The 54,807-nt window shown below is 42.8% G+C and carries 47 protein-coding genes and 2 tRNA genes (1 of these 49 only partly in view); 28 read left to right on the forward strand and 21 right to left on the reverse strand.

Annotated features, from left to right (window positions below; genetic code table 11):
- The 10 genes from B3600_RS23770 to B3600_RS23815 all read left to right on the forward strand — a co-directional run.
- Positions 1 to 113, forward strand: the final stretch of a protein-coding gene (locus B3600_RS23770; RefSeq protein WP_286754664.1) for a beta-carotene 15,15'-monooxygenase. The gene continues 1,237 nt to the left of window position 1, outside the view; the window shows 113 of its 1,350 coding nt (coding positions 1,238-1,350); its start codon lies beyond the left edge, outside the window; it ends in the stop codon at positions 111 to 113.
- 23 nt (positions 114 to 136) lie between these two features.
- Positions 137 to 1,606 carry a hypothetical protein gene (locus tag B3600_RS23775; protein ID WP_112374640.1) on the forward strand — a complete coding sequence of 490 codons (1,470 nt, stop codon included), beginning with the start codon at positions 137 to 139 and terminating at the stop codon, positions 1,604 to 1,606.
- A gap of 22 nt (positions 1,607 to 1,628) precedes the next feature.
- Entirely contained in the window at positions 1,629 to 3,080 is a 1,452-nt protein-coding gene (locus B3600_RS23780) for an MBL fold metallo-hydrolase (protein ID WP_286754665.1), read from the forward strand.
- Positions 3,081 to 3,112: 32 nt separating this feature from the next.
- The gene (locus B3600_RS23785; RefSeq protein WP_286754666.1) at positions 3,113 to 3,784 is read left to right on the forward strand and encodes a hypothetical protein; all 672 of its coding nucleotides are present in this window, start codon (positions 3,113 to 3,115) and stop codon (positions 3,782 to 3,784) included.
- 43 nt (positions 3,785 to 3,827) lie between these two features.
- Complete coding sequence (locus B3600_RS23790) at positions 3,828 to 3,989, forward strand: hypothetical protein (RefSeq protein ID WP_172462378.1); 162 nt, start codon at positions 3,828 to 3,830, stop codon at positions 3,987 to 3,989.
- A gap of 21 nt (positions 3,990 to 4,010) precedes the next feature.
- Positions 4,011 to 5,438: a phytoene desaturase family protein gene (locus B3600_RS23795; protein ID WP_286754667.1), complete on the forward strand. Its 1,428-nt coding sequence runs from the start codon at positions 4,011 to 4,013 to the stop codon at positions 5,436 to 5,438.
- A gap of 230 nt (positions 5,439 to 5,668) precedes the next feature.
- Entirely contained in the window at positions 5,669 to 6,832 is a 1,164-nt protein-coding gene (locus B3600_RS23800; protein ID WP_286754668.1) for a TlpA family protein disulfide reductase, read from the forward strand.
- A 776-nt stretch (positions 6,833 to 7,608) separates the two neighbouring features.
- Positions 7,609 to 8,439 (forward strand): AraC family transcriptional regulator, encoded by an 831-nt coding sequence (locus B3600_RS23805; RefSeq protein ID WP_286754669.1) that lies wholly within the window; start codon positions 7,609 to 7,611, stop codon positions 8,437 to 8,439.
- Between the two features lie 174 nt (positions 8,440 to 8,613).
- Positions 8,614 to 8,781, forward strand: coding sequence for a hypothetical protein (locus tag B3600_RS23810; RefSeq protein ID WP_286754670.1), 168 nt, complete (start codon positions 8,614 to 8,616; stop codon positions 8,779 to 8,781).
- A 370-nt stretch (positions 8,782 to 9,151) separates the two neighbouring features.
- A complete protein-coding gene (locus tag B3600_RS23815; protein ID WP_239468879.1) occupies positions 9,152 to 9,745 on the forward strand; it encodes a TlpA family protein disulfide reductase in 594 nt (197 codons plus the stop codon).
- A 139-nt stretch (positions 9,746 to 9,884) separates the two neighbouring features.
- Here B3600_RS23815 and B3600_RS23820 read toward each other — a convergent pair whose 3' ends face one another.
- From B3600_RS23820 to B3600_RS23830, 3 genes are all read right to left on the reverse strand, one after another.
- The gene (locus B3600_RS23820; RefSeq protein ID WP_070566486.1) at positions 9,885 to 10,076 is read right to left on the reverse strand and encodes a cold-shock protein; all 192 of its coding nucleotides are present in this window, start codon (positions 10,074 to 10,076) and stop codon (positions 9,885 to 9,887) included.
- Between the two features lie 354 nt (positions 10,077 to 10,430).
- Entirely contained in the window at positions 10,431 to 11,489 is a 1,059-nt protein-coding gene (locus B3600_RS23825; RefSeq protein ID WP_286754671.1) for a 3-oxoacyl-ACP synthase III family protein, read from the reverse strand.
- Between the two features lie 144 nt (positions 11,490 to 11,633).
- The gene (locus B3600_RS23830; RefSeq protein ID WP_286754672.1) at positions 11,634 to 12,776 is read right to left on the reverse strand and encodes a DUF4932 domain-containing protein; all 1,143 of its coding nucleotides are present in this window, start codon (positions 12,774 to 12,776) and stop codon (positions 11,634 to 11,636) included.
- 272 nt (positions 12,777 to 13,048) lie between these two features.
- Here B3600_RS23830 and B3600_RS23835 point away from each other — a divergent pair, with 272 nt between their 5' ends.
- The 5 genes from B3600_RS23835 (at position 13,049) to B3600_RS23855 (ending at position 20,517) form a co-directional block, all read left to right on the forward strand.
- Positions 13,049 to 13,573 (forward strand): RNA polymerase sigma factor, encoded by a 525-nt coding sequence (locus tag B3600_RS23835; protein WP_070566482.1) that lies wholly within the window; start codon positions 13,049 to 13,051, stop codon positions 13,571 to 13,573.
- A gap of 83 nt (positions 13,574 to 13,656) precedes the next feature.
- On the forward strand, positions 13,657 to 14,715 hold the full coding sequence (locus tag B3600_RS23840; protein WP_286754673.1) for a FecR family protein: 1,059 nt from the start codon (positions 13,657 to 13,659) through the stop codon (positions 14,713 to 14,715).
- Positions 14,716 to 14,720: 5 nt separating this feature from the next.
- Positions 14,721 to 17,759 (forward strand): SusC/RagA family TonB-linked outer membrane protein, encoded by a 3,039-nt coding sequence (locus B3600_RS23845; RefSeq protein WP_286754674.1) that lies wholly within the window; start codon positions 14,721 to 14,723, stop codon positions 17,757 to 17,759.
- Positions 17,760 to 17,853: 94 nt separating this feature from the next.
- A complete protein-coding gene (locus tag B3600_RS23850; protein ID WP_286754675.1) occupies positions 17,854 to 19,503 on the forward strand; it encodes a RagB/SusD family nutrient uptake outer membrane protein in 1,650 nt (549 codons plus the stop codon).
- Positions 19,504 to 19,512: 9 nt separating this feature from the next.
- A complete protein-coding gene (locus tag B3600_RS23855; protein ID WP_286754676.1) occupies positions 19,513 to 20,517 on the forward strand; it encodes a metallophosphoesterase in 1,005 nt (334 codons plus the stop codon).
- 280 nt (positions 20,518 to 20,797) lie between these two features.
- On the opposite strand, the gene B3600_RS23860 is transcribed toward B3600_RS23855, so the two are convergent.
- The 12 genes from B3600_RS23860 to B3600_RS23915 form a co-directional block, all read right to left on the reverse strand.
- Positions 20,798 to 20,932 carry a hypothetical protein gene (locus B3600_RS23860; RefSeq protein WP_257786987.1) on the reverse strand — a complete coding sequence of 45 codons (135 nt, stop codon included), beginning with the start codon at positions 20,930 to 20,932 and terminating at the stop codon, positions 20,798 to 20,800.
- 29 nt (positions 20,933 to 20,961) lie between these two features.
- A complete protein-coding gene (locus tag B3600_RS23865) occupies positions 20,962 to 21,525 on the reverse strand; it encodes a biliverdin-producing heme oxygenase (RefSeq protein ID WP_286754677.1) in 564 nt (187 codons plus the stop codon).
- A gap of 141 nt (positions 21,526 to 21,666) precedes the next feature.
- Positions 21,667 to 22,914, reverse strand: a complete 1,248-nt coding sequence (locus B3600_RS23870; RefSeq protein ID WP_286754678.1) for a S41 family peptidase — start codon at positions 22,912 to 22,914, stop codon at positions 21,667 to 21,669.
- A 198-nt stretch (positions 22,915 to 23,112) separates the two neighbouring features.
- Positions 23,113 to 24,234 (reverse strand): cytochrome-c peroxidase, encoded by a 1,122-nt coding sequence (locus B3600_RS23875; protein ID WP_286754679.1) that lies wholly within the window; start codon positions 24,232 to 24,234, stop codon positions 23,113 to 23,115.
- A 25-nt stretch (positions 24,235 to 24,259) separates the two neighbouring features.
- Positions 24,260 to 25,186, reverse strand: coding sequence for a hypothetical protein (locus B3600_RS23880; RefSeq protein WP_286754680.1), 927 nt, complete (start codon positions 25,184 to 25,186; stop codon positions 24,260 to 24,262).
- A 162-nt stretch (positions 25,187 to 25,348) separates the two neighbouring features.
- Positions 25,349 to 25,918 carry a hypothetical protein gene (locus B3600_RS23885; protein WP_182332226.1) on the reverse strand — a complete coding sequence of 190 codons (570 nt, stop codon included), beginning with the start codon at positions 25,916 to 25,918 and terminating at the stop codon, positions 25,349 to 25,351.
- Between the two features lie 67 nt (positions 25,919 to 25,985).
- Positions 25,986 to 26,519 carry a hypothetical protein gene (locus B3600_RS23890; RefSeq protein WP_286754681.1) on the reverse strand — a complete coding sequence of 178 codons (534 nt, stop codon included), beginning with the start codon at positions 26,517 to 26,519 and terminating at the stop codon, positions 25,986 to 25,988.
- Positions 26,520 to 26,598: 79 nt separating this feature from the next.
- Positions 26,599 to 26,967 (reverse strand): hypothetical protein, encoded by a 369-nt coding sequence (locus B3600_RS23895; protein WP_286754682.1) that lies wholly within the window; start codon positions 26,965 to 26,967, stop codon positions 26,599 to 26,601.
- A gap of 41 nt (positions 26,968 to 27,008) precedes the next feature.
- On the reverse strand, positions 27,009 to 27,749 hold the full coding sequence (locus B3600_RS23900; RefSeq protein ID WP_286754683.1) for an HmuY family protein: 741 nt from the start codon (positions 27,747 to 27,749) through the stop codon (positions 27,009 to 27,011).
- Between the two features lie 223 nt (positions 27,750 to 27,972).
- Positions 27,973 to 28,656 carry a hypothetical protein gene (locus B3600_RS23905; RefSeq protein ID WP_205398521.1) on the reverse strand — a complete coding sequence of 228 codons (684 nt, stop codon included), beginning with the start codon at positions 28,654 to 28,656 and terminating at the stop codon, positions 27,973 to 27,975.
- A gap of 29 nt (positions 28,657 to 28,685) precedes the next feature.
- Positions 28,686 to 29,441 (reverse strand): HmuY family protein, encoded by a 756-nt coding sequence (locus B3600_RS23910; RefSeq protein WP_286754684.1) that lies wholly within the window; start codon positions 29,439 to 29,441, stop codon positions 28,686 to 28,688.
- Positions 29,442 to 29,488: 47 nt separating this feature from the next.
- Positions 29,489 to 31,867: a TonB-dependent receptor gene (locus tag B3600_RS23915; protein ID WP_286754685.1), complete on the reverse strand. Its 2,379-nt coding sequence runs from the start codon at positions 31,865 to 31,867 to the stop codon at positions 29,489 to 29,491.
- A gap of 311 nt (positions 31,868 to 32,178) precedes the next feature.
- Here B3600_RS23915 and B3600_RS23920 point away from each other — a divergent pair, with 311 nt between their 5' ends.
- The 4 genes from B3600_RS23920 to B3600_RS23935 all read left to right on the forward strand — a co-directional run bounded on the left by B3600_RS23920 (position 32,179) and on the right by B3600_RS23935 (position 35,952).
- Positions 32,179 to 33,036 carry a heme/hemin ABC transporter substrate-binding protein gene (locus B3600_RS23920; RefSeq protein WP_286754686.1) on the forward strand — a complete coding sequence of 286 codons (858 nt, stop codon included), beginning with the start codon at positions 32,179 to 32,181 and terminating at the stop codon, positions 33,034 to 33,036.
- Between the two features lie 5 nt (positions 33,037 to 33,041).
- Positions 33,042 to 34,073 carry a FecCD family ABC transporter permease gene (locus B3600_RS23925; protein WP_286754687.1) on the forward strand — a complete coding sequence of 344 codons (1,032 nt, stop codon included), beginning with the start codon at positions 33,042 to 33,044 and terminating at the stop codon, positions 34,071 to 34,073.
- 33 nt (positions 34,074 to 34,106) lie between these two features.
- Positions 34,107 to 34,898: a heme ABC transporter ATP-binding protein gene (locus B3600_RS23930; RefSeq protein WP_286754688.1), complete on the forward strand. Its 792-nt coding sequence runs from the start codon at positions 34,107 to 34,109 to the stop codon at positions 34,896 to 34,898.
- Positions 34,899 to 34,989: 91 nt separating this feature from the next.
- On the forward strand, positions 34,990 to 35,952 hold the full coding sequence (locus B3600_RS23935) for a helix-turn-helix transcriptional regulator (protein ID WP_115048478.1): 963 nt from the start codon (positions 34,990 to 34,992) through the stop codon (positions 35,950 to 35,952).
- Positions 35,953 to 35,970: 18 nt separating this feature from the next.
- On the opposite strand, the gene pdeM is transcribed toward B3600_RS23935, so the two are convergent.
- The 4 genes from pdeM to B3600_RS23955 are packed head-to-tail and all read right to left on the reverse strand — an operon-like array spanning position 35,971 to position 41,696.
- Positions 35,971 to 36,633, reverse strand: a complete 663-nt coding sequence (pdeM, locus tag B3600_RS23940; protein ID WP_286754689.1) for a ligase-associated DNA damage response endonuclease PdeM — start codon at positions 36,631 to 36,633, stop codon at positions 35,971 to 35,973.
- Positions 36,630 to 39,092 (reverse strand): ligase-associated DNA damage response DEXH box helicase, encoded by a 2,463-nt coding sequence (locus B3600_RS23945; protein ID WP_286754690.1) that lies wholly within the window; start codon positions 39,090 to 39,092, stop codon positions 36,630 to 36,632. Before B3600_RS23945 ends, pdeM begins: the two co-directional genes overlap by 4 nt.
- A gap of 18 nt (positions 39,093 to 39,110) precedes the next feature.
- Complete coding sequence (locus tag B3600_RS23950) at positions 39,111 to 40,691, reverse strand: ATP-dependent DNA ligase (RefSeq protein WP_286754691.1); 1,581 nt, start codon at positions 40,689 to 40,691, stop codon at positions 39,111 to 39,113.
- Between the two features lie 3 nt (positions 40,692 to 40,694).
- A complete protein-coding gene (locus B3600_RS23955; RefSeq protein WP_286754692.1) occupies positions 40,695 to 41,696 on the reverse strand; it encodes a ligase-associated DNA damage response exonuclease in 1,002 nt (333 codons plus the stop codon).
- A gap of 144 nt (positions 41,697 to 41,840) precedes the next feature.
- Here B3600_RS23955 and B3600_RS23960 point away from each other — a divergent pair, with 144 nt between their 5' ends.
- From B3600_RS23960 to B3600_RS23980, 5 genes are all read left to right on the forward strand, one after another.
- A complete protein-coding gene (locus tag B3600_RS23960) occupies positions 41,841 to 43,307 on the forward strand; it encodes a response regulator (RefSeq protein ID WP_115048486.1) in 1,467 nt (488 codons plus the stop codon).
- Between the two features lie 7 nt (positions 43,308 to 43,314).
- The gene (locus tag B3600_RS23965; RefSeq protein ID WP_286754693.1) at positions 43,315 to 46,917 is read left to right on the forward strand and encodes a response regulator; all 3,603 of its coding nucleotides are present in this window, start codon (positions 43,315 to 43,317) and stop codon (positions 46,915 to 46,917) included.
- 13 nt (positions 46,918 to 46,930) lie between these two features.
- On the forward strand, positions 46,931 to 47,302 hold the full coding sequence (locus tag B3600_RS23970) for a response regulator (RefSeq protein ID WP_046676428.1): 372 nt from the start codon (positions 46,931 to 46,933) through the stop codon (positions 47,300 to 47,302).
- Positions 47,303 to 48,133 (forward strand): CheR family methyltransferase, encoded by an 831-nt coding sequence (locus B3600_RS23975; protein WP_112374664.1) that lies wholly within the window; start codon positions 47,303 to 47,305, stop codon positions 48,131 to 48,133.
- Between the two features lie 70 nt (positions 48,134 to 48,203).
- Positions 48,204 to 48,569 (forward strand): response regulator, encoded by a 366-nt coding sequence (locus tag B3600_RS23980; protein WP_070566459.1) that lies wholly within the window; start codon positions 48,204 to 48,206, stop codon positions 48,567 to 48,569.
- Between the two features lie 141 nt (positions 48,570 to 48,710).
- Here B3600_RS23980 and B3600_RS23985 read toward each other — a convergent pair whose 3' ends face one another.
- Entirely contained in the window at positions 48,711 to 49,460 is a 750-nt protein-coding gene (locus B3600_RS23985) for an NUDIX hydrolase (RefSeq protein ID WP_112374665.1), read from the reverse strand.
- A gap of 309 nt (positions 49,461 to 49,769) precedes the next feature.
- On the opposite strand from B3600_RS23985, the gene B3600_RS23990 reads away from it, so the two are divergent.
- Positions 49,770 to 52,082: a glycoside hydrolase family 3 protein gene (locus tag B3600_RS23990; protein ID WP_286754694.1), complete on the forward strand. Its 2,313-nt coding sequence runs from the start codon at positions 49,770 to 49,772 to the stop codon at positions 52,080 to 52,082.
- Positions 52,083 to 52,200: 118 nt separating this feature from the next.
- Here B3600_RS23990 and B3600_RS23995 read toward each other — a convergent pair.
- A tRNA-Arg gene (locus B3600_RS23995) sits at positions 52,201 to 52,274 on the reverse strand.
- 185 nt (positions 52,275 to 52,459) lie between these two features.
- Between B3600_RS23995 and B3600_RS24000 the strand changes: the two genes are divergently transcribed.
- The 3 genes from B3600_RS24000 (at position 52,460) to B3600_RS24010 (ending at position 54,707) form a co-directional block, all read left to right on the forward strand.
- Positions 52,460 to 52,978: a YceI family protein gene (locus B3600_RS24000; RefSeq protein ID WP_046676084.1), complete on the forward strand. Its 519-nt coding sequence runs from the start codon at positions 52,460 to 52,462 to the stop codon at positions 52,976 to 52,978.
- A 55-nt stretch (positions 52,979 to 53,033) separates the two neighbouring features.
- Positions 53,034 to 53,118 (forward strand) — tRNA-Ser (locus B3600_RS24005).
- A gap of 269 nt (positions 53,119 to 53,387) precedes the next feature.
- On the forward strand, positions 53,388 to 54,707 hold the full coding sequence (locus B3600_RS24010; RefSeq protein ID WP_286754695.1) for a site-specific integrase: 1,320 nt from the start codon (positions 53,388 to 53,390) through the stop codon (positions 54,705 to 54,707).
- Positions 54,708 to 54,807: the final 100 nt, after the last annotated feature.

Consider the following 54,807-nt stretch of genomic DNA (forward strand, 5'->3'; position numbering starts at 1 on the left):
TTGTGCTTGATGGTGTAAACCAACTCGGCGATTCCCTGCATGTGCGCCTGGAGAAAATAAACAAGAAATACCTGTTGCAGGAGGGGCGTAGAAAGCCGATCCGTATTTATTAACGATTCAAATTTAGACTAAGCTTATGGCAACGATTCAATATTTGGAAAGCACTCCAACCATCCAGCAGGAGCAGGGCTGGAAGTACTGGGAGAAAGTGGGATTTAGATTTACTTTTATTTTCTTTATCCTGATGGTGGTACCCCTGGATGGGGACTGGTACGAAAAAGTATTTAAACCCGATTCGCTATACGATTGGATGGCAACGATCGCCGGTGGCTCGCGCACAGGTTGGATCGAAATAGACAGCGAAAGTGGCAAATGGGGGTTCGCATCGTATACGTCCTGGTGGCTCAATGGCCTGATAGCCGTGCTGGGTGCTTCCATCTGGACGATATTGGCCCGGAATAGCAAGGTGCAGCGTTACGATGCGCTTTATTATTGGTTGCGGGTATTGGTGCGTTACCGCATTGCTTTGGGACTTATCGCCTTCGGATTTATCAAGTTCTTTCCGATGCAGATGCCCTTTCCATCACTTGCCAATCTGAATACCGACATCGGCGAATATGCTCCCTTTAAGTTGTACTGGCAAATCGTCGGTGTATCCTATAAGTATGAGATCTTCTTAGGCTTTTTGGAGATCGCAGCAGGAAGTTTACTCTTCTTCAGGCCTACTGTTGTCATCGGGGCTATTATCAATGCAGGCGTGCTCTTTAACATTGCTCATGCCAATATCGCCTATGATGGCGCGGTACATGTATACAGTTCGTATTTTGTTTTGCTTTCCCTTTTTCTATTGCTGCAGTACCTGCCAGCGATCTGGAAGCTTTTTATCCTGCGCGAGCCGGTGAGCACCTATTACTATGTGCCCAAATTTCTCAAGCAGTGGAATAAACCCCTGTATTTCGGTCTTAAGTCAGTCATTGTGGTGCTGTTTATATTTGTTTACGGCTTTTATCGCTATGAGCGATTCTATGATGAAGGGCGTTTAAAGGAACCGGTGCTTCCAGGGCTGGCAAAAGCAGCAGGACATTATGAAGTTTCGGGTTTTCTGCTCAATGGAAAGCCGCAGCCTTATTCACCGGCAGATTCGGTACGTTGGCATGAAGCCTTTTTTGAACGCTATTCGACCTTGGTCTACAAGGTCAACAAAGCCAATTCCATTGATCTTGGTAATGGTACGCCAGCCTTGAATGATGTGCTCAAAACGTATGAATTTACGGGCCGGGCCGGAGGAAAGAATTACCTGTATTATGAAATAGACTCGGCAGAACATGCGCTGTACCTGATCGACAAAAATCAGAAATTTAGTAAGGAGCAACGAAAAAAACTCGATGAAAAACTGGATGTGGGGCTGAAGGCCCTGTATGGAAAAGCACAGGGCGATAGCTTAGGTATCCTGAAATGGGCTTACGAACGACCAACGCCAGAGCAGATTAGGCTCAAGGGGCTGGATGCCAGCGGTAATAACCTTGAAATTACGCTCGACCGGGTTAAAGAATCCTATCTCACCGGTAAAGAATGGTATATGAAAAACACCCTCTTTACCTATTAATCACCTTAAAAAATAGCATGTTATGAATAGAAGATCATTTATCCACCGTTCAGCTGTCTTTTTCACGCTTGCTTCGGCAGGCCAGGGCATATCCTGTTTTGGAAATACCGATCACACCGGGGCGGGCTACAGTATCAAACAGTTCGAAGATGAGGGCCTCGTACAGTTTTCCTATGCGATTTTGGCCGATAAGAAAATTGTACTTGTGGACCCTGCCCGTGATCCGCGGCCTTATTACGCTTATGCAAAGCAACAGGGGGCCAAAATTATCGCCGTTGTGGAGACACATCCGCATGCTGATTTTGTGAGTTCACATCTGGAGATCCATCAAGAGCAGAAAATTCCGATTTATGTGAGCAAGCTTGTCCGTGCAACGTATCCGCATCATACGTTTGACAATGGCGATAGGTTGAAGATTTCGGACCATATCGTGTTGCATGCCATCAATACAGCGGGGCATTCACCCGACAGCATCTCCGTCTTACTAAAAGAAAACGGTCGTGATGTGGCCATCTTTTCGGGGGATGCGGTGCTGATTGGCGGGGTGGGAAGGCCTGATCTGCGTGAGTATTCGGGTGAGCAGGCGACACTACGCGAAAAATTGGCGCGGCAGCTCTATCATACCGTGCATGATGTCTATGCCAACTTAGGCGATCAGGTGCTTCTGTATCCGGCCCATGGTGCCGGATCGCTCTGTGGCAATGCCATAAAAGGCGCGAAGCAAAGTACCATTGGCGCAGAAAGAACGCATAATTTTGCCTTTCAGCAACAATCCGAAGAAGCGTTTGTCAAGCAGATCTTAGCAGACCGTTCTCCGATACCGATCTATTTTCCTTATAATGTGGAGTTGAACCGTCGGGGCGCAAAGCCATTATTGGCTTCTTTGTCGGATATTTCATCGGTTTCAGCAGCTGCGGTGCCTTATGAATCGAGCACTGTCCTTGACACACGCGCTGCTTCAAAATTTAGAGCGTCGCATTTTCCAGACGCCATCAATATCCCCGAACGGAGCAAGTCGGAATCTTGGGTCGGGACTTTTATTGAACCGAAAGACGGCTTTTATCTCGTTGTGGATACCAAAGAGCAGGGGCAGGTGCAGCTTGAAAAACTGGCCAAAATTGGCTATGAGCAGTTTGTAAAAGGGATTGTGCTGTATGGGGATTTCGCAGGGCAGCCTTCGACAGCTTTTGACCAGACAGCTTTCGACCGGGCGCAAGATCACTATTTTATAGTCGACGTACGCACGGCCGAGGAGGCTAAGGCCGGGCCAGTATTCAAGGGGGCGCATAACATTCCGCTGGCGGAACTGAAGCAGCATATTGCTGAACTACCGGTCGATAAACCTATTGTCGTGCACTGCGCTTCGGGTTATCGTTCGGCCATTGCAAGTAGCCTGATCAATGAATCGGTACCAAAAGCGCAGGTATGGGATATCGGAGAACATATTAAAACCTACAAGCAATCGGTGAATTAACACGAGGGATTACACTTAAATGCATACATGATATGAAAGATTTAAAACTATTGGTTAGTATGTTGTTAGCGGTAGCGGTATTGCTCAATATGACGAACTGCCAATCCAGACAGGACACCCAGGAAGCCGTAAAAAATAGTCAGGTTTCGTTTAAAAAGGAAGAAGGAGTGCGCTTTAAGCAGGAGCTCGAAAGCCTGAATAAAACGAATAAAGTGCCGGTACAGATTCCCGACAATCCGCGGATCGTTTATGCGACCGAACAGGATGTGCTGGAGCTGGAAAACGGCATTGTGCTGTTTGGATGGCCCAGTTGTCCATGGTTTCGCAATGCCATAACGCCATTGCTGGAATTTGCCCAGGAGGAAAAGGCGGCCATCTATTACCTCAATATCCACGATATCCGGGATCTCAAAGAGAAGGATAAAGAAGGTAAGGTGATCACAACCAAGGCTGGTAGCCCGGGTTATGAAGCTATCTTGGCCAAATTTCATGATATCCTCAATCCTTATACAGCTGTGGGCGTTGATTCCATCAAACGGATTTCTTCACCAACGGTATTATTTATTGAAAAAGGCAAAGGTGTGCATAAGGTTGTTTCCACGGTCGTATCGCAGACCGATCCGAAGATCAAGCTCGATAGCACACAGCGACAGGAGTTAAAGCAACGGTATCGGGAATATTTTTTGGATGAACATACGATTTAAGACCAGCGTATTTCAACAGCATCGTAAATTAAATGGATAACATATGAAAAAAATAATCAATCTTGGACTTTTAGCATTTGTTTTAACGACATTTACAGTCTCCTGCGGATCTGCGGGCAAGAAAAAGGAAAACGGCAAATCACAGTCGGATTCCACATCATCAAAAGGTTCAAAAAAGGATCAACCCAATACGGGCTGCGACTAATAGACTGTAACACGATAACACATGCGAAGATTTGACGCAATTATTATTGGCTCGGGACCGAACGGACTGGCGGCAGCCATTACCTTTCAGCAGCAGGGGCTCAGCACCCTGCTGATTGAAGGTGCCGATACGGTCGGTGGGGGAATGCGGACCAAGGAACTTACACTTCCGGGCTTCAAACATGATGTTTGTTCGGCAATCCATCCCATGGCCATGGCTTCGCCATTTTTCAGGGCTTTGCCTTTGGAAGCATATGGGCTATCGTTTGTGAAGCCGACGTATGCGGCGGCACACCCACTGGAAAATGGGGAAACGGGAATTCTTTACCATAGTCTTGCCGAAACCATAAAAGGCTTGGGGCCAGATGGCGAAAGCTATCGCAAGCTGGTGGAAAAGGTCGCGACACATTGGGAAGACCTTGCTGCCGATATTATGGGGCCACTATCCTTGCCGAAGCATCCGTTACGGTTGGCTTCCTTTGGTCTGGATGCGCTTCAGCCGGCAAGTTGGACGGCAAAGCGTTTTGCCAGTGCACAGGCTAAGGCATTATGGGCGGGAATGGCGGCCCATGGAATTCAGCCGCTAAGCAACTGGACAACTTCCGCTATTGCTATTGTGCTCGCGGCAGTAGGTAACACATATGGCTGGCAGATCCCAATAGGAGGCTCGCAATCCATTGCCGATGCTTTATTAAGCTATTATAAATCCTTGGGCGGGGAGATCCAAACGGGCTTTTGGGTAGAGGACGTTCGCGATCTGCCCTCCCATAAAGTCCTGCTCTGCGATATCACGCCGCGGCAGTTGCTAGCCTTTAAAGGAATAGAACTGGGTAGCGCTTACCGCAGGCGCCTTGAAGGCTTTCGGCAGGGAATGGGGGTATTTAAAGTTGACTGGGCATTGTCAGAAAAGACGCCCTTTAAAGACCGGCGTTGTCAGCAGGTTGCTACCGTGCACTTGGGCAATACCTATGCAGAAATTGCCGAAAACGAGCGGCTAAGCCATCTTGGAAAGCAAGTGGACAAGCCTTTTGTATTGTTTACACAGCAGAGTGCATTTGATTCCAGTCGTGCTCCCGATGGAAAACATACAGGCTGGGCGTACTGTCATGTCCCCAATGGAAGTAGGGTCGATTATACCGAAGCGATCGAAAATCAGATCGAGCGCTTTGCACCGGGCTTTAAAGATACTATTCTGGCTAAGCATACCTTTTCTCCTGCAGCACTCGAGTCGTACAATCCCAATTACATCGGTGGTGATATCAATGGTGGGATTATGGATATTTCACAGCTGTACAGTAGACCTATATTGGCCCTAAACCCGTACCGTACCTCGGTCGACTCGATTTATCTCTGTTCATCGTCGACCCCTCCTGGAGGTGGGGTGCATGGCATGTGTGGTTATCATGCCGCACGTACGGCGCTCAAAGAACATTTTGGCTTATTGTTGTAAACGGCAAAAATTGGCTTATTGCTGTACATGGCAAAGGTTGGCTCGTTGCCATGAATGGCGCCGACTTACTTGTTGCTGTAGATAGCTCCGATTATGTATGTCCTGATCCGCCTCTATGGAAGGCCCTTATGGTTATCCGCATAACATGTTATCTATATTTAGAGAAAATTAACAGAATTTGTTACGAATTGTTCGTAGCTTTAGTAAGTAAATTAAAGCTATAGCATTCCATGAAAGCGATATATTCCTTACCTACATTCATCTGTCTACTCTTTGCGTGGGCCCTGCCGCTTCATGCACAGAACGTGATCGACATTTTAGAAAAATCGAAATGGGCGCTTGACCAAAAAGAAGCAATAAACTACAATTACAGGCTGGAAATAAATTATACCTCGGAAAATTACAACTACACGCTGGAAGGGAATACCTATTTGGATTTTAGGACAAAGGACAATCCGCTGGGGCTGGCTTTCCAATTTTCCAATGCAAAGAGCAAGATTGTGTATAATGGATCCGAGTCTTTTGAGCTTAATCTACTTGACAAGACAAGTGTGTTAAAACGTCATCCCCAAAAGAGTGAGCTGGGGCATTTTACCTTTCTGAACTTGAGTCTGTTGACCTGGAAAAATGTGCTTCCCCTCATTATTGCTTCGGCCGATATCCAAAAGACTTTTGTGGACAGTCCGAATCCGATATGCTATGCGATACGAATCGGGGTGGGGCAGCGGGATATCGATAAATTAGGAAATGTGAATGCCCTAACCGCAAAAAGGAATATAAGCTATACCGTGCTGCTGGACAAAAAAAGCTACTTTCCCGTCGAAATTATTCAGGAAAATGATGTGTCCAAAGGCGATTATCTCAGAACACAGTTTAGTTATAAGGATTTAGCTGAAGTTCCGGTCGAACGCTCCTGGTATTTTTCCAGTTATTCCGGATATAAGATTAAAGATCCGAAAGTGCAGATATCGTTGATTAGGGGTGAAATTGCTCCAAAATGGCAATTACCGTTGGTTTTAGACTCCGGATCAATCAAGCTGGATTTTCTTCAGGGCAACTATGTACTACTTGAATTCTGGATAAAGAACTGCGGCTACTGTATTGAAGCGGTTCCGCTCTTGAATGAATTACAGCTGGGTTATGCGGACAAGGGGGTAAAGGTGATTGCTATAAATGCTGGCGATCGTGAAGCAGATATCCAAAGCTTCCTTCGTCGAAATAAACCTGTATACCCCAGTGTATGGGACCGTGATGGTAAAATAGGCGCACTTTATGGCGTCGGTGGATACCCACAAGCTTTTCTTTTGGATAAAGGAGGTCGACTGTTATTCCAGGGAGCTGTAAATTCTCCTGAAATGAAAACTATACTTGAGCAGTTGCCGCGGAACAGGTGATTTTGCTGTTTTATATTTTTCTGAAGCACAGCGCAATTAGAAAAGATAAGTTAATGGATGTGTTTTTTAATTTCGGCAGTATTTTTGCTGTATTGGGCTAGAAAACACCCCAAATAATATGTTGCATCAGGCCAAGATAATTTCTTGGCCTTTTGTATGTACTTGAATGTTTTTAGTTTACAAAGGCGATAACGGCTTCGATGTTGTCATTCCTTTTTGCTGAATACAAAATAGTAGGAATATGCACTTTAATAGCATGGCGATTAGGTCCCGATACGACTTTGATGTAAAAAACGCTTTATGTAATTATTGAATCACTTTATAAAATTATAACTGAATAAAACCTAAATTTGGACATTTTACCTTTCATCCTGGTTCAGTATTTGTCTTCATAGCGCTAATATATTGTCATCCTATCTTTTTAAAATTGGATGAGGATTCTTTGATTGTTGCAGTAAATGAGTCGGTTACAGTCTTTATTTGAAAAGGTCGTTTTTATACTGCAGGTCGAAACTTTCATCTTTAACCAACCACCAATTCAGTATTGAGCCGTGCTGTTACTATTTTGTTTCTAATATCGCAGCTGTTGAAAAATTGGAATTTACTCCTATTTTTATACCTTCAAATTTACAATCTATGTGAAACATTGATTCAGTTAGTTACCATCGGTTTATTGAGATGACTGGCTTTGGTTATGTGGAATGAGAAAAATAAGTGATGTAATAGCGAGTTTTTTCAGCCGATTGTACACATAGACTTACATTAATTTTACCTTAATGAAAACAGAGCATTTGCCAATTACACTCACGGAAGAGGGGGTATTTTACAAAGAAATAAGTGTGACCGAAGATTATAATAAGACAACAAAATGTACGTATTTTTTGATGGTGCTATTTTCTGAAGGAAGTGGTACGCATTATATTGATACAGCGGAATATCCGATCAGAGGGAGGCAGCTTCATTTTTTATTTCCAGGGCAGCATCACCACTGGACTACCGGCCCGGAGACGAGTGCGCAGAAAATTGTCGTGGGAAAGAAAGTATTTGAAACTTTCTCCAGTCTTAGTGAGATTTATTTCATTCGTCACAATTTGCATCCCGTCTTTAAACTCAGCACATCTTTATTTGAGGTGATATTTAATGAAATGAAAAGTATCCAACGTGATCTCTTGGCGTTGGAATCGGATGGAAAGTGGAACGAAATTGTCCGCTTGAGAATCGATATACTCGTTTCTTTGATAAAAAAGGAAGCTGGAGATTATTTAAAGGAAAATCTTCTTGGAAATTCAAATGTAATTATTGACTCTTTTTGGGATCTTGTGAATGTAAATTTCCTTACCCAAAAAAAAGTAAGTTGGTATGCTAAGCGATTACATGTAACGGGTAATTATCTGAATATCCTTTGCCGAAGATATCTCCATATGACAGCTTCAAGCGTGGTTCAACTGCGAATAACACAAGAGGCTAAACAACTCTTAAAATTCTCAGGTAAAAGGATAAAGGAGATTGCATTTTATTTAGGGTTTGAATCGTTATCGGCATTTTCTACATTCTTTAAGAACAACAGTGGTTACTCGCCATCCGTTTATAAAGGGCAGTCATCTTAAAAGACCAAAAGTAGAAATCAAAAATAGGATATGCCAGGGAAGAGTTCATCGTGCATCGCAGGGCGAACCGCTGACGGATGGTACTCAATGGGCGAAGTTGATGTGCTATAAAGAGATTAATTTGTAACTATCTGTTTATATTGAGCTATTTAAGTAGCTTATTTATATAGGGTTATGTTAAGATTATTTTGGCGTTATGTCAGTTTGGCAGATGCCTATTTCAACTCGCTGTTGGCTTTACAGGACTGCTTCGATTTCAGAAAGATGTGTTTCTTTAATAGGGTTGCCCTACATTTTCCAACGAAAGAATGCAGTGAACTCGTACTTTATCTTGGCAGATAGGCAAAAGGACGGGGCCTGTTGGTTTTTTGTATACTGAACACCTTAATTTAGCTTTTGATAAAGTGGATTATGGTATTGTTTTCGTGGTTGGATGTCCAGGTCACGTTATTATTTGATAGGGATATACATATAGTTCCATTACAAAAAATATGAGCCGTACAGCAAATAATTTGCAGTGGTGTTATTTTATGTGTATATTTTAATTGCTTATATACAGTTTATTGTGGTCTTTATATTGATTAAAAGTATAGGTGGTGTTTTGGCTAATAAGGACGACTAATGTATCTTTTGGAAATTGTTGCGTAGGATGAAACGATCAAATGATTGTGGAAAAAAATGCATAAATTAGGAGAACTAAACAAGCTGTTTTATGAACATGAACTTTATTCCAAAAGCTTTCTTCCTATTTACGCTCTGTCTGATCCATGTAATCGGTCATGCGCAAGAAAGCAACAACAATAAGAAATTGTGGGCAAAATCAATTTTGAATCAACAAGCGCCAAAACTGGAGGTGGAACAATGGCTGACTGATGTGCCGGATACAAAGGGTAAATTTATCCTCATTGATTTTTGGGCCACCTGGTGTGGACCCTGCAGGAAAGTTATTCCCGAACTCAACGAGTGGCATAAGAAGTATGGTGATAAACTTGTGATCATTGGCCTTTCGGATGAAAAAGCAGCGGTCATTAAAAAGGCGAAGGAGATTAAAATTGATTATTTTTCAGCGATTGATACGAAAGCGAAGTTGAAGAAACAGCTCGAAGTTCAGGGAATACCACATTGCATTCTAGTGGATCCTGAGGGCATTGTGCGTTGGGAGGGTTTTCCTACGTTGGAGGGGCATGAGCTAACCGATGACGTCGTTTCTGGTCTCATCAGAAAGTATTCGCGGAAGCGTGGGAGATTCAAAGATAGCAGTCCCTATTTTCTGCGGCAGGAAGAAGTGATGTTGGCTGGATTGTAAAAGTCTTCAGCAACCCAGATCGATAAATTCTCCGATTTTTAGTCGGTACTTGGGTAAAAAATGAATAAAAAAAGTGTAACGGTTGCCCGTTACACTTCGCAAGAAGATAAATAGATTATCTACTTGTGTGTTTACTTAATTATGCGATACGTACGTTAACTGCATTAACGCCTTTTTTACCATTTTCTACATCAAATGTTACGCTGTCATTTTCGCGTACTTCGTTGATTAAACCAGATACGTGTACGAAAATGTCGTCTCCACCACCCGCAGGCGTGATAAAACCAAAACCTTTTGTTTGGTTGAAGAATTTAATAGTTCCTTCTTGCATTGTTTTATAAATTATATTAAAGTAATCTGTACTACACTATTGTGATAAATGAATATGAACAATAGTTAATCGATTTTTTGCAAGAAATGGGATCTGATTTTAATGATCTTGGATTGACTCAAGTCCAAAAAGGTCTTTACCTCCGTTTTGCTAACAAAAAAGCTTCTGAAAATGCGAAAACTGAGCGGTAAGTAAAACTTGACGATTTCAGATAAGCAAAGGCGGAGCCGATTATAATCCAAATTTAAGTATAAATTATTGATATATACAGTGTTTTAATTTTTTTATATAAAATAAATTCTTATCACGCTTAAAACTTGCGATATACGAGCGGGGTCTATCGCCCCGGCAAAGCTATACGCGATAGACAAAAGCATTGATATTCATGCCCGCACCAACAGATGCAAATAGAATAATATCGCCTTCGTGCAAGGATTGGTTGTCTATCTGACCGCGCGAAATAAGATCATAGAGCGTAGGAATGGTAGCCACACTACTATTTCCTAAGGTATGGATGGTCATCGGCATAATGTCGGGGGGCGGAACTGTATCGTATAGGGCATAGAATCTCATGAGAATGGCTTCGTCCATCTTCTCGTTGGCTTGGTGGATCAGTATTTTTTTGATTGCTGTGATATCGAGATCTGCTTTTTGGAGGCAGGCTTGCATGGCTAAGGGAACTTTGCTGAGGGCAAATTCATAGATTTTACGCCCTTTCATTTTGATATAGCGGATATCAGGATCCTGCTCTTGTTGATACGAGCTTCCGAAGTTGAGATATTCAGCTTCTTCAAGCGCATAAGTTGCGCTTTCATACGATAGGAGCCCTTGTTCTGTGGTGCTGCCTTCAACGACGACAGCACCGGCGCCATCCGCATAAATCATCGAATCCCTGTCAAAAGGATCTATAACACGGGAAAGCGTTTCTGCGCCAATGACCATACAGCGCTTTGCCATACCCGATTTAATGAAAGCGTTGGCCTGCAATACGCCTTCGTTCCAGCCGGGACAGCCAAACAGTAAATCATAAGCCACACATTTGGGATTACTGATCCCTAACTTTTTTTTCACTCTGCTCGCTAAACTTGGTACAGTATCCGATTGGATTTTGCCGGATGGCACATCGCCATAATTATGCGCAACAATAATATAATCCAAGGTTTCGGCATCAATGTCTGCGTTTTCAATGGCAAGTTGACCAGCTCGGAAAGCAAGATCTGAAGCCACCTGGTCAGCGTCGGCGTAGCGACGTTCCTCAATGCCGGTGATTGCTTTAAATTTTTCTATGACAGAAGCCGGTTGCTTAAATGGCTGGCCATTTTCATCCAAAAAAAGATGATCGGCAAAATCTGCATTGGTTATTTTATGGGGTGGAATATAACTGCCAGAACCGATAATTCTAATATTCATCATTGTTTCTCCGTACGTATTGTGTTTAAATATATTTCGACGATCATCCCCTTATGCTATGCTGAATCCTTATGGTCGTATACATTCACATTTTTGGCGGCCTATTTCCTTCTCAGCTTTAATTTACTAAATATTATCGGGATAGCGTTAATTTTCTTTCTCACACCAGTCCAGCAGTGGTTTGTATAAGCCCTGAATATCTTTCGGGTTGTTGTCCTTATAAAGGCGAAACAATTCGGCGTTAAATTCATCTGCTTTGGGAAAACCTTTCTTATTGACCATCATATCATTGACGTTTTCAACTATCTGTCCAAAAAGATCGTGATCTTCTCCAAACTTGTCGTAACAATATAAAATGAAAAGTCCCCAGGTCAAATATTCATCGAATACTTTTACCGGAGTCGGATAATGAACCGTACTTTTGTTCGCTGAATCTACCCATACTTCCCTGTTATTGAAAATTGCATCAATCTGTTTTTTGTTTTTTTCGCTCAATGGACCTACGTAGTTGTGGTCTATCTCTGTGAAAATGATGCGTGTATTGAAGGCTTTTTTGAATTTGGGGCTCCAGGATTCATCTTCGCGAAGGGTTGGTAAAAAAAGCAGAATTTCTTTGAAACCTTTGTACTTGAAGGTGTGGGTCGCATTCATTCCGGCAATCAGGGGGGAGGTCAATACACGGTAGCTATTGATTGTATAATCGAATTTATGTTCTAACCATTCTTTCTGCTCGGCAATGGAAGCATACTCCTGATATGCTGTACGAAGACTGTCGTAATAGGCTTGATGCGCCTTGTAGAATGCCCGGTATCCACTCTGTCTGGCAAATTCTTCCAGATCGTTTTTGTAGCCGGGGATGGGATTTGATTTGACCTGATAATTTCCCACTCCTCTCGCTGGAAAAATATAGATGTTTGTAGGTACTAATTGATCGTTTTTAAATTTAAAGCCATATACATTGGCCGCTAAGAGGAAATAGTTGGTTAGATTCTCTCGCAGCTTCTGATCAAATTTCTTTACGATAGGCAAATTGGAAAATGGGGTAAAATGCGTTTTGACCTCCTCAAAATACGCTGTATTCTGCTTGGTCATGTTTGGGTTTTCCTTACCAAAGTCAGTTATTGCAAAGATAATATAAATGAGTTCCTGCGCCTCATTGATTTCAACAGTTGTCTTGCCATCGTTTTGGGCAATATAGGCTTTGCTAAAATCGACGTCTTTTTCCTGACACATGGCTCGGCTGGCCATTAAGGCAAAGCTTATTAAAATAAAAAAGATAGTTCTTTTCATCGTATCGTTAGTTCATATAATTATTGATAGGACATGTTGGTGATAACGTAACGTTTTTACTGTTAATTGTCATGTCTGAATGGGGATTTCACTATGAAATGAAATATTCCCGACTGCAATTATAGGGAGATTTCTGCTTGTTTTATAATAAAATTTGTACAATCAGGAATAAATGCTGCTCATGGAAGAGGCGCTTTATTTGATTTGTTTAATTTAATATTGATCTTAACTTAATACTGAGGAAACCTTGTGCTTTTAATTTTGACAGCGCAATGGAACACATTCAGCCTATCAAATCTTCCAATCAGAAAAGTTTCAATCTCGTATACGAAAAGTACCATCGACAGATTTATGGTTTCGTACTCAAGCGTACGCAATCGGACTATATTGCCCAAGAGGTAACACAGCTGACCTTTATCAAACTCTGGAACCAAAGAGAGAAGCTCGACGAGCAGCTTAGTATTTTGCTACAGCTTTTTGGTATGGCGCGGCAAGTCATGATCGATCTGCTGCGCAAGGAGGCGACACGTTTCAAATATGAGGGGCAGACAGCGGCGACACCTTTTACCGATAGTCTGATCAAGGCAATTGAAAATAAAGACCTCTTGCGTATGATGGAAAAAGATATCCAAAATATGCCGACGATGCGTCGGAAGGTCTTTGAACTGAGCCGTAAAGAAGGTCTTTCCCATAAAGAGATTGCTGCTCATTTTTCCATTTCGACAAAAACCGTAGAACAGCATATCAGTAAAGCACTTCTACAGCTCAAACAACATCTTTATTCAATCATGCTATAAGTCCTTTATGTTAAGGATTGACGCCCCTTATTAAATAATTGTTAAGAACTAAGGGATGTCGTGCTGGCCTGCGTAATAGGAGTATGAAGCATGATAAAAAGCAGCATCAGATCAAAAAGAAGATCTGGAAAATGCCCTTCCTCGTGGACGAACTTTTCAAGGACGAAGACTGGGGAAAATTTGATGGTACGGCAATGGAGGAGCCTGTGCCTACGGAAACGATGAAAACGCTTATCCAGACTGCCATTCAAAATCAGGAAAAAGCGCAGGATCGCAAGGAATTACGTCGGTATCGGTTGGTAAAATTATTGCGTTACAGTGCCGCAGCTGCAGTTCTCCTTTTCTTTTCCTTTCATTTTATTACCTGGTGGACGAAAGATTCGGTTGTACAGCCGAATGCTCTGCGGTCCGCAGCTAAGCCTGTTATCGAACATAAAGATACCGTCTGGATCTCAATAGAAAATAAAAATCCCCGCAGTATAATCCTGGATCTACCCGATGGATCACATGTACGCTTGTTCGCTCAAAGTCATATTCGCTATGTGAAAAATTTTGTTGACAATGCCCGTGATATAGAACTTACGGGGAAAGCTTACTTTGATGTCGCTTCGGACCCGAAGCGTCCATTTTCAGTGCTTGCCAGCGGAACCAAAACAACAGCGCTTGGTACATCCTTTACGATTAATACCAAATTGAAGCATAAAGCCGTGTCTGTGGCATTACATACCGGTAAGGTGCTTGTATCCTCGCTAACAAACGGTTTCAAACAGGTCTTTTTAGCTGACCCAGGTCAAAAACTGACAGTTGATGCACGAGGGGCAACAACAATTGATGTTGTCAATAAAGAAAAGACCTTGAGCATGCCAGGTCTATCGGCCCCAGCACTGTTAAAGCTGAAAAATACACCAATGCCAGCTGTGCTACAGGCGTTGGAAACAGCATTTAAAAAACAGATCCATTTGGGTGACAAGGGAATTGCTGCTATTCATTATACAGGTGAGATCGATGTGCATCACGATTCATTGAAAGATATCTTGACTACAATCTGCCTGATCAATGAATTGCGCTTTGTCGCCAATGCCGATGGCAGCTATACGCTTTACAAACAGGAAAATACAATTACCGAACATCTAAACAACTAACAGATATGCTCAACAAGAAAAATCCACAAAAAAAGAACCTGCTTATTTTTGCGTTGCTTTCCGCTGGACTTACCAACGTACATGCGCAGCAGCAACAAGTGAAGGGAGCTGTACAAAATGAAAAGGGCGAGTTTCTCCCTGGTGTCAGCGTTAAGGCAATTCAGGTCAATGGAGGTCCAACTGTGACGACCAGTACGAATAGCCAGGGACTATTCCATTTTCAGAATTTAGTAGAACATGCAGGCTATCAATTTGTGTTTTCGGCTGTAGGATTTCAGTCCGATACCTTATCGGGTTATGTCGTCGAAGCAAGAAAGCCTTTGTCGTTGAGTGTGAAGCTTCAGCAGAGTGCAGTTAAACTGGATGAGGTCGTTATTGGTTATGGCCGTGTATCCAGAAAGGATCTGACGAGTTCCATCAGCACTATTAAAGCCGAAGATGCTAACGTTGGCGTATTTACTTCGCCAGCACAGATGCTCCAGGGGAAAGTTGCCGGCCTGACAATTTCGAGCAATAACAGCAATCCCAATGCTACACCTTCCGTTAGTCTTCGGGGAGCTTCAACTTTGCGTAGTGGTGAAGCGATGGAGCCCTACTATGTGATCGACGGCGTCCCGGGCGCATCCCTGGCCTTGGTGGCGCCAGATGATATTGCCTCGATTGACGTGCTTCGCGATGCCTCAGCGACCGCAATTTATGGTTCAAAAGCGGCCAATGGCGTTATTATCGTTACAACGAAGCGTGGAAAATCAGGGCAGACCAATATCAATTACAACGGCTATCTGGCGATCGATAAAGTGGCTAAGCATTATGAGATGATGAATGCGGCGCAATACCGTTCTTATGTCAATGATAATGGATTTTCGATGGAACCAACGGACGACTTGGGGGCAGATACCGATTGGCAAAGAGCTGTGGAGCGGACAGGGATATCGAACAACCATAATATATCCATTCTTGGAGGAGCAGAAAAAACAGAGTATAGCATCAGTCTCAATACCATCAAAAACAATGGGGTTATCAAAGGGACTGATATGGGGCGGCAGATTGCTCGAGCGTTTTTGCAGACCAAGGCGCTGAATGACCGGCTGACGGCTTCTTTCAATGTCAACGCAAGTATCACCAAGCAGAATGATGTGCTCGCTTTGGATCAGGGACTCAGCGTTTATGATGCGATGTACTATTACCTGCCTGTATCGCCGGTCCGAAATACCGATGGTTCCTGGTTTGAAAAAGCCGACCGTTCGCAATATGCCAATCCACTTTCCTTAATTGAAGAGAATACAAATTTTTCTAAAACGAAGGTTCTTCAGGCACATGCCAAACTGGGCTATGAGATCTTGCCGGGGCTGACCTATAATATTGACCTTTCGTTGCAAAATAGGCAGTTCAATAACGCGCAATACTACGCGATGTCTTCGATGGCTGCACGTGGCCAAAATGGCAAATCTATCCGTGCCGCAGTAGAAGATGAACGCAAAGTGATGGAAATGAACCTGAGCTATGAAAAGACATTTGCCGGAAAGCACAAAGTAGCTGCACTGGCCGGTTATTCATGGGAGGAGAACAACAATAACGATGGCTTTCAATTGACGACTTCCGATTATTATAACGATGATTTAAGTTACTATAACCCTGGGATGGCGAATGTCGTTGATTTGTTGGGCTTTGGGAACTATTATCTTTCCACCTTGCGTATGATATCTGTTTATGGCCGTGTGAATTATGCCTATAATAGCAAGTATCTCCTACAGGCGACGGTAAGACGTGATGGATCTTCGGCTTTTGGGTCGAACAATCGTTGGGCGACCTTTCCATCGGTTTCTGCAGCTTGGCGCCTGTCGGAGGAATCGTTCATCCGTGAAAGCGGAATTTTTGATGATTTGAAGTTACGTGCAGGTTATGGTGTGAGCGGCAACTCGCTGGGTTTTGATGCTTTTACTGCGCAGTCTGTTCGCGGTGCCTCATCCAAGTTTTTCGATTATGTCAGTGCCGATGGTCAGGTAAGCCCATTGCGCACTTTGATGGTGCTTCGCAATAGTAACCCGAACCTCAAATGGGAAACCACCAGCATGATTAATCTAGGCTTGGATTTCGGATTTTTGAAAAATCGCCTGACAGGATCGTTGGAGGTCTATAAAAAGAAAACAAGCGACCTGATTTATGATTATCAGGTAAGCAAATCGAAATATATTTACCCAACGCTGACGGCCAATGTCGGTGAAATTGAGAACAAGGGGATCGAACTGAGTCTAAATGCAAAGGCCATTGATAAAGAAGATTTCAAATGGAATACCGGACTGGTGCTATCGCACAATACCAATAAGGTGGTGAGCATTGCTAACGAGCAGTTTACGCAGGATTATATCGAATTGTCGGATCTTGGGGGAGCTGGCCAGACCAATATTTTTCAACAACGACTAACACCTGGCGCGCCTATCGGTCAGTTCTATACCTGGGAATGGGCAGGCTACAACGATGAAGGTGTGTCGGTATTCTATACCCGAGATGAGAAAACGGGTGAGCGTACAGGCGAAACAACCACAACGCCACAGAAGAAAGATCAGGCTGTGACGGGAAGTCCACAGCCCAAGTTGACACTGGGTTGGAACAATAGTTTTTCGTATAAGAATTTTTCGTTAAACGGAATGTTTCAAGGTGCTTTTGGACAGAAAATTATGAACGCTACCCGGGCGCGTCATTCCAACGTTGTCGGTAATGCAGGGCAGAAAAACGTGCTTGCCAGCGTCGTGGAAACCGAACGCATGACGGATATCAATGCACATTACCTATCGAATCGTTACCTGGAAAATGGAAGCTACCTGCGCCTGGCTTATGTTACGTTGGCCTATACGATACCGATGAAAAATATACCGATTAAAAACCTAAGGGTATATGCAACGATGAATAACGTGTTTATGCTGACGAAGTATAAAGGCATTGATCCCGAGGTGGGCTTGGGAGGCTTGACACCGGGGATCGATAACCGCCAGACCTACCCACGTACACGTACGTTTATGTTTGGCCTTAATTTTAATTTATAAGACGGCGCTGTGGGATGGAAAACTTCTTATCGAAACAATCCTGTTGACATAAATGGAGTATGCCACATGGCCTATAGAACAAGAAATAATTTATATGAAACCAACACTATTTATTCGCTTATTTACTTTATCGGCATTGAGTTTTTCGCTGGGATCTTGTACCGATCTGGATGTTGATATAAAATCACAGCTGACGGAATTTCCAGATTCGGAACGTGCAGCGGAGGCAATTCTTGCTGATGTATATGCAGCTTACCGTGGCGCAATGGGGCGCGATCATTGGATGGCCCAAACACTCTCAGCAGATGAGGCCGTGAGTGTTTCCATGGGGACAGACTGGTTTGATGGCGGCCGATACCGTGAATTCCACGTGCACAATTGGAATGCAGACAACGGCCTCTTACCAAGTATCTGGAACGATGCTTCCACTGGAATCACCTTAGCCAATAATGCCATTATATTATTTGGGGAAGATAAAGAGAAGCTGACGGCACCTGCCCGTGCCATCCGTGCTTATTATTATTTTATACTGATGGATAATTTTGGTGCTGCACCGTTGATCACAGGGCCTGTTGATGCCGTTCCTGCACGTTCAAGCCGTGCTGAAATTTGCCGTTTTATTGAGACCGAATTGCTTGCAGTGAAGGATTTGCTACCGACCACAGTTTCTGTAGCAACCTATGGAAAAGCAACGAGATATATGGCCGAAGCATTATTGGCCAAGTTGTATCTCAACTGGGCTGTTTATACGGCTGCGGATGTAGCCAATTACAATCCAAGTGCACAAAATGAAAAATTAAATGATGTAGTTGCAATGTGCGATCAGATTATTTCCTCGGGACAGTTTAATCTGACAAGTCACAAGTTTATGGCCAAATTTCGCCCCGACAATGGTTATCAGGTAAAGGACTTTATTTTCGCCATACCCTACGATCGTGAAAAACAGCAGGGTATGACCTATTCACGCTTTTGGATACATCGCAGTGCCCAGAATCAGTTTGCCACACTACCTCAAAGCGTTGGGGGAACTTTTCGTGTATTACCGAGTTATTTGGAGAAATTTAATCTGGCAGGCGACGAAAGGAACGCCTCATACATCGGTGGTAAGCAATATTATTGGTCAAATTATACAGAAGATAAGACTCGGCCTTTTCTGATCAGAACTTCCAAACGCGGCATAGATCAGGATTATAATGCTGCGGATGCAGATGCGCAGTTTGATTGGCAGCTGGAGACCACGAAAGAAATTACGTTGCGTTCGGATGGCGCGGCCACGCTCAATGTGGGTAATGACCAGAAGGGGCGCTCGATGGGGTACAGATCCATTAAGTTTTATATGGACGTAGCCGTTACCTCAGCCAATCAGCGTAATCAGAGCAACGATGTACCGGTATTTCGCTATGCCGATATCCTGTTGATGAAAGCGGAGGCTATACTCCGTGGGGCTACCGCGACCAATGGTCAGACCGCACAATCTTTGGTTAATCAGATCCGAGCCTATGTCAATGCACCTGTGCTCACGGCTGCCCCAAGTCTGCAGGATGTGTTGGATGAGCGGGCACGTGAGTTTGCTGATGAGTCCTGGCGTAGAAATGACCTCATCCGTTACGGAAAATTTGAAGATAACTGGGGATTCCGATCGCTGTATCCTGCCGGCATGAGCGAGAAGTTCCGTCGTATTTTCCCTGTACCAACAACTGTATTAAACGTAAACACCCACTGGCAACAGAATCCTGGTTATTAAAATCTATTGATGAAACGCAGAACTTTTATGAAAAATTCCCTGGGCACGGCGATTACAGCCGGCCTGGGAGGAATTACGCTCAGCAGCTTGGGGCTGACAAAACCCACGCAACTTGAAAGCGAAGATATAGGACAGCTTTTAAAGCCCAAAGATGCTTATGATCTTCATTTTATGGCTGTAGGCGACTGGGGACGTAACGGTGCTGACCATCAGTTGGCCGTAGCAGAACAGATGGGCAAATGGGCCGATCAGCATCCCAATGATTTTATCATTTCTACCGGTGATAATTTTTATCCTTCCGGCGTGGTAAGCGAACATGATCCCTTGTGGCATTATTCGTTTGAAAATATCTATACCGCATTTTCGCTGCAATGGGACTGGTATCCCATTTTGGGAAACCACGATTATAAATCAGATCCCGATGCACAGGTACGTTATAGTACGATCAGCAGACGTTGGAAGATGCCTGCGCGTTATTACAGCAAGACATTTGCGCTTAAGGATGGAAAAAAAGTACTGATGGCCTTTATCGATACTAACCCGATGATTCCTGAATTTTACAGTAACAGCGAGTATGGACCGCATGTAGCGGGACAGCAACCGGAGAAACAGCTGGCCTGGCTGGATCAGCTACTGGAAAATTCGGATGCACATTGGAAAATTGTCATCGGCCACCATCCCTTGTATACGGCAGGACCGCGTACAACGAATTATGATACGCTGGCTGTACGAAAGGTCCTGGAATCTATTTTTGAAAAGCGGGGAGTCGATATTTACCTTTCTGGACATGAGCATTCCCTGCAGCATTTGAAAGTTGAAGGCAAGAAGTTTCATCAGTTTATCTCGGGAGCGGGATCCGAAGTAACCCCGGTGAAGACAGATCTACCGTATGGCCGTTTTGCGAAAGATCAATACGGGTTCTTCTCTTTCTCGATCAGTAGCGAAGAAATAGCTTGTCAGGTTATCAGCCATGAGGGGATGGAGCTTTATCGGACAGTGGTTACAAAAGTATAAACCCGATTCGTACCTGCTTCATACCTTATTCGGATGCGATACAGATATTGTACAGGTGCTGAACAGATATTGTCCAGACCCTGAACAGGAATTACCTGGTCGGAATTTGGTCAATAATGATCACCAGATTGTTGAGCTCCGAAGGTGGTCCGAACACAATACGAACACAACCCGAAGACATTAGCGCTCGAGGTAAAAAAACACAGGCTAGCCTAGGCTAAAAAAGAAGCACTCCTCTGATGCACTTTTTTGTGCGATAGAGGAATGCTTCTTTTTTGTGTTAAATAGATATGCTGCAGGACTTCGCTGCGAAAAAGAATACAGCGAGCCATACGAGTCCTTTGGCCAGAAAGAAGAGAAATGCTCCAATTCCGGCACGCTTAAGCCATTTAGATTTGTTGTCTTTTTGCTCCATTTATGGGATTAAACACGAACACTCCAGTTTTAGTTCGCACTGGCAATAGGAGTGAATACTTCACCAAAGTTATAAAAAGTTTGGTTAGCAATTTCTACTGCGCGATCATAAGTTGCCGGATCTTCGGAATATTTGTTCAATACTGTTGTAAAACCAGCCCACATGTCACGGCTATTTTCGCCATAACCTTCGAAGAAAGAAGTTCCTTTGGTAACGCCATATTTATTGAGCATTTGTACAATGTATGGGCCACCCATGATGGAACCTTCTAAGACATATAATGATGCAAGTGCTTCCTGTACATTATCTACTGCTGGTGCAGTTGCTTCCGGAAGGTTATCTACTGTGCCACCCAATGCTTCGATATCACTTTTTATATATGATGAATTACGGCGTTCGGCCAAATCTGGCAATACTTCTGCGGTTACAAAAGGAGCGATGCGATCTTCTACAGCACGGAAATAGGCGTAAAAGCCTTTCAATACTTCTGCGTAATCTGCTTCAGAACGAATATTTTTCAATTGGCGCACGATCGTTCCTTCTACGTTTTGGTGAGCTGCGTGCGTTTGCTCTTTGATATGTTGACTTAACATGTTCTTATTTTTATTTATAACGATTCTATACAAAGATTCGTATTTATTTCCACAAATTTATGCTGTTTTCTGCTTTATCATCTATGAAAAATGGTTTTAATTTAAACAGGAGTATGACAAAATCCAGCGTGAATTAGTTTCTTACTTTAATTTAAAATTTGTTTTAAGTAGCAAATTTTCTTCTGCTGGGACCGGAAGATAAGTCACGGATGAAATTGCTGTGAGATTTTCGTCTTTTGTAATGTCCTTTAGGGCTGCTGCAAGCCAGGCCTCCTTCGGATCCCCGGGATGGCGGGAGGTTTCCAGCGGAGCTAAAGGCAGGTCGACTGGGATCCCATCAAAATAATCCGACCAGCCATCAGCATTCCGGATGAGAAATGAGGCTAGGTAAATATCAAAGGCTCCTACACGTATGGAAAAAAAACCGACGGGTTTGCCAAAGGTCTGCTGGCCGATGAGTCGCAGTGGAAGATAGGGTTTGAAGCTGCTAATCAAAAGCTCACTAGCCGAAGCCGTACGTTCAGATACAATACAGGATAGTTGCTGTAGTGAATTGAAATGTCCCTTTTTGATAAAGTAATGCGTATTGGCTTTTTCACTATAATCTACATCAGCCATTGTCGCAGGGCGTCCTTTGTATTGGACCACTTTGCCATTGGCATCCAGATAAGGTTGTTTAAGGAGTAGTTTTGCCTTGCCTTGCTGTACATTCGGATGAAATTGCTCGCTGAACATAACTTTTTTATCCAGTTTGGCTGGGCTAATGAGGTTGGCCAAATATTCTGCCGTTTCCACGTAACCACCACCGTTATGCCGTAGATCGAGAATCAGATGAGTAACTTGCTGCTGTGCGAGTTCGGCCGCAAATTGATCCAGTTCGGCCTTCACTGTCTGGAGCTCTGGAAAAGAGGGGATGTATACATAAGCAATCCGTTTATTGCCTGCGGCCCAGTACGACAGGTGAGTCGCATACCGATAGGGGGTGGCGGTACTTGCCATATGACCGCTACTTTTCTTTTCAGTCCGACGGCGCTCCAAATATGAATATTTGGGTTTATTGGGGATAGTAGACCATTCATAAGGCTTTTCTTTGATACGTAAGGCATATTGGCTGAGCGCAAACAGTTCACGCTCATAGGCTGTTTGCTCGGGTTCTATTTGGGCATATTTTTCCCGCGGATCAAATGTGGTATATGAAGGGAGTGATTCCTGCCAGCGGTATAGCTGTTTGGCATACAGGTAGATTGAGTCGAGCGTCAATTCTTTTTTTGTTCCTGTTTTTGGACTAATAAATTCATCGGGCAGAGTTGTTGTTTTACTGCCGTTCTGACAAGCTGTTATAGCAGTTATTGTTACTAATAGACCAACTATTTGGCGGATTCGACTCATTATATAATGTGCATTTTGTTCCTTGTCCTTGTAGTTGATTCGCTACAAAATGGATAATTATCTGAAATTTAATTACTTTTTTACTTTTTTATTTCATATAAAAGCCTAATTTTGTGCCAATTTATTTAATTTTTGATGCCTCCGCTACTGTGGAGTACTCAAAATGTCCCAAAGGTATCCCCTTTGGGATTTTTTATTTTAGGGTAATACAGGTCGCTCTGTTTTGCTTGGCACACTGGATAAACTCTCCAAAAAAGCCAAGATATTTTCCTGTTCTTTACTGCTCAATCGTACATTTTGAATATGTGGCGATAAGGTCCCATTGATCTGTTGTCCTGTCTTTTGGGGCATGCCCTGACTCAGCAGATTGATCAGTTCACTTAAGCTCGAAATACTACCATTGTGCAGGTAGGGTGCAGTATGGATCACATTGCGCAGACCCGGCGTGCGAAATTTACCTTTGTCTGTTTCCAGTCCTGTTGCCTCAAAGCGACCATTGTCCAAGGCACCTTTGCTGGTAACAGCATAACCCAGGTTATGAAAATCGAGATCTGTAAAGAAGGCACCATTATGGCAGTTGATGCATTTCCCTTTTGTGCGAAACAGATGGAGACCTTCGAGCTGTGCATCGTTTAATGCCTGGTAATCTCCTTTGATAAAACGGTCAAAGACGGTTTCACCACTGCTAATTGATCTTGAATACGCTGCTATGGCATCTAGCAATCCTTCGACGCTCATCGTCTGGCTCGAGTAAGCCGCCTCATATAAACGAAGATAGCCTGGTATAGCTTGCAGCTTAGCGGGTAAAGCAGTCGTATTTCCGCCCATTTCGATGGGGGAGTTGATGGCTTCGGCGATCTGCTCTCGATAAGTCATTGCGCGGCCATCGTGGAAGAGTTTGCCTTCCAGGTACCAGACATTTTCTAGGGAAGGTGTATTGCGGTGATGCAGTGCGATCCCATCTGCCGTTGTTTTTTGGTCGATCCAGTAGGTGTCCGGATGATGACATGAAGCGCAAGTCTTCATGCCATTACCGGTGCGGGGGTCGAAAAATAAGGCTTTGCCAAGTGCTATTAGCTCGGCCTTATCTTTCGATGGGTTTTCGGATAAAGCGGCCAGTTCACGTACCTTGATATCGTTGTACCAAGCGGCAACTGGCCATTTTTCTGCCGATTTACTATATTGTTGGCGTAAGGTTTCTTCAGGTTGAGGGACAATCGTCGGCTCTTCTGGTATAGACTTACTTTTGCTGCAGCTGTATACAATGATAGCTGCTAATGCGATTATAATAAACTGCTTTGTTTGATTAGTGATAATCACGATTAAAATGAGTTGGTAAGGCGTATTAGTTTAGCGTGATATAATAAGTATCCTCTAATAATACTTTTCCTGATTTGTCTACCATTTTTAGCTTGTTGATTCCACTACCCGCTACGTTGGACGGTATAGGGATGGTAACCGTCATTGCGGTCACATCAAATACCGCATTGTTTATAGTATATTCTTTATTCAGATTGTCAACTGCGATGAAATGGTCAAAATCGCTTTTAAAATAACGCTCGTAAAGGACTTTACTTTGCAAAGGAGCCACAAAGTTTTCTCCTTTTTTAACGCTATATAACAGATTACTCTTTATTAATAGATTGAGGATGCTAGGTAAGACAGCCTCAAATGAATCGCTTACGATGGAATAACGGCCTGAGACCAATTTGACCTTATAGCCAGTACCTGCTTTGAAGTCATCTGGAGCAGCAAAAGTAACAGCAAAATTAGTGGGTACTATATTTTTGCTAAACGAAAGTAATGTTTCTTTTCCATCTTTATCTATTAAATAGCCTTTAGTTTGTGTCTCGTTGGGTATAATGTTTTCTCCGATAAAAGTAAAAGTATTCGGATCAGTGATATAGTATTGACCAGACGATAAACTGTTAAACGTAGCTTGTACTATGGGCTGATTGTATTGGAAGGTCAAAGTATAGTTTTTGCTGGATCCGTCCTGTGCCCGAACAGTATAGGTGATGGGTTTTTCGGATTGGAGTTTTATCGATGTACCCGAAGCAGGCGTAATAGTCGCTAATTCGGAAACTTTAATCGTAGGTGTAATGCTTTCGGGTTGCTCCACTAAGGGTGGCCAATATAAGATAATCTGGTCTTCCACGATGCTGGCTGATAAGGTTTTACCATCAGCATCCTGAATGCTAAAAGATTCGATGTCATTGTAGGGCAGGCTTGGGTATTCCGTTTTACAGGACCAGCATGTTAGTGCTAGCATAAAAATCGCTAGAAATTGAAGGATATGTATTTGTTTTTTCAAAAATGAGTGTTGCATAATTTTTTTGGTTAAAAAAATCGTTATGCGGATGTTGATTAGGCTAAAAAGATCCGCAACCCATCCACCAGGTTGCGGAATCTTTCATTCATTAAATAGGAAGGACTATAATGCCTTAACTTCGATATTGGTATCTGCTTTTACTTGTAATTGACCTGCCACTACTTGTTGGCCAACATTTGTAAAATTAATTAACTTAACAGCATACGAAGCTCCGGAAGAATTTCCGACCAACACTGTCAAAGGTTGGATTGCTTGGTTTGCATGGCTATCTAAATCATATTCATACCATTCGCCACTACCCTGTGATGATACTGAAGTCGCTGTTGCCCAATCTGATGCTGTAACGGAAGCGATGTCTTTTGCTACCGTTCTGATCGAATAAGATCCATTAGCCTTGATCGAACCATTTACATGGCTAAAGAATGCAACTTGACCAGAGCTACTTAAGCTTTGTGCACCTGTAGCAAGGTCGACATATACTGCAGGCCAAGTTGCTGCAGCTGCTGGGCTCCACCATTGACCTACAACAGTGTAGTTACTATTTGCTTTAGCTTGGTTCAGCGCTAAAGGAGCTGTTGCTGATTCTGTTGTTGGGGCTGCTGCCCATACTGCTGCCGATAGCACAGTCACGGCCATCGCTGATTTTAAGATAGTTTTGATGTTTGAGTTCATGTTGAGATCTCCTCTTGTTTTAATTTATTTAATTTTGATGCCACCATGGCATACTGTGGATGCTTGTTTATGATTCCGTTATTGTACTTGGAGACAACTGTGTCTTTACAACATCGGCCCAGTCTTTAAATTGGAATTTGATCTGCAAATTATCAAAGGTTCCGATTGGAAGAGTCGCTGGTAATGAAACTGTCATTTCGGTACGGTTATAAGATTTAATAGTCAATGGATAATCTTTTCCATTGAGTGTCATGATAACGGCCGTAGGATCTAGAATAACCTTATCTAGGCCAGCTTTTATGGTCCAATCTTTATTTTTTGCGAGATTTAGACCCAGTAAGCTAACAATTACGTCAGGTTGACGGTATGTAATTTTGAGCGGATTGGCTAATGTAATTATATGGTTGATGTTGGTTACCTCTACATCATAGGTACCTGCTTTAATATCGGATGGAATGCGGTTTTCCCGTTCGGTACCCGTATAGCTTAATTGGTATCCAATCCCCGATACTTTCAGGCTATTCGGCGTAGCCATTTGATACCGTTCTTTCGTTTCTTGATTAATCAGTGCAATACTCACCAATGCAGGGTTGGTATGCATAAAGGTCCCATTTATCGCTGGAAAACCAGCTCCAGGGCCTTTTGTAAGCGAAATAGAAGATGTCGATGCAAAAGTCGCTTCAAAAGATGGTGTACTTTGTAATTTTTAAGCTATAGGTTCTTGTGGTACCTGTAGCGGACTTTACGGTATACGTCTGGTTCTTTTCATCTGTTTTAACAGGCAAAATTTCTTCTGTTAAACTAGCACCATTCGCGACCTTAATAGTAGGGTCGATGACGAGCAACCCATAATAATAGGGAAGATATACCGTAATGACATTTTTTTCATTGTCTATAGCGCCATAGATAACCTCATCATTAGGGAGGTTGGTGACCTTGTATTCGATTATCTTATCTGCTGGAAGTAAGGCTAGTTCTTCCGTTTTGGTGCAGCGGGTTAGCAGCAATCCTAAAAAAAGGAAGCTTAAAATGCTGTATATTCTTTTCATGTTAGTTTAGTGTCTAAATCAGAATGCTTAGCTTATATTATTTAGTTAGCAATCACAAATTTGGTACTGCCAGCTTTGGCAAGCACATATTGGAATGTAAAGAATGGTGTTGGTGAATCTTTAAACCAATCTTTTGGATCCAAGAGGTCTTTATAGATACTTTGTATCTTGATCTTGGCATAGTTTCCCTGAGCTGTACGGACGATCAATGTATTGCTTTCAATTGGATAGCAAACGTGTTTTTTGTTTTCGGCTCCACCACCTTTGATTACGCCATCAAAATCATATAAATACCAACCTAGACCTTCACCAAATGCTCCTGAATCATCTGTACCATATGCTTTTTCACCTTTGCGGAACTCGGCGTCTGAAGGGATATCGATTACATCTTCAAATTTTTTCTTCACAATGAGTATACCACCTTTCCCTGGGCCACCTTTACCAAATCCGTTTGCTGTATTATTGCAATTGATAAAACTGCGGTATATTTCTGAGCAGGAGATGTCCCATCGTGCGGTTAGTTTATAATCCGGTGTCACAGCTTTGTTCTGTTCTAGGCTGTAATATATTGGTGATTGCGCCGTGGTTGGTGCACTTCCAGCAGGTAAGTCTTCGCCAAAATTCTTAACAGTAATCAAGCGGTTGAACATAGCTTCTGGTGCAACAGGATCTGGTTCAGGCTCTACTACTGTGGGCTCGCTTTTGCTACAGGCCCCCAACACAATTAAAAATGCCAATACCGGTATGAATTTTAATAGGTTGCTGCGTTTCTTTATTTTCATTGTTACTAGTTTTTTTGTGTTAGTCGATACTTTGTCCCTTTTCTATATATGTAGTAGGGCTGTTAGTATGTTATTTTTATTTAAATTGATTCTAAATAATAGTAAAGATAAAATCTTTTGCTGATAAAGTGTGTATGAAAATTGGTATTTAATATATTTTTTTCGGTTTTTGATTTTTGGTTAACAAAGGCAGCTGGAATTTTAACCAGCTGCTATGTTGATACTATTTAAATTCTTGGTAATCGATAGAGTAGAAAACATAATTATCTGACGCCATTGCTTTATTTGGTGTCTCATTGGAATACACGCTGTTGACTCTAAATTTAAAATATGGCTTTCCATCTTTTGAAAGAATAAACGTACGGTCTTTAATAGCAATGACATGGTGTGTGGTCATATCATAACCGGCCCATCCAATAGCAGTAGGAGTTAATGCAATACCAGCTTTGTTATCGGTCAATGCTACGAATTGATCTGCTGAATTGACGTTCTCATAAGCCTTATCTATATAGGATAGTGTAAATGATTTCGTGGTGTTTGCAATCACATCCATGACGCGTTGTTGTGCTATAAGGGTCAATGGAGCATCAGTCGTTTGTAGTCCATCATTCTCTTTAAAATCAAAATAATAGGTTTGTGCTGCAGTTGTTGTTGCTTTTCCATCTTCACCGATTGTAAATTGTTTAAAGTTACGAAGTGAATAGGTATTGCCTGTACGCTTGATTGTTCCTTGTGTATTGATCGTTTTGGAAACCTTTGTTAAATCAACAGTTTCACCGTCTTTGACCATAACCTTAGCTTGGTATTCTGGCTCGACTTGCTCCACCTTATCATCATCTTTGCTACAAGAAGTAAAACCTAAACTCAATGCACATAGTAGTGCTGCTGTTGTAAATAATCTATTCATCTTTAATTTAATTGTGTAATTTTTCCTTATTATAATGTGTTTGTATTTAAATCTTTGCTGCCATTCTGCTGTACATAATATTTAAATGTATAGTATGGGGCAGGCCAATTGAGGTTGGTTACCGCCGCTGGATTTCCCTTATAGGCATTGATCAGTTGCAACTTGGCATATTTGCCATCGGGTAAGCGAATCGCATAGGTACGATTGGGGAGCGCCTGCATAATATGGGTGCTTAAGCTATAGCGAAACCATCCATCAGAACCATCGGTTGCTGCCCAGCCAATTTTGTTTACTTCACTTTTGTTAAACTCTTCATCCGAAGGGGCTACAGTTACACTCTGATAGGCTTGTCGCAGTAAAACCACAGCGGTATTATTTGCCTGGCCGCCATAACCCGGATTGTATTCATGCTGGGAATTGTTCAGATAGATCTCCGAATTGTAAGGACCTGTAAAGGCAATATCCCAATCTTTTGTTTTAAGCCACTGCGCAGAATCGGCTTTTGTTTTAACCCATATTTGCTTTTGGTCTTTAAAACGAAAAAGAAATATAAAAAATGGTCTTTGCTCTTTTCCTTCAGTACCTTCGCCCATGGCTGCATCGGTATCGCCAGCAAGATCTTTGATCAAGGTACTTTTGCCATCTTCTAATCCGATAGTATAATCTTTGTCTTTCCCGCAGGATACGACTGTCAATAGCAATAGTGCTGAAAAAATACAGCGGTCAATCTTGTGAAAGGAAAGCCAGATGCTACATTCTCCTATAATCATGCGAATCGTTCTCATCTTTTATCTTGTACTTGGTGTGCTAAATTCGTGTTCATTAGTGCTTATTATTCTTTTATCCAACGGTAGCTGACGCCGCCCATAATAACACGTCCAGGTTGCCCGAGTAAATAACGGCTTGTAAAATTGAATAAATTGTCACCGATTAGACGCAGTGTCAATCTGCGGTTCATCAGACTCTTTTCCACAGTCATATTGACGAGTGTGTGATAGGGGATAAAAATGTCATATTTGTCGATAAACTGGTTGCCATTATATTCCTGAAAAGGTGTGGCACTTCTGAAATTGACCCGCGCATTGACATTAACGCCCCAGGGTTTATATTCATATTGGGCTTTTGCATTGAACATGTGTCTCGAACGGTCTTCAATACCCCAATAATCCGATTTTTTACTCTGGCGATATTCTCCTGTAGCGGGATCGTTGATCTGGTTATAGGGGTAACTTCCCTTGGCAATACTATCCAAAACACTTAGGTCTTTGGCAATCAGGTATTGATAGCCCATCGACAATTGCAGATCCTTGGTTGCCTGATAGGTCAATGAAACTTCGAAACCCTTATTCATTGCTTTGGGCAGGTTGCGGTAGCTATAGATCTGTGCTACTTTGGTCCCGTTACCCACACTGACTGTGTTGATCTGATTGTTGATCCGATGGTAGAAGACAGAGAAATCGGCCTGTAATCTCTTGGTCGGGTTCCAGGTCAGTCCAAGATTATTTGAAATGCTGGTTTCGGCTTTAAGGTTGCCCGCCACCAAATTGAGCATATAGCTGTTTTTATAACTGAGTTCTCCGGCTTGATCCATGGCTGCAATTACATCGGCTACGCGTTCCGAACCGACCACAAGATAATTGGCTGCTGGATTGAAGAAGACCTGATAGCGCATTTTATAGTCGGGGGCTTTGAATCCTGCACCAACACCGCCTTTGATAAGTAGTGTGGCGCTGACGTGGTATTGTAGACCCAGACTTGGACTCAAGTGGCCATTGTAGACGTTGGTCTGATCGTAGCGTAAGCCCAGCGTCGTCAATAAGCGGTCTACAGGTTTCCATTCGGTCTGTAAATAGGCGAATGCGCTGTTCAAAGAGCGTTTGGCATCCAGATCTTGGTTGTCCATCCGTTCAAGGCTACCACCTATACCGCCAGTAAGTTTAACCTGTTGTGCAGGGCTATACGCAAACTGCTGTTCAATGCGGTGTACATTCTGACCAAATTGCTCGGCGCTGGCAACAATACCTTGTTGCAACCATTGTGCGGCAATCTGGGAGTGGAAACGCGAGAAATAGTAACGCGTCATACTACGCAGTCCAGACGCAAAATTATGGTCGTAACTTGCCGAGAGATTGATGTCCTGATCTTTTTGTTTATCCTGCAGTGTGGCCGATTCAGACCAGGCATTGATCATTTCAGATTCCCGGGCTGCATAACGCCCTGTCACGCCCAAAGTGCCATTTTTGCTTGTACGATAACGCAGTCGGCCCTGGAAACTATAGTTGGTATAAGGCGGAAAAGTGGTGCTCTTGGAATCCAGGTATTGCTTGTCGGTATTAAAACCATCCGTGCGGTAGTAATTGCCCGAAAATACTGCGCTGCCGCGCTGATTAGCAAAAGGTGTCTCAGCTTCCAAAGTGGCATCGACGGTATTGAGACTGCCATAGAGGAGGGAAGCCTGTGCCTGTGGTGTGATAGCACCATGGCGTGTAATGATATTGATTGCACCACCTAATGCGTCACTGCCGTATAAGCAGGAGGAAGCTCCCTTGATGATCTCGATACGCTCAATATTGGTCACCGAAACACGGGACAGGTCAAAGTTGCCACTGTTGCGCCCCAGCATAGGTTGCCCGTCTACCAGGACCATCACGTAGTTGCTGCTGAATCCCTGGATCTGCACACCGACGGCTCTGGAGCCTCCGGCGATATCGTTAACAATGGCGATACCCGTCTGTTCTTTTAAAACTTCATCTAGCCGACGGCTGCCCATAAGCTCGATCTCGCGCTTGGTGATTACTTTAACGGGCATGGCTGCATTTTCGGCCTTAACGAGATTGTCTACAGCCTGCACTTTACCCTGCACATCAACTACATCCATCTGCCGTTCTTCAGCTTTTAACACAATGGTCAATTGCTGATTTTTGTCTTCCAAATCGATAATTTGACGGTACTGTTGATAACCCATGGCCTGTACCTGTAATTCGTAGCGCCCCGCATAGAGCTGGGAGAATTGAAATCTCCCAGCAGTATCTGTTTTAAAAGCATATTTATCTGGATAAAGATAGATAGTCGCATTGGCGACGCCTTTATTGGATTCGTTTTTCAATACACCGGAGATTTTCCATTTTTCCTGTGCTTGCACAGTGTAGATCTGGCAGGCGCAAAGGGCGATCAGGGTGCTTGTTCGAATAGGTGAGCTGCTTTTAAACACTATTTTTATTTTTAATAATTCTAAATAATGTTACAAAAAAAGGTAATCCTGTTGGATTTTTCTCTATGCAAAATGTCATAAATTCTATTTAATCCGTTTTTTATGGACTGAAAAGTAGTTTGGATTTAGTTATATGTTGCTGTTTATTAATGGTTTGTCAGGCTTTTTATGTTGAGGTATGCTGTTCTAAAAGAAATAATATAATTTGTATTTAGACTGATTATTGATTTGTTTTGTACTCAAGTTGAACGGCGAGAGGTAAAACCATTCCTGGTGATCCGCTATCGCCATAGTGGAGATAAAGAATTACAATGAGTAGATTTTATGTTATTATACTGTGTTTTTTGATGCAAATCGGTGGATGGGCAATGGCACAGCAGAGAATCATTACGTTAAACAGTTCGTTGACCGAAACGATCTATGGACTGGGAATAGGTGAGCACATGGTCGCTACCGATGTGACAAGTATATCGCCCAAAGCAGCGGCGGCCTTGCCGAGGGTAAGCAAGAACCGTTCGGTATCGGCCGAAGGTTTATTATCTTTTAAGCCAAGCATCGTTATTGCGAATGAAGGCGATGTATCCAAATCGGTCATTCAGCAGATTCGTGCGGCTGGTGTGAAATTTGTCTCCATTAAACCAAACTATTCTGTTCCGGGTGCACTTCGTTACATCCAGGAGGTCGCAGACGCCGTCGGTGAATCTGCTGCCGGTAAAAATCTGGTTTCGCGAACAAAATTAAGCCTGGATCATACCATGGAATTGGTGAAAAAGGAAAATCAGGGTAAAGCGGCACCCAAAGTATTGTTTTTATATGCCCGTGGTACGGGTACCATGAGTGTAGCGGGTAAAGGCAGTAGTCTGGATGCGATGATTAATCTGGCTGGTGGTAAAAACGCGGTTCAGGAATTTTCGGATTTCAAACCCTATACAACGGAAGCGCTGGTGCAGGCCAATCCAGATATTGTGTTGCTATTTGATTTTGGCGCAAGTAGTCTTGGCGGTGAGGATGCTATCCTCAAATTGCCGGGGATGCGTATTACGAATGCGGGTAAAAACGAACGTATCTTGGTGATGAATGCCTCGCTGCTGGTCAATTTCAGTAATCGGCTGCCAGACGCAATCTTAGCATTGCACCGTGGATTTGGAAAAGTGATGGATTCAAAATAAAGCCGGTGCAAAAGAAACAGAAATTTATCCTATTGACTTTGGGCCTGGTATTGGTTGTTGTCAGTATTGTTGCCTTGGGGATGGGGGCTTACCATATTCCACCCGCTGATATCTTAAGGATGTTGACGCAAAAATTGCACTTCGGAAGTGCGGGAGGTGTGCATAATATGCACGAAGATGTTCTTTTTGAGATTCGTATGCCGCGTCTTTTGCTCGGACTTTTGGTGGGTGCAGCATTGGGTATATCGGGTGCTGCGATCCAGGGTATATTCCGCAACCCCTTAGCGGAGCCCGGATTGATCGGGATTTCATCTGGAGCTTCTCTTTTTGCGGTACTGATCATTGCCTTTGAGACTTTTCTCTTTACCTCTTTGGCTGCTTGGATTGGCTATTATATATTGGCTTTTGGCGCTTTTGTGGGCGCTGGTTTGACCGCTTTTTTGGTTTACCGTATTGCCAGTAAAAATGGCCGCCCTAATGTGACGACGATGTTGTTGGCAGGTATTGCCATCAATGCCTTTGCGGGTGCGCTGACAGGTTTGATGACCTATATGTCTACAGAGCAACAGTTACGTACGATCACTTTTTGGATGCTGGGTAGTCTTGGTGGGGCTACTTGGGATAACTTAAGGGCTTTGGCGCCATTTATTTTGATCCCGGTGCTGATCTTACCCTTTTTTGGAAAGTCGCTGAATGCCTTTTCCCTCGGGGAGTTGCAGGCAGATCTTTTGGGTATGCGTACCGATCGCGTCAAACGCTGGGTGGTTGTTTTATCCACACTTGCTGTGGGAGCATCCGTTGCGGTATCGGGGATCATTGGTTTTGTGGGATTGATTGTTCCGCATACCGTTCGTCTGATGGGCGGGGCGGATCACCGATTTGTACTTCCTGGTTCATTGTTATTGGGGGCGTTGGTGCTGACGTTGGCAGATGTGATTGCCCGGGTTGCTGTTGCACCCATTGAATTGCCCATCGGCGTCATTACAGCTTTATTGGGTACACCGGTATTTTTGTATATTTTAATCAAAGATAAATAGTCTTTTGGCAGAGGCTTTAAAAATAATTGCATTATGCTACGTGTAGAGAAGATCAACTACGAAGTAAACGGACGAAAGCTCCTGAAGGATATTACCTTTCAGGTACGTAAAGGTGAAATCCTGGCAATCCTCGGAGCCAATGGCGCTGGTAAATCGACGCTGATGGGGGTGCTTTGTGGTGAAAAGAAGCCGGATTCGGGTGCTGTTCATCTCAATGGCAAGGCGCTATCGACATACGAACCTGCGGCTTTGGCCAAATGTAGGGCTTTACTGAGTCAACAGCAGCAGATGACATTGAGCTTTAACGTAGAAGAGATCGTGCTGATGGGGCGGTATCCGCATTATAGGAATACGCCCAAACAACAGGACTATAAAATCGTGGCCGAAACCATGGAACTTTGTGGAGTATCTGCCTTTGCTGAACGGGATTTTTTGAGTCTTTCCGGCGGTGAACAGCAGCGTGTTCATCTGGCACGTATCCTGGCGCAGATATGGGATAACCCAGATGCACTGTTGTTATTGGACGAACCTATTTCTGCATTGGATCTGCATTATCAGCAGAAAGTACTGGCCATTGCACGGGCACTTGCCCGAAAAGGATTTATGGTGGTGCTGATTGTGCATGACGTCAATTTTGCTGCCATGTATGCCGATCGAATTCTGATGCTCAAAAATGGCCGCAAGCTCTTTCATGGTACCCCGGTGGAAGTGTTGGCCCAAAAGGAGATCTATACGATCTTTTCGGTCGAGTCCAGTGTCATTATGAATCCAAGAACATTGAAACCTTATGTTCAGTTGGAGGAAATGGATATTGACTTGGATTAATCCTGTTATTTAGAAAGATTATAAATAATTTTAAAATACCATCTTATTTCGTTAATTTTAACTGCTTCAGGCTTATTTAGGATTTGTAATCATGTTGGTGAAAAGTAAAATAGTAGAGTTGGCAGATTGGCTTTTTGAAGAAGAAATTCCGGATGGCTATGTTCCCGACAAACCTTTGGTCGAAAATAGGATATCCATATCCAAAGATCCGGTCCATATGGAGAATTTTCAGCTATCGACTTCAGGATTGTTTATCTTGCATTCGAAAATGCAGTTTGATCGGCCAGTGCAGGTTCTTACGGAGATCGAGGGCGAGACCATAACCAGCCAGTTTATTTTCTTTAAGCCGACGGATAGCAAATTGCCTTACGGCATGAGCCGGCATAATATACGCTACATTCCCTCGGTCAAATCCATCCATGAAGTGGAACCCGGTATTGAGTATACTTATTTTATAGCTGTTATTTCCAAAGAGTATTACCTCAATCTGATCAAACGCGATTCGTTATTGCATCAGCAATTTGTGCATGAGATCGAAAAAGGCGAATACGTTTCCTTCTCAGAAGAAGATCTGATGGCGACCTATGAGATGCAGCATACCATAACCGAGCTGATTGAATCCAAAAAAAAGGGCGAAATCCGCAGGCTTCATACCGAGTCGCGTGTTGTTGAGCTGCTGATGTATCAGTTTGAGCAATATAATGAAAAAACGGAAAGCAATGATTCGCTCTTTCATGAGGAGGATGTGCAAAGGTTGGAGATGGCACGGCAGATTCTTGAACAGCGTATTGCCAATCCGCCGACGCAAAAAGAACTGGCCGCGGAGGTGTTGACCAGTGAAAGCAAATTGCGTAAGGACTTTAAGGAATATTTTTCAGTGACCATTCACGACTACCTTACACGGGTGCGCATGGAAAAAGCCAAAAGTTATCTGCTCGAAGATAAAATGACTGTCTATGAGGTGGCCTTGTTGACGGGCTATGGTCACCAGAATAATTTTAGCAGTGCTTTTAAAAAATATTACGGAATCTCTCCCGGGGAGCTCAAGATGTAATATAAACTGCTGCTTGGATTAGTTTCTTCTGATCGGGAAGATATGATCGTCCGAAATAGCATAACTTTGATATAGGGAAGACAGGTCTTTGCTGTCCAATCCCGTAAAAGTACTAAAAGCGGGAAGGATAATCTGATGAGTAGATACCAGAAAACAGGGTAGGCGAACCTTCCGTTTCGGTGGAATAACCAGGCTGATACCCGGATGGATATGTCCACTAATCCGAAATGAAGAGGAATCTGCTGCATCAGCGGGGTGGTGTTTAAATTGGATCTGTTGCATTTCGAAAACTTCTTTATGATGCTCTATACCGAAGCGAATGCCCATTTGTTGCGATAGGCGGTCGTGATTGCCTTTGACAAGATGAAGGTGGAGCTCAGGGTGGCGTTGTCTGAATGATTCCAGTAAAAGTACTTCCTGATTAATGCCGGCATGAATGAGATCGCCGACAACGATGACTTGCTTAGCTTGATAGTACGCTATTAGGGATTCTAATCGAGTAAGGTCCGTTATGGCAGTATCCGTCGGGATAGCAATGCCATGCTTTCTGAAATGTGCCGCTTTGCCCAGATGTAGGTCAGATAAGATTAACGTTTTTTGGTCTTTCCAGTATATAGAGCGTTGTGTGTTAAGGGTTAATTCCTGTTTATTGAATGTAATTGTTCGTTCTCCGATTTTCATTTTCTGCGCTTCTTTTTTTGAGCATTGGTCTTTTCCATGCGTTGAATCCGTTCAATCAAGGCTTCGCTCGACAGGGATTGCCGGAGGCTATCCACTTTTATCGGAAAGCTCAATGGCGTATACTCTTCGACAAAGGTATAACGTATTTTGCTCTGATTGATCCTTTCGAATGCATTTATTAACCGATGTTCTTCCAGTTGCTGGTTGAACACTTCGGTAAAAGCCTGTTTGAGCAAAAGGTTAGTGGGATCGTGTTCCATCAGTACGCGGAAAATAATCCCTGATGAGGCCTGTAATGATTTGTTGTTTTGCTGGGTGCCCGGATAGTTCTGCACAACCAGTCCCGAGATGACAGCGATATCCCTAAATTTGCGGCTGGCCATTTCTGCAGAGTTAATACTACTGATCACATCTTCCATCAGATTGCTGCGGCTCAGTACCTGTTCGAGCTGCATTTGACTGAGCTGAATTTCCTTATCGGAATAGAGTTCGAAGCCATAGTCGTTCATGGCCATGGAAAAGCTGATGGGGTACAACTTGCTGATGCGGTAGGCGACAAGCGCTGCCATGACTTCATGGATCAATCGGCCTTCCAAGGGGTAGAAAAATAGATGATGGCCTTCCCTGGTTTTGATATGTTCGACGAGGAATTCCGCTTCACTTGGCACGGCTGAAAGTTCAGCCTGTTTTTCGATCAGTGGCGCCAGGAAATGAAGCTCTTTTTCACTGGAAGGAGCGCTGGCTGCTGCAGCCAATTTTTTTCTCAGGAAATGGCTCAAATTGGACGATAAGGGAAGTCTGCCACCGAGCCAGCTTGGAGTAATGGCTTTACCCGACGAATTTCTTACGAATACCGTCATTTCCTTGACCATCGCTACTTCGAGTATCCGCCCCGCAAGGATAAAGCGTTCACCTTTTTTTAGTTTGCTAATAAAATATTCTTCGATCATGCCGATGTAACCACCGGAGAGAAACTTTACGCGCATCATGGCATCACCGACAATGGCACCTATATTGAGTCTGTGAAGTAGTGCAAGACGACGGTTTTTGATGATCCATTTGCCATCTTCATCTTGGATAACCTTGTGAAATTCTTCGTAGCGTTTTCCAATTTTTCCACCCGCGGTAATAAAATACATACACCATTGCCATTCTTCCGTTTCCATGTAGTGAAAGGCATGGGTATTGGCGACGATTGCATGCAGTTCTTCCGAACGAAATCCACCGCCCAAGGCGATGGTTACCATGAATTGAACGAGCACATCGAAGGTCTGAACCATGGGATCCCGGTTTTCGATCGTCTGCGTTTTTACGGCCTCCTTCAAGGCGGCGACCTCGATGAGCTCCAGGGAATGTGTGGGGACGAAATAGATCGTGGAAGTTTCAAATGGGCTATGTCCACTTCTTCCAGCGCGTTGCATAAATCGAGCTACACCTTTACTGGAACCAACTTGTATGACTGTATCTACAGGTTTGAAATCTACCCCTAAGTCCAAGGAGGAGGTTGACACGACCGCTTTAAGTTTGCCGCTGCTGAGATTGTCTTCGATCCATTCGCGGATATGGGCGTCAATGGAGCTGTGATGCAAGGCTATTTGTCCAGCAAAATCGGGGTGAGCCTGCAGCAGCAATTGGTACCACATCTCACTTTGGCTCCGTGTGTTGGTAAAGAGGATCGTACTTTTACTGGCAAGTATAATCGGGACGACCTGATCTACGAGGTTGCCGCCGAGATGCCCTGCCCAGGGAAGCAGTTCCACTGTGCTGGGGAATATCGGTTTGATGGCAATTTTCTTTTTCTCCTTGGCAACAATCTGGATACGTTTTGCAGCTTGTGGAAGCAAAACTTCCATCGCTTCTTCAAGGTTTCCGATGGTGGCTGTGATACCCCAAACGCGTAGGTTTTTTATATATGCTTTCAGAAAGGAAAGTGCCAGTTCGACCATTACGCCGCGTTTGTTGCCCATGAGCTCGTGCCACTCGTCAACCGTCACACATCGGAGATTTTTAAAATATTTATCGCGTTGTTTTTGAGCAAGCAGTAAGTGCAGGCTTTCTGGAGTAACGAGTAAAACGTCAGGCATGGAGCGGGTTTGCTGCGCTTTGATCTTGGGATCGGTGTCACCATTACGCACCTGTACGATCCAGTCGAGTCCAATTTCATCTATTGCTGTTTGCATGGCCCGCGCCAGATCTTTGGCCAAAGAGCGTAGGGGCGTAATCCAAAGGAGCTTTAGCCCCTTTTGATAGTGTTCCGGATGATTGAGGAAGTCCATCAGTACGGCCATAAAAAGGGAGAAAGTCTTCCCAAACCCTGTAGGCGCGATGACCAGCCCGCTATATCCTTGCGCATATTTTTCCCAGGCCTTGGTCTGGAAGCTAAAAGGGGCGTTTCCCTGCGATTTAAAATAATCACTGATTATTCGAAAGCCGTCACTATATGCTATTTTTTCGTTCAATGTGTATGAAGCTATGCCTTATTGTATCAACTTTTTAATATCTTCAAGACTATCGATCTCTGCGGCGGTCTTGTCTTTTCGCCAGCGTAATATCCTCGGAAAACGTAGCGCGACACCCGATTTATGACGTTTGCTGTATCCAATGCCTTCAAAGGCAATTTCAAAAACTAGTTCAGGTTTAACGGTTCTTACGGGGCCGAATTTCTCTAAAGAATTTTGTTTTACAAAGCGGCTAACTTCTAGAATTTCCTTGTCTGTAAGACCTGAATAGGCTTTTGCGATCGTTACAAGCTGATCGTCATCCTTTACGGCAAAAGTATAATCGGTATAATGGGCACTTCGGCGGCCACTTCCTTTCTGTGCATAAATGAGGACAGCGTCTATACTCATGGGGTTTACCTTCCATTTCCACCAGTCGCCTTTTTTGCGGCCGGCATGATAAGCGGAGTCCTTTTTCTTGAGCATAAGTCCTTCGCTGTTGACCTCGCGCGAGTTTGCCTGAATGTCTTGTAGCGCGGACCAATCTGCTGCATGTATCAAAGGTGACAGCTCTAAAGCACCTGGAGGATTTGCAGCATAACACTGTTCTAGCAGTGTACGTCTGTAATTAAGAGGCTTATCGCGCAGATCGATGCCATCCAGTTCGACAATATCATAAAGGTAGACTGAAATAGGTACTTCTTCACGTAGTGACTTTGGAATGGTCTTTCGGTTGATTCGTTTTTGCAGTTCGGAAAAGTTGAGGACACCGCCGTCTCTGACAGCTAGGATTTCGCCATCAAGCACAAAATTTCCTTTCCACTGATGGAGGGCCTCGGTAATTTCAGGGAACTGCGCTGTCACGAGTTCCTCTCCGCGAGACCAGATATGTATTTCATCTTCGCGCTTGATGAGCTGGCCACGTATACCGTCCCATTTGTATTCTGCCTGCCATTCGTTGAGAGAGCCTAGGTCTTCGGGGGCCTTTTCTAAAGGATAAGCAAGGCAGAATGGATAAGGTTTGGAGCGGTTGGTATCGCTGTAAGCGCCATTGACGAGTTTGTCGAATTCTACCGCATGCGGATTCCATTCGCCCATGATACTATGCGCTACAGCGCTTGCTTCAGTGTTGGTATACTGCGCGATTGTATTGATTAATCCCTTATCGGAAACTCCCAGTCTAAAGCTGCCGCCGAGCAGTTTATTGAAAATGAAACGCTCTACGGTATTTAGTGCATTCCAGGAATGAAGGACAAAAGCCTTTTTTTGGGCTATACTGTCATCCCGGATGGCAATGATCTCGTCCATCCATTCACTCAGGCTTTTTTCGATCTGCTGTGATGGTGGTGGGAGCAGCAACGATAAGGTCTCGGCCAGATCGCCTACGGCAGCATACGATTCTATAAACAACCATTCGGGGATTCCGGTGATTTCTAAGGCCCATGTTTTAAGATCCTTGATCGCGATGCTTCGTTTCGGTCTCTTGCCGGTCATCAGGGCAAGAAACCAAAGTTTGTCTTTTTCGGAAGCCTGATTGAAAAAAGTTAAAATAGCTTCTTTTTTCGAATTGGTCTTATTGCTGCTGTCAAGCGCATGGATCAATGTGGCAAATTCTTTCATAGGCTATTCTGTGGTTTGGCTTTGAGGGTCCTCTTCATCTCCGTATTGCGTTTTAACTTCTTCGGCCTCAATACCGATTTCATTCAGATATTTGGCAAATGTTGCTGTCTGTGCGTGTGTGACATATACTTTTTCGGCAGCGCTACCACGTACCGCCTGCAATAAGCCCTGCCAGTCGGCATGATCGCTGATCGCAAAGCCGGCATCAGCGCTGCGCCATCGCCTTGCCCCACGGATTTGCATCCATCCGGAGCAGATCGCATGGGCAACATGCGGTATTTTCTGTAGAAGCTGGCTGTCCAGCAGAGCAGGCGGTAGCAGCACAATTTGATTGTCAAGCTGTTTGAGCTCCGATTTTAAATCGGCGATGCGGTAATTTGGCAATTTTATACCTGCCTGACTATAGGCTTCGTTCAGCTTGGCAATGCTGTAATGAACGTACACGGGACCCATCTCATGAACAGCGTTGAGAATGCGCTGCGATTTTCCAAGGGAATAACCGATAAACACAGAGGTTTTGTTGTTGCTCTGATTGGTTTTAATCCATGTCTGTAGGCTTTCATTTTGCGCTTCTACGGAATCCCAACGGTAAATAGGGAGGCCGAATGTACTTTCTGTAATAAGTTCATGGCACTTTATGGGTTCGAACGGCGTAGATAAACCATCGTCCTGAATCTTGTAATCGCCCGTAAAGACGACAACTTTACCTTTATGTTCCAGGCGTATCTGTGCAGAGCCAATGATATGGCCAGCTGGATGTAAGGAGACCCTGACTCCATTGATGTATACCGCTTCGTTGTAGCTAAGACCTTGAACCTGAATGTCTGGACCTATGCGACTTCGTAGGATATTGACCGTAAAATGGTGGCATAAGTATTTCTTCATTCCCCAATGGGCATGATCTGCGTGACCATGGGAGATGACTGCCAAATCAACTGGTTGCCATGGATCAAGATAAAACTTGCCCGGAACACAGTAAATACCTTTTGATGTAAAACTTATCATTATTCATTAAAACAGGGTTTCGTGGGCTAAAGTTTTACTTATTTGCTGTCTTTTCAATTTACTGTTGTCTTTGCGTATTAATGTTGGGGGTATTCAGTTAATTTTTTTAGATTTGTTAACCTTGATGCTAAGTTTTAATACACTATGATATTAATTGTCGATGATAATCCGGATAATATTTACTCTTTACAAAAATTGCTGGAATCCAAGAATTTTAAAGTTGATACCGCTCATTCTGGGGAAGAAGCTTTAAAAAAGATCCTAAAAAATAATTATGCATTAATCATATTGGATGTTCAAATGCCGGATATGGACGGCTTTGAAGTCGCCGAGAATATCGCCGGTTTTAGTAAGACAAAGGAAACACCGATCATATTTTTGTCTGCGGTCAATACAGATAAAAAATTTATTACGAAAGGCTATGATTCCGGTGGTTTGGATTATGTCACCAAACCTGTTGATCCGGATATTCTAATGCTGAAAGTCAAGACGTTTTATCGCCTTTATGAGCAGACGCAGGCATTGAAAGATGTTCAGCAGACCTTGGAGCTTGAAGTGGAACGACGAAAGCAGGCGCAGCAGGAGCTTCGGTCTAAATTGGACTATTTACATACGCTTTTGGAGTCGCTTCCTCAAATTGCATTTACTTGTGACAAGAGCGGTAATATTGATTTTGTCAATGGCCGTTGGTTTGAATTTTCTGATGATGCCACTATTTTTCCGCAGACTTACCCTGGTGACCGGCCTATCGCTGCCGCGCTTCACGGTAGCCTTCAGTCAGGTGAACCTTTGGAGATGGAAGTCCGTTTGAAAAAGACCCATTGTGGAGAGTATTCATACCAATTGTTGCGGGTGTGGCCAATCTTGCAAAATAGTGAAAGCAACTGGATAGGAACTTTCACCGATATTGACGCACAAAAGCGGGCGGAAAAAGAGAAAGATGAGTTTCTGAGTATTGCCAGTCATGAGTTGAAAACACCGTTGACAAGTATAAAGGCCTATATGCAATTGCTTGACCGCAAGTTGAAACTGGAAGAGGAAAGTGCTGAAGCAAGGTATGTTCATCGGGTGCAAGGACAAATAGATAAACTCAACAGCCTTATATCGGATCTTTTGGATCTATCAAAAATTGACAATGGGAAGTTGCTTATCAATAAAAAAGTATTCTCACTTGAGCATATGGTAAAAAGTGCGGTTGATTCCATTGTTCAGACGCATGACCAAAGCAGCATGAAGCTTATTCGAACCGGTGATATCACAGCGGTACAAATATACGGTGATGAGATCCGTCTGGAGCAGGTATTGGTTAATTTCTTGACGAATGCATACAAATATGCAGCGGGCACGGAAAAAGTCATTGTAGATTGTACGGTTGTCGACGATGCTGTGAAGATCAGTGTAATCGACTTCGGCATCGGGATACCCGTGGAAAAGCAAGCCGATGTTTTTGAGAAATTTTATCGTGTGGAAGAAACATCATTTGACTTTCAAGGGCTCGGGATAGGCCTTTACATCTGCGCCGAAATTATACGAAGCCATCAGGGAACGATTGGTGTAGAGAGTTCGGGCGAGCGTGGTGCAACCTTCTATTTTACCTTACCCTTAAATTAATTTAAGAATGCCAAATAGTAAGACACTCAATAATCTAACGTGGGGGATCGGCTTCTCATTGGTCGTGTTGCTTATTAGTTCTACTGCATCATACATTGGTATACAGGAGCAAAATAGGCATCGCCAAGAACTTGCGGTAACAAGAAAAATAATCAGCACTTCAACTAGTTTACTAGCTTCGTTACAAGGTGCTGAAACTGGAAACCGGGGCTTTCTTCTGACTGGTAAAGAAAGCTATTTAGAGCCTTTTAATAATGCCTTGGAAAGTTTGCCCAAAGAATTGCAGGAGATAGAAGCCCTCACCAAGCAGGATCCGGTGCAGAAGGTTCGAGTAGACAGTCTTGTAATTGCAGCAAAATGGCGGCTCGACATTTTAAAGGAATCAGTTGCAACGAAGAGAAGGGGCGGCGTTTTCGGCTTAGCACAATTGGATGAGAGTAAAATGGCTATGGATAAGTGCCGTGCAATTATCAAGGATATTAATCAGTATGAGGACGATAATATCGATAGGAAATCGGCTAATTTGGATAATTCTTCGTTTATCACAACCTTGTTTATTGTTATCAGTGCCTTACTTTCTCTTATTATTACCAGCTATTTTTATTTTAGGTTACGTGCCGACTTCTTGAAGCGTGCAGCCCTCGAGAAATCATTACGTGAGAAGGATGAAGGTATTTCTAGGCGCTTAAATTTGGTTCAGAAGATTACCAATCGAATCGCATTGGGGGATTATGATGTCAAGGCAGAGGAGGTCGGAGACGATGATCTCGGTGAAATTGCGAAAGCCGTCAATAGGATGTCGAAGGCGTTGAAAAAATCATTTGAACAGCTAACAGATAATGATTGGCTTCATGCTGGATATGCTAAACTTTACACTGGATTGATGGGAAATAAGAGTGAGCAAACAATTGCTGCAGATTCCATCAAAAGTCTTGTGGATTATACCGGTGCCATCAGTGGCGCGATCTATATTTTTAACGATGACAAGTTGGAACTTTCAGGAGCATATGGTTTGGATATGCAGACACAGCGATATTTTTTGCCGGGAGAAGGCTATATTGGGCAGGTATTTGTTGACCGGGAATCTAAGACACTTCATAATCTGAATGCAACGGATTACGTGGTTAGTTTTGCCAATGGAAAGATCCATGTGCAGCATATTATTTTCTTACCGATGCTGGTTGATGATCAAGTCCTGGGCGTATTGGAAGTTGGTCAGATGGATAGTTTTACTACGGTAGAACAGACATTTTTGAATGAATGTGCCCGACAGATTGGGATTGCACTAGTTTCAGCAAAAGGAAGGGCAAAAATCCAGACATTGCTGGAGGAAACACAGGTACAGTCTGAAGAGCTATTAACACAACATGCCGAGCTTGAAAGTTTAAATACTGAATTGGAGGCGCAAACATTGCGTTTGCAGTCTTCAGAGGAAGAGCTTAAAGTGCAACATGAGGAACTGATGCAATCCAATCAAGAATTAGAGGAACGCTCGCGATTGCTTGAAGATAAGAATTTGATGATTGCCGAACGAAATCAGGAAATTCAGCAGAAAGCCGAAGAGTTGGCGCTGAGTACTAAATATAAATCTGAGTTTTTGGCTAATATGTCCCATGAACTCCGTACACCACTCAATTCGATATTGCTGCTATCTCGTTTGCTATCGGAGAATGTAGAGAAAAACTTAAATTCAGATCAGATTGAATCAGCTAAAGTCATTCAAAGTTCAGGGACGAGTTTGTTAACCTTGATCGATGAGATTTTGGATCTTTCCAAAATTGAATCGGGTAAGATGACCTTGGATTATGCCTCGTTGGATCTGCATGATATTTTGTCCGATTTGAATAGCCTGTTTTTACCCATTGTAAAGGAGAAGGGGTTGGCTTTTAAGACGACTGTCAGTGCTAAGATCGCACCTCGCTTTGAGGGAGATCGGCTTCGCATCGATCAGGTACTCCGTAATTTGATTTCAAATGCGATTAAATTTACCAAAGAAGGCGAAGTACGTCTGGAAATCTATGAAGATCCAAGTGATCACGATCGATTGGTATTCGCTGTAGTCGATTCGGGTATTGGTATACCACTTGAAAAGCAGAAAATTATTTTTGAAGCCTTCCAACAAGCTGATGGCTCGACGAGGCGGAAGTTTGGCGGTACTGGCCTAGGACTTTCTATTAGCCGGGAGATTGCACGTTTGCTTGGTGGAGAGATCAGGTTGGAAAGCGAAGTGGGTAAAGGTAGTACCTTTTTGTTCATTATTCCGAAGTCCAAAGTTGAAGTCAAAGAGATATTGACGAAGGAGCAGCAATTGGTTGAGGAGATATCTTCGGAAGTAGAAGAGGTGATTGAGATTGTTAAAGAAGATACCTATAATCCGGTCACAATTAGGATCCCCGAGGAGATTCCAGATGATCGAGATACGGTTGCAGAGGGAGACAAGGTGATTTTGATTGTGGAGGATGATGTTAATTTTGCCAAGGCACTCTTGAAATATACACATACACAAAACTATAAAGGTGTAGTTGTTGTTCGTGGTGATCATGCACTCCCTGCAGCACAGAAGTATCATCCAGCTGCTATTCTGCTCGATATTCAATTACCAATCATGGACGGATGGGCTGTCATGGATCAATTGAAGGGCAATAAGGCTACGCGGCACATTCCGGTTCATATCATGTCTTCGCTTGAGGTGAAGAAAGAAAGTTTATTAAAAGGAGCAATCGACTTTATTAATAAGCCTGTTGCGTTGGAGCAAATGACTTCGGTATTCCAAAAAATTGAATCGGCCTTAAGCCGTTCACCGAAGAAGGTACTTATTGTTGAAGAAAATCCAAAGCATGCCAGTGCACTGTCTTATTTCTTAAGTAGTTTTAATATATCACTTGAAGTAAAAGATAATGTAGAGGAAAGTATTACTGCTTTACGCACGGCAGATGTGGACTGTGTGATTCTGGACATGGGGGTTCCTGATGAAATGGGCTACCATACGTTAGAAGCAATCAAACAACATGAGGGATTAGAGAACCTGCCGATCATTATCTTTACAGGCAAGAACCTGTCTAAGGCTGAAGAGTTGAAAATTAAGAAATACGCAGACTCTGTTGTTGTTAAGACGGCCCATTCTTATCAACGGATTCTAGATGAGGTCGGCTTGTTTCTTCATTTGATTGAGGTTAATAATTCAGACGACGCCAGAAGGAAGAACAATGGGCTTGGAGCTTTGACCGATGTATTGAAGGGCAAGAAGGTCCTTGTTGCTGACGATGACGTCAGGAACATCTTTTCAATAACCAAAGCATTGGAGAAGTTTCAAGTAAAAGTAATTCCTGCAATGGACGGTAAAGAAGCGTTGGAAGTATTGACATCAGGAGAACCTATTGATATCGTATTGATGGATATGATGATGCCAGAGATGGATGGCTATGAGACTATTAAGAATATCAGGCAACATGTTGATTATGCAAGATTACCAATCATCGCTGTTACGGCGAAGTCGATGATCGGCGACCGAGAAAAATGTATTCAGGCAGGAGCTTCGGATTATATCTCGAAGCCGGTAGATATCGATCAGCTCTTGTCTTTATTGCGTGTGTGGTTATATGAAAATTGAGGACAACTGATATATGGATCAGAATAAGGTAATATTAATTGTGGACGACGATCAACGCAATATTTTTGCATTGCGTTTGACGTTGAAAGCGAAGGGATATCAAGTGTTGAGCAGCACGAGTGCGAGCGAGGCTATCGAGATCTTGGAGACGAATAAAGGTGTAGCGCTGATATTGATGGATATGATGATGCCTGAAATCGATGGCTATGAGGCGATTCAGCTGATCCGCAATTCGAGTTTGCTGGGCAAAATTCCAGTTATTGCCGTGACAGCGCAAGCGATGAGTGGAGACCGGGAGAAATGCTTGGAAGCTGGAGCCCAGTCGTATGTCTCGAAGCCGATTGATGTCGATAAATTGATGGGTGAAATTGAACGGTTAATCTAAATGTTGGGCTATAGTATCATAAAAGACCATGAAATAGATATTTTGCTTGAAGATATCTATCGCGACTACGGGTATGATTTTTTGCAGTATAGCCGTGCATCGATGAAGCGGAGGATTAATCGGCTTATGACGAATGACCGTTTGGCAAGTTTTGCTGAACTTCGTTTTGTATTAAAAGACAACCCAGCATTTTTGCAGCATTTTGTTGAAGAGATTACTGTTAACTTGACCGAGATGTTTCGAGATCCCTTATTCTTTCGTCAACTGCGGGAGGAAATTCTCCCTCAATTGGGGACATATCCATTGATCCGTGTATGGATTGCAGGATGCTCCACAGGAGAGGAAGCTTATTCGATGTCCATTTTGCTAAAAGAGGCTAATCTGTATCACAAGTCATTGATCTATGCAACGGATATTAATCCTCGGGTACTCGATATTGCCCGAAATGGTGTATATCCATTGAGCCAGATAAAATCTTTTTCCGAAAATTATATAGAATCTGGAGGAAAACAGGACTTTTCGAAATATTACACAGCAAATTATGAATGGGCAAAATTCGATGCCGATCTTAAGCAAAAAATGATTTTATCTACCCATAATCTGGTATCAGACACATCATTTAATAGCTTTCAATTAATCCTTTGTCGGAATGTTTTGATCTATTTTAATAAAGATTTGCAGGAGCGTGTTTTTAAATTATTTGACGCGAGTCTAGAAAATTTAGGATATTTGGCATTAGGTAGTAAAGAAACCATACGATTTTCAGGTATTCAGCATAACTTTACAGCTGTAGGGGATCAAAAAATTTGGAAAAAACTTTATACCTTATAGGGGATTGCAGGCAGGCATGAATCTTTTGTGCCTCATGTAAAACAATGACGGTATATATAAACTATTTTATATGAGTAAAACAAAAACGGTGTTGATATTTGAGGACGATACCATTATTTTGGAGGTTATAACGGTTGTTTTGACAGATTTGGGGTTTCACGTTGAAGTTTCGGAAACTTCACATGATATTATCCAAAAGGTGGAATCTGCAGAGCCCGATCTTGTTTTAATGGATAACTGGATTCCAAACATCGGTGGGGTTGAAGCAACCAGATTGCTTAAATCAGATCAGCGTTTTAGCCATATTCCCGTAATTTACGTGTCGGCAAATAACGATATTCAATCCCTGGCAGATCGTGCCGGAGCGGATGATTTTCTATCTAAACCTTTTGATTTGGAAGATTTGGAAAATATTGTCAATAAATATATTGTATAGATCAATTTAAGGTTAGACTTAAAGGCTGCAAATCTCCGGTTCTCGCAGGTTAGTTTAGTCGATGGAAGTATGCTGGTCTATGCCAGCATCAATTAGCTTTTGATCTATTATGTATTTGGTGAAAATGTATCGGTGATCTGACTACCAGGTATTTAGACCTTCCTGTAAAATAGTGTTATAGGTCTCCACGTTGAATTTATAGAGATCAGGAGCTTTATGGGCTCCGCCTTTCCGCTGTTCGTCAAGTTTTTGGAGGATACCCATATTTTTCATTTTACGATAAAAATTGCCACGATTAAGTTTCTTACCAAGCACTGTTTCATAGAGTCCTTGCAGGTCGGTCAGCGTAAACTTGTCTGGTAGCAAATTGTATCCTATTGGTTTATAAGAAAGCCGCTCGCGAAGAGTCCGGAGAGCCTTGTTGATGATTTTGCGATGATCCATGGTGATATTGAGCTCAGTGATGTCCCTAAAGTCGATCCACTGACAAGTCTCACTTAAGGAATCAGGTTGAGGAATTACGTGTTTGTAGTTTACCAGCGCGTAATAACCAATTGAAATAAATCGCTGTTTGTTCCACAATGTGTCTGGGTAATCTGCAAAGGATTGCTGGCTGCGCTGTGGGCATCCAAATACCGCAAATTCTTCCAAGAATATATCCTTCACACCTGAGCGTTCATAAAGTACGCGTTTGACCGCCTCGTCCGTATCTTCCTCTTTCCCTACATAGCCACCAGGCAGAAACCATTCTTTATTATAATTCATTTTTAGCAAAAGGATTCTCAAAGAACCTTGGTCGAAGCCAAAGACGACGGTATCCACAGAAATGTGAGGTAGAAATTTTTCATAGCTCTCTGCTGATGCGTTAATTAGCTGTGTTCTGAAATCCATATAACTGCTGTCTTTGGGTTAATATTACAAAAAAATATCGCAACGAGAGGTAAGTTGCCGGATAAAACTCGAACAATTCCTTATGCAAAAATTACATTAGGTGCTTTTTTGATAAATCAATTTATTGGTAATTAGTTGTTTGTGTTATTTTGTTGATTTTATTTTGTAATTGAACAAAAAGATTGTACACTTGTATTGCTTCATTATGAAGCAATGTAAATAACTGATTATAACGTGTTAAGCCAAATGTTTTATTAGCCTTCAGGCGAATGTTTGACTACAAACTCATGTATTAAACGAACAGATTTTATGAATGTAAGAAACCTACTATTCGCTTCATCTTTCAGTCTATTTTTAACTTTTTCAGCACAAGGCCAAGTTTATCAAAAGATTGAGAATCAGTATGGCCCTGTTTTGGGGTATTCAACAACTTCGGGCGTGAAGATCCTAAGTATTGCTGGAAATAAATTTAAGGATCTCAATCGAAATGGAAAATTAGACCGTTATGAAGACTGGCGTTTGACAGCAGAGGAGCGAGCCAAAGATCTCGCCTCAAAATTGTCTGTTGATCAGATTGCTGGGCTTATGTTGTATAGCAGGCATCAAGCTTTACCGGCACCGGCCTTTGGATTTATGGGAGGCACTTATCAAGGAAAAAACTATCAGGAAGGTCTAGTTTCACCTTGGGCTCTGACCGATCAGCAGCGTGAGTTTCTGGAGAAAGATGGGCTGAGGCATGTCCTGTTGACAGCAGTGAAAGATCCGGAGACCGCTGCCCGCTGGAATAATGAGTTGCAAGGTTTTGTGGAAGGCTTGGGATGGGGGATTCCGGCGAATAATAGTTCCGACCCACGTCATAATGCTATTGTTAGTGCAGAGTTCAACGCTGGGGCAGGGGGGCAAATTTCAATGTGGCCGGATGGGCTTGCGATGGCGGCGACATTCGATCCAGCTATCGTCAAACGTTTTGGGCAAGTAGCGGCTTCGGAATATCGATCCTTGGGCATCACGACGGCATTATCACCACAGATAGATTTGGGTACCGAACCGCGTTGGTATCGTATCGGTATGACTTTTGGAGAGAGTCCCGAGTTGACAACAGCGATGGCTAGAGCTTATATCGATGGTTTTCAGACATCGAGTGGAAAAGACGAAATTGCCTTAGGCTGGGGCTATAAGAGTGTCAACGCTATGGTGAAACATTGGCCCAGTGGTGGGCCAGAGGAAGGTGGTCGGGACGGCCATTGGGCTATTGGAAAATTTGCGGTATATCCTGGGGATAACCTGAAGCAACATATTATGCCATTTGTCAATGGAGCTTTCCAATTGGCTGGAAAGACGAGCAAGGCTGCCGCAGTTATGCCTTATTATACGATTTCTTTTGGTCAGGATAAGAAAAATGGTGAAAATGTGGGAAATGGTTATAGCAAATATTTGCTTACAGACTTGCTGCGTGGCACTTACGGTTACGATGGTGTGATCTGTTCGGACTGGTTGATTACGGGGGATGAAGCACCTAAGCCTGATGGATTTGCAGGCAAACCCTGGGGGGTAGAACAGTTGTCGGTGGCAGAGCGCCATTACAAGGCATTAATGGCAGGCGTAGATCAATTTGGTGGCAATAACGATAAGGCTCCTGTATTAGCCGCTTATGAATTGGGCGTGAAAGAGCACGGACAGAAATTTATGCGGCAACGGTTCGAGGCTTCTGCCAGAAGGCTTCTGTTGAATATTTTCCGAGTAGGACTCTTTGAAAATCCCTATTTGGATGTCAAGCAGAGCCAAGCTACCGTTGGAAATCCGCTCTATATGAAGGAGGGCTACGAGGCACAGGTGAAGTCAGTTGTTTTACTAAAGAATAGTGATCAGCAATTTCCTATTCGTGGACGGAAGAAAGTTTATGTTCCGAAGATGTATAGTGCAGCAATGAAAGATTGGTGGGGAAACTATACGCCGGCACGATTGGAATACCCTGTCAATATTGATCTCTTGCGGAAATATGCAGATTTAACCGATAACCCTAGTGAAGCTGACCTTGCAGTCGTGTTTGTACAGAGCCCGATCAGTTCCGAAGGTGGATATAGCGAAAGAGATCGCAAGAATGGTGGAAATGGCTATGTTCCGATTTCCTTGCAGTATGGCACTTATACAGCCTCAGATGCACGAGCGGAGAGTATTGCCGCAGGTGATCCTAAAATCGATCCATCGATTAAGAATAGGTCTTATAAGAATAAAATGGTGACTGCTGCGAATGTGATGGATCTTCAAACGATATTGGATACGAAGGATATGATGAAGGGGAAACCTATTTTGGTATCTGTGACAGCAAACAAGCCCATGGTATTTGCCGAGTTTGAAAAGGAGGTATCAGGTATTATCCTAAATTTTGGTGTATCAACTCAAGCTGTATTGGATGTTATGTTTGGAAAGTATGAACCTTCCGGTCTATTGCCTGTTCAAATGCCCGCAAACATGGCTACAGTTGAAAAACAAGCTGAGGACGTGCCTTTTGATATGGAAGTCTATGTTGATCAAGCAGGACACGCCTACGATTTTGGTTATGGATTAAACTGGTCGGGTGTCATTAAAGATAAACGCGTAGGAGAGTTTGTGAGGAAATAATAGGGGCAATTTAAAAAATGAGAAGGGGAGATAGGTTCAAGCTTGCGTATGTATCGTGGATATTTTGAGATTGATGTATAAAAAAAGCCCCTTTGTGTCATACAGAGGAGCTTTTAAGTACGCCAATCAGGATTCGAACCTGAGACCGTCGGTTTAGAAAACCGATGCTCTATCCAGCTGAGCTATTGGCGCGTCGTTTTCGGTAATGCAAAAGTAGACATTTGTGTTATATTTCCAAAATATCACTGATTTTTTTTTGTGGTTTTTCAATAACTGATTGCTTTTCAATAAGATTATTTTATTGATGTAGGTCAAACAAATTGAATAAAACTGCTGTTAACTTTGTGTTGTTAAACAAATAGAAAAAACATAAAATTATGGCACAAGGAAAATGGGAACTAGACGCTGCACATAGCGAGATAGAATTCAAAGTAAAACACATGATGATTACAAACGTTAAAGGAAACTTTGACAGTTTTAAAATAGATGTTGACGCCGAGGGCGAAGATTTTAAAAATGCCCTTGCGAAAGTTGTTATTGACACGGCATCGATTAATACACGTAATGAGCAACGTGATGGTCATTTAAAAAGTGCAGATTTCTTTGATGTAGAGAAATATCCAGCAATTACATTTGAAGCAACGAGCTTGGAGAATAATGAAATTAAGGGAAATTTGACAATTCGTGACGTTTCTAGACCGGTGTCTTTCGACTTGGAATTTGCGGGTATCCAAAAAGATCCTTGGGGAAATACGAAAGCTGGATTTATTGTAGAAGGCAAAATCAAACGTTCAGAATTTGGCCTTAATTGGAATGCGGCGTTGGAAACAGGAGGGGTAATGGTAAGTGACGAAGTAAAATTTAGTGCTGATATTCAGTTTATAAAAGCTCAATAAGCGCAATATATAAAATAAAATTTGGTGGGAGTGTGAAAATTCGTACTTTTGTCGCGGAGAGTTGGCAGAGTGGTCGAATGCGGCGGTCTTGAAAACCGTTAACTGTCACAGGTTCGGGGGTTCGAATCCCTCACTCTCCGCAGAAAGGTGTTTTTAAAGTTTTTAAAAACCGTCAAAAAAAAGTTAAATCTCGCAAAATCAACGATTTGCGGGATTTTTTTTGTTTATGGCAATTCGCAAAATCTTCAAAAACACCCTAAAAGTCTGTGGCACATATGTGGCACTTTTTGCATTTTGAACCAGGTGCCACAGAATGTGGTTTAAGTATCTGATTTTCAACTTGTAAATTGCTTTAACGTCTTGATTACTTTAAGTCTAGGTTCGACATTTATAACAAAAAAGGTTTAATATGTTAGAACAAAGTTATGGACTGAATTTCTTCCTCAAGAGTCCGAAAAACAAAAAACAGACAAGACGCCTGATCTATATCAGAATAAGCGTCGACGGAGTAGCAAAAGAATCTTCAACCAAAAGGTACTGGGAAGCTGCCAGATGGGATCAGCAACTTGAAAGAGCCATTGGAGTAAAGGAAGATGCCAGGGAGCTTAATTTCTTTTTGGAATCATTAACAACCAAAGTAAATGCCTTTAGAACAGAGCTGCTAAATCAGGAAAAGCCCATTAATGCCGTTGATCTCATTGACTACGTGAATGGCCGGTATAAAAGAAGAAATAAGGTCTTGGAGGAATTTCAGGAGCATAACGAAGAGATTGCGGAGCTTGTAGAAATAGGAGATAAGGCTCCAGGTACTCTTGAAAGGTATACAACAGCACGTTCACATGTAAAGGAGTTTATCCGGTTAAGGTACAAGGTTAATGATTTACCATTTGCTGCGCTAAACTATGAATTTGTGAAAAATTATAATCACTATTTGCGGACAGTTCGAAATTGCTCCAATAATACTTCATTAAAATATATCAGCAATTTTAAGAAAATTGTTCTGAGAGCAGTTGCTAAAGACATTATTCCCAAAGATCCCTTTAAACTATTTACAGGTAAGAAGACGAAGGTGAAGAGGAAACCTCTAACCAAACCAGAATTGCAGAGAATCGAAGAAAAAGTATTCTCGTCCGTGCGATTATCAGTCGTACGGGACATCTTCGTCTTTCAATGTTATACTGGCCTATCGTACATAGATGCGGTCCAACTTAAGTGGGATTGTATCAAAGAGGGAAATGATGGAAGTATGTGGATCATGTCTGATAGGCAAAAGTCTAAATCCGATACAGATATTCCACTTCTTCCAAAAGCGCTTGAAATAATTGCAAAATATGACAAGGATCCTTTATGTCTAGAGAGAGGAACCGTATTACCCCTACGTTCAAATCAAAAAATGAATGAGTATTTAAAGGAAATAGCTGAACTTTGTGATATTCGAGAGAAACTCAATACACACAAAGCCCGCCGTACATTTGCCAGTACTGTAACGCTCAACAATGGAGTTTCCATTCATGTCGTTAAGGAGATGCTGGGACATTATTCGGTCCAACAAACAGAAGAATATGCCAATACTGAACAAGAAACCATTAGCCGAGAAATGAATGCATTAAAGGAAAAGTTGGATCCTACTAAGAAAGTACAAGAAGACGAGGTTGGTGATGATCTAAAAATGATCTTGTTACAGTTCAAAAAAGATTTTGAGGATTTTAGGAAAGCTCATTCCAAATAAAAAATAAGCCTTAGGATGTTGCGATACTAAAAGTTATCTAAAAAAGCCTCGATAAATATAATTTTATCAGAGGCTTTTTAGGGAGTGTAACACCAACTGT

Source organism: Sphingobacterium sp. UBA2480 (genome assembly GCF_002341965.1).
Classification (GTDB): Bacteria; Bacteroidota; Bacteroidia; order Sphingobacteriales; family Sphingobacteriaceae; genus Sphingobacterium; species Sphingobacterium multivorum.

Bases quoted from the DNA above. Each gene is read 5' to 3' on its own strand.
- B3600_RS23775 (WP_112374640.1), top strand. From the start codon at position 137: ATGGCAACGATTCAATATTTGGAAAGCACTCCAACCATCCAGCAGGAG.
- B3600_RS23780 (WP_286754665.1), top strand. From the start codon at position 1,629: ATGAATAGAAGATCATTTATCCACCGTTCAGCTGTCTTTTTCACGCTT.
- B3600_RS23785 (WP_286754666.1), top strand. From the start codon at position 3,113: ATGAAAGATTTAAAACTATTGGTTAGTATGTTGTTAGCGGTAGCGGTA.
- B3600_RS23790 (WP_172462378.1), top strand. From the start codon at position 3,828: ATGAAAAAAATAATCAATCTTGGACTTTTAGCATTTGTTTTAACGACA.
- B3600_RS23795 (WP_286754667.1), top strand. From the start codon at position 4,011: ATGCGAAGATTTGACGCAATTATTATTGGCTCGGGACCGAACGGACTG.
- B3600_RS23800 (WP_286754668.1), top strand. From the start codon at position 5,669: ATGAAAGCGATATATTCCTTACCTACATTCATCTGTCTACTCTTTGCG.
- B3600_RS23805 (WP_286754669.1), top strand. From the start codon at position 7,609: ATGAAAACAGAGCATTTGCCAATTACACTCACGGAAGAGGGGGTATTT.
- B3600_RS23810 (WP_286754670.1), top strand. From the start codon at position 8,614: ATGTTAAGATTATTTTGGCGTTATGTCAGTTTGGCAGATGCCTATTTC.
- B3600_RS23815 (WP_239468879.1), top strand. From the start codon at position 9,152: ATGAACATGAACTTTATTCCAAAAGCTTTCTTCCTATTTACGCTCTGT.
- B3600_RS23820 (WP_070566486.1), bottom strand. From the start codon at position 10,076: ATGCAAGAAGGAACTATTAAATTCTTCAACCAAACAAAAGGTTTTGGT.
- B3600_RS23825 (WP_286754671.1), bottom strand. From the start codon at position 11,489: ATGATGAATATTAGAATTATCGGTTCTGGCAGTTATATTCCACCCCAT.
- B3600_RS23830 (WP_286754672.1), bottom strand. From the start codon at position 12,776: ATGAAAAGAACTATCTTTTTTATTTTAATAAGCTTTGCCTTAATGGCC.
- B3600_RS23835 (WP_070566482.1), top strand. From the start codon at position 13,049: ATGGAACACATTCAGCCTATCAAATCTTCCAATCAGAAAAGTTTCAAT.
- B3600_RS23840 (WP_286754673.1), top strand. From the start codon at position 13,657: ATGAAGCATGATAAAAAGCAGCATCAGATCAAAAAGAAGATCTGGAAA.
- B3600_RS23845 (WP_286754674.1), top strand. From the start codon at position 14,721: ATGCTCAACAAGAAAAATCCACAAAAAAAGAACCTGCTTATTTTTGCG.
- B3600_RS23850 (WP_286754675.1), top strand. From the start codon at position 17,854: ATGAAACCAACACTATTTATTCGCTTATTTACTTTATCGGCATTGAGT.
- B3600_RS23855 (WP_286754676.1), top strand. From the start codon at position 19,513: ATGAAACGCAGAACTTTTATGAAAAATTCCCTGGGCACGGCGATTACA.
- B3600_RS23860 (WP_257786987.1), bottom strand. From the start codon at position 20,932: ATGGAGCAAAAAGACAACAAATCTAAATGGCTTAAGCGTGCCGGAATT.
- B3600_RS23865 (WP_286754677.1), bottom strand. From the start codon at position 21,525: ATGTTAAGTCAACATATCAAAGAGCAAACGCACGCAGCTCACCAAAAC.
- B3600_RS23870 (WP_286754678.1), bottom strand. From the start codon at position 22,914: ATGAGTCGAATCCGCCAAATAGTTGGTCTATTAGTAACAATAACTGCT.
- B3600_RS23880 (WP_286754680.1), bottom strand. From the start codon at position 25,186: ATGCTAGCACTAACATGCTGGTCCTGTAAAACGGAATACCCAAGCCTG.
- B3600_RS23885 (WP_182332226.1), bottom strand. From the start codon at position 25,918: ATGAACTCAAACATCAAAACTATCTTAAAATCAGCGATGGCCGTGACT.
- B3600_RS23890 (WP_286754681.1), bottom strand. From the start codon at position 26,519: ATGCATACCAACCCTGCATTGGTGAGTATTGCACTGATTAATCAAGAA.
- B3600_RS23895 (WP_286754682.1), bottom strand. From the start codon at position 26,967: ATGAAAAGAATATACAGCATTTTAAGCTTCCTTTTTTTAGGATTGCTG.
- B3600_RS23900 (WP_286754683.1), bottom strand. From the start codon at position 27,749: ATGAAAATAAAGAAACGCAGCAACCTATTAAAATTCATACCGGTATTG.
- B3600_RS23905 (WP_205398521.1), bottom strand. From the start codon at position 28,656: ATGAATAGATTATTTACAACAGCAGCACTACTATGTGCATTGAGTTTA.
- B3600_RS23910 (WP_286754684.1), bottom strand. From the start codon at position 29,441: ATGAGAACGATTCGCATGATTATAGGAGAATGTAGCATCTGGCTTTCC.
- B3600_RS23920 (WP_286754686.1), top strand. From the start codon at position 32,179: ATGAGTAGATTTTATGTTATTATACTGTGTTTTTTGATGCAAATCGGT.
- B3600_RS23930 (WP_286754688.1), top strand. From the start codon at position 34,107: ATGCTACGTGTAGAGAAGATCAACTACGAAGTAAACGGACGAAAGCTC.
- B3600_RS23935 (WP_115048478.1), top strand. From the start codon at position 34,990: ATGTTGGTGAAAAGTAAAATAGTAGAGTTGGCAGATTGGCTTTTTGAA.
- pdeM (WP_286754689.1), bottom strand. From the start codon at position 36,633: ATGAAAATCGGAGAACGAACAATTACATTCAATAAACAGGAATTAACC.
- B3600_RS23950 (WP_286754691.1), bottom strand. From the start codon at position 40,691: ATGAAAGAATTTGCCACATTGATCCATGCGCTTGACAGCAGCAATAAG.
- B3600_RS23955 (WP_286754692.1), bottom strand. From the start codon at position 41,696: ATGATAAGTTTTACATCAAAAGGTATTTACTGTGTTCCGGGCAAGTTT.
- B3600_RS23960 (WP_115048486.1), top strand. From the start codon at position 41,841: ATGATATTAATTGTCGATGATAATCCGGATAATATTTACTCTTTACAA.
- B3600_RS23965 (WP_286754693.1), top strand. From the start codon at position 43,315: ATGCCAAATAGTAAGACACTCAATAATCTAACGTGGGGGATCGGCTTC.
- B3600_RS23970 (WP_046676428.1), top strand. From the start codon at position 46,931: ATGGATCAGAATAAGGTAATATTAATTGTGGACGACGATCAACGCAAT.
- B3600_RS23975 (WP_112374664.1), top strand. From the start codon at position 47,303: ATGTTGGGCTATAGTATCATAAAAGACCATGAAATAGATATTTTGCTT.
- B3600_RS23980 (WP_070566459.1), top strand. From the start codon at position 48,204: ATGAGTAAAACAAAAACGGTGTTGATATTTGAGGACGATACCATTATT.
- B3600_RS23985 (WP_112374665.1), bottom strand. From the start codon at position 49,460: ATGGATTTCAGAACACAGCTAATTAACGCATCAGCAGAGAGCTATGAA.
- B3600_RS23990 (WP_286754694.1), top strand. From the start codon at position 49,770: ATGAATGTAAGAAACCTACTATTCGCTTCATCTTTCAGTCTATTTTTA.
- B3600_RS24000 (WP_046676084.1), top strand. From the start codon at position 52,460: ATGGCACAAGGAAAATGGGAACTAGACGCTGCACATAGCGAGATAGAA.
- B3600_RS24010 (WP_286754695.1), top strand. From the start codon at position 53,388: ATGTTAGAACAAAGTTATGGACTGAATTTCTTCCTCAAGAGTCCGAAA.